The organism is Streptacidiphilus sp. MAP5-3 (assembly GCF_041262505.1).
Classification (GTDB): Bacteria; Actinomycetota; Actinomycetes; order Streptomycetales; family Streptomycetaceae; genus Streptacidiphilus.
Genome location: NZ_JBGCCL010000032.1, coordinates 1 through 56,553, shown reverse-complemented (window position 1 = coordinate 56,553; position 56,553 = coordinate 1). Strand labels below are relative to the sequence as shown.

The window sequence follows — 56,553 nt, the reverse complement described above, 5'->3', positions numbered from 1 at the left end:
GGGGACTTCCCAGCCTACCGGGGTGAAAATGCGATCTTGGAGACTCATCCAGCGCGACGCGCGTAGAACGCCGAATCGTGCGGAGGTTCACACAAAGCACGCGCCCACGCCGGGCTCTCCCGCGCCCACACTCACGCCCGCACTCACGCCCGCAGCGAACAGCGCGGCCCTCCTACCAAAATTGCCCGTATCAGAGGTTTCGCGCCGGTATCAGCGCGGTACCGAAACGACACGAAAATAGCGCGGAAAAATCCTGCCTCTTCGATTTCTGGGGTCATTGGGGGCAGAATGGCATCGCCGGTCGCGGCCAGCACCTGCGGTCGCACGGCAAAGCCCGAGAGGATTGGCTTCCATGGCTCAGCGCGTTGTGGTCACGCTCTCCGACGACCTCGACGGAGGGGTTGCCGAAGAAACGGTTCAGTTCGGACTCGACGGAAAGTCGTACGAGATCGACCTGTCCACCAAGAACGCGGAAAAACTCCGTTCCGCGCTTGCGCCCTATGTACAGGCAGGCCGGAAGCAAGGCCGCGCAACGGCGGCGAAGACCCCGCGGCGGACCGAGGTCGCCCCCGATCCGGCAACGGTCCGGGCCTGGGCACAGTCCCGCGGCATCGACCTGCCGGCCCGTGGTCGACTTCCCAAGCACGTCTACGAGGCGTTCGCGCAGGCGAGCTGAGAACTCGCCCGTCGAAACTTTCTGGACAATACGGACATACCGCCCCGCCGTGGTGATCACGGCCCGCGAGATGGGCTAATGTTCTTCTCAGCGGAACGCACCGCAGACAGCGGCCGAAAGGCCAGGTCGGCGGGGCGGCTCTCGCAGGTGTAGCTCAGTAGTAGAGCGTCCCTCTTCCAGAGGGAAGGCACAGTGTGCGATCCCTGTCACCTGCTCTCATCCGCTCGGCCTCATCAAAAGGGTGGCGAAAGCTCCCTCTGTGATGGGGTAGAGTGGAGGGCACGCCGAGGCCTACGGGTCTCGGAGTACTGCGGACGTGGCTCAGTTGGTAGAGCATCACCTTGCCAAGGTGAGGGTCGCGAGTTCGAATCTCGTCGTCCGCTCTCAATCTCATAACCTCATATCGTGCGGACGTGGCTCAGTTGGTAGAGCATCACCTTGCCAAGGTGAGGGTCGCGAGTTCGAATCTCGTCGTCCGCTCCAGCAAAGGGCGCCTCTTCGGAGGCGCCCTTTTTGCATGCCGTCCCGAAGCGCGTGGGCATGGGCACGGGAGCCGTCACCGGAGCGCACGCGGGCAGCCACCCGCGTGCGGATGGCTGCCCGCCGAGGACCATCCGCACGCCGGCGGAAGGATCAGCTCCAGGCCAGGCCGGTGATGCGCTCGTAGGCCTCGATGTAGCGGGCGCGGCTCTGCGCCACGACCTCCTCCGGCAGCACCGGCGGCGCCTCCTCCCCCTTGGGGTTCCAGCCCGAGGCGGGCGAGGAGAGCCAGTCGCGGATGAACTGCTTGTCGAAGGAGGGCTGCGCGCGGCCCGGCTCCCACTGGTCGGTCGGCCAGAAGCGCGAGGAGTCCGGCGTCAGCACCTCGTCGGCGAGGACCAGGCTCTCGCCGTCCTCGTCCAGGCCGAACTCGAACTTGGTGTCCGCCAGGATGATCCCGCGCTCGCGGGCGATGTCCCGGGCCCGGCTGTAGACCGCGACGGTGGTCTGCCGCAGCTGCGCCGCGACGTCCGCACCGACGCGACGGGCGACCTCCTCGTAGGGGACGTTCTCGTCGTGCTCGCCGACCTCGGCCTTGAGGGCCGGGGTGAAGATCGGCGCGGGCAGCTCGGAGCCGTCGACCAGGCCCTCGGGCAGGGTGATCCCGCACACCGTGCGGGACTCGTTGTACTCGACCAGGCCGGAGCCGGTCAGGTAGCCACGGGCGACGCACTCCACCGGCAGCATGTCCAGGCTGCGGCAGATCAGCGTCCGGCCCTCCCAGTCGGCGGGCGCGCCGGCCGGGACCTCGCTCGAGATCACGTGGTTGGGGACCAGGTCCTGGAGCCGCTCGAACCACCACAGCGAGAGCTGGGTCAGGATCCGTCCCTTGTCGGGAATCAGTGAGGGAAGCACCCAGTCGAAGGCGGACTGGCGGTCACTGGCGACCATCACCAGCTGTCCGGCCTCATCACGGTAGAGGTCACGGACCTTTCCCGTGTGGAGGTGGATCAAGCCGGGCACCTGCACCGGCTCGGGCTTCTCGACGAATCCGCTCAAGGTGGTCCCCTCGGGACTTCAAGACGTGGGTCTGTGGGTGGGTGGCCGGTCATGAGTCTTTCATGCAGGACTTTCACGCCGCGAAATCGGGTTCTCGCCACCGACCGCGCCCCGCTCGTTCAGCGGACCGTGCAGCGCGCCGTGCGGAGTTCGGCGCGGAGTTCGGTGCGCCGTGTTCAGTGCACCTTGCAGATACGATCCAGCAGGTTTGCGGTGGCCCGCTGAACGCGCTCGTCGGTGTGACCCGGACGGTCCAGCGCCGGTGACCAGGCGAACGTGCCGCTGGCGAAGACATGGGCGCCGCTCGCCGCCCGGTAGAGCGAGGTCTCCTGGTGGCGACCGACCCCTCGGACGTCCTTGTAGGGCGAGTGCGCCAGCAGCACCCGTTCCGTCGACTCGGGCAGCGGGACGCGCGGGAAGTACCGGTCGGACTCCCCGGCGACCAGCACCGGGATCTCCTCCCCGTCGCGCAGGCCGGTGCCCTCCCACACCCAGTGGTCGGTGTTGTGAACGACCATCGGGACCGGTTCGGGGACCCGGCCGGAGTACTGAATGCCCATCAACTGCTGCTCCGGCTCGCCGAGGTCACGCCAGAGCACGCTCGCCGGTGTCTCCGCCTGGCGCTTGCTGCAGGTCAGCAGCCGGTCCGGCTCACCCGCCGGGCCCTGGTGCAGTTGGACCTGCCAGTACATGGTGTTGGCGGAGAGGAAGACCAGCGAGGTGCCGCCGTCCCTGGCCCGCTCCACGGCACGCCGCATCGGCGCGGACCAGTACTCGTCGTGGCCGGGGAAGATCAGCCCCCGGTAGCGGGTCGGATCGACCCGTCCGGCGTGCAGGTCGGTCGCGTTGGCGTAGGCGAGGTCGTACCCGTAGCGCTCGGCCCAGCGGATGAAGTCGTAGGCGTGGCCGATGTGCAGCGGCAGCCCGGCACCGGCGTAGGGGCGGTCGAAGGAGACGGTGGTCGCCGCCGCCGGCTCACCGAGCAGCTCCCCCTTCTCGTTCCACGCGTGGTAGAGACTGGCTCCGGTCCGACCGTCCTCGGGGTAGAGGTTGTACGCCTGCCAGGTGACGTCGGGCAGGAGCAGCAGCAGGTCGGCGGCCCGCCCGGCGCGGACGGTGAACGGGATGTGGCTCCGGTGCCGGTGGTCGGCCGTGGTCAGCACCGCGACGTAGGCGCCCGGCGTCCAGTGCAGCGGGACTTGCAACCGCCAGGACATCCACCAGTGGTGGCAGGAGACCGTCCGCCCGGCCACCAGCGGGGCGGGCTGCACGAGTCCGGAGACGCGCGGGCTGGCCGCCATATGACGTGCTCCCGCTCCGCCGTAGTGGCCGATCCGGTAGACGTCGACGGTGAATTCCTGCGGCGGGTTGACGCTGACCCGCAGGTCGAGCGAGCCGCCGAGATCGGTCGCCCCCGCGGCGAAGCCCTTGATCTGCCCGCCGACGTCGTCCGAGGTGCGCGGTCTGCCGAGCGCGGGCTTGGGGTCGTAGTCGGGGGACCGCCGCGCAGCGGGCAGCAGCGCAGGATCCACGTACCAGGGGACCATCAGGCCGGTGTCGCCGAAGTACTGGTCCGCGCCGCGCAGCCACGGCAGCGGGCCCTGGCCGAACGGGTCGGTCACCCCGTGCGCGAGCGCGCCGGACTCCCAGCGGCGGGTCTGCTCTGCACCCACTGCCCCCGACCCCCTCCTGCGCCCTGCCGGCCCCGGCACCCACCGGACCGGCCTCGCCCACCGGACCTCGTGGTCCCGTCGGGCCCGCGCGACCGGACTTTGACGAACTGTTAGAGGAACTCCGTTACCGTGCGCTGCCGATGACTCACCGGCAGTACATCCATCCTAATCACAGGGACGACATCAGAGCAGGGTCGGTGCCGGGATTGACGCTGCGTCACCGCTGTCTGGTCACGGACCGTCACCACGAAGGGGCGGGGCGGCCGTTCATCGCAGTCTCGCCGGACGCGCCAGGGATATGCCCGCCCCCTCCAGCCAGACCCGCAGTGGCTCGTCGTCACCGTGCTCCACCGCGAGTGCGATCGGTGCGCCGAGGTCGGCGCAGCGACGGCCGTCGACCAGCAGCACTGGACCGTCCAGCCAGTCCATCCCGGGCTCCGCACGCCCCGCGTCCACGGCCGCCCGGCAGACCAGCGCGTGGAGGCCGTCGGAGACCGCGTCCCGACCGCTGCGCGAGACCGGCAGCCCGTTGCGCTGGGCCTCCAGCCGCGCCGCCAACTGCTCCCCCGTTCCGGCGCGCAGGGCGCGCAGGGCGGTCGCCAGCGCCCCCGCGGGCGAGGCTATCTCCGCCCCCAGCGCCGCCAGCAGCGACGCGGACTGGTTGCCCCACTGTCGCAGCACGACCTCGCGCGGGTAGTCCGCCCAGTCCAGCCGGGACTCGCCGCTGCCGGGCGCGGGCAAGGCGTTCGGCCCCACGTAGAAGAGACTCGCGGCCAGCAGCGAGGTGGCCTCGTCGATCCGGCCCGGCTCGTCCAGCAGGTCGCAGGCCGGGCGCTCCCCCAGACGGCTCTCGAAGCCCTCGGCCAGCCGGTCCCGACGGGACAGCTCGGTCAGGGCGGACACCACCCCCGCGTTGAGCCGCGTCGGGCACCGCCCGAGCCGCCACGCGGGCAGTGCGACCCGGGTCAACAGCCGGTCCCAGCCCGCGTAGGCGAGACCGACCTGCTCCTGGGCGGCGATGCGCATTCCGTAGTCGACCTGGCGGGCCTGCTCCGACGCCCACCCCGCGACGGCCCGCTCCATCTCCGCCGCGTGGACGCGCGAGCGCCGCAGCAGCGAGCGCGCGGGTATGGAGGCCCAGAAGCCGCCGCGGCCCTGGTGCGCGCCGAGCAGCGCGTCCAGCCCGTGGGTGAACCGGCGGGCGGCGGAGATCTCCGGATCGAGCGCGCAGGCCGTCCCGGCGACCACGGGCGCGAGCAGCGCCCGCAGCTCGGCCACCCGCATCCACCACAGGAACGGCGAGCCGACGACCAGCGTCGGCGGTGCCGGGCTGCGTCCGCCGGGGGCGGTCTCGTCCTCCAGCCAGCTGTCGCAGTCGGGTGTCAGCGCGATCGCCCCGGGCGCCGGCACCTCCATCCGCTCGGCCAGCTCGCGCACCATCCGGTGCAGCTCCGGAGCCTCCCGCTCGGTGAGCCGCACGGACGGGGTCCGGTGCGGCCGGGCCCGCCGCAGCGCGACGGCGAAGGCCGCGGCCCAGCCCAGCGTCAGCAGCGCCACCGCGACCACGACGTACCGCGCCGCGTCCCACGCGGCGGCGTCCGCGCTGCCGGGCGCGCCCAGATGACCCGTGAACCACCCCGCCACCAGCACGGCCGCAAGCGCGGCCGGCACTGCGGCGAGTGCGACCGCGAGCCCGCGCAACCGCAGGATCACGGCCGCCCGGGCGGTGGCCCCATTCGTGCTGACACCCATGGCTCGGTTCACCCCCTACCGCCTGCCGCCGACCGTCGGCTCCCGACGAGAGCCCACGGGAGTCGGCGAGCGTTCTGGCTTTCGCACGGCATACGCCCTTGTCCGATCCGACGCACGAGCCCGGCCCGGTGTTCCTGCCGCAGCCCGGAACCACTCGGATCAGTGATTCCCTGTGGACCGCAGCTTCCCCCCTGGCGCGATGGTGTACCCGCGCAGGCCCGGAGCGCGCAGTCGGGCTCACGCCGGTCCTGGGCACGATACGGCCGGGTGCGGCCGTACGTCAGGCGTATGCGCTTCCCATCACCCGAAGGAATGTTCGCGTGGGCTAATCGCCCCGCGCGAGGAGATTTTCTGCTTCGGTCGGAGGCATTGCCCCAAACAGGGAGCGAAGCCCTGCGGGCGGCGACCAGCGCTCCCGCAGGTTGTTGCACTGCCAAGGGGCGCGGGGAACTGCCTGCGGGAGCGAAAAGTGCTGCTACTCCCCCGCTGCGGCCTTGGCCGCGATGTCGGAGCGGTGGTGGCTGCCCTGGAGGGTGAGCTTCGCGACGGAGTCGTACGCGCGGGTGCGGGCCTCGGTCAGGTCCTTGCCCGTCGCGGTCACCGACAGGACGCGGCCCCCCGCGCTCAGCACCGTCTCGCCGTCCTCGGCCAGCCGCGTGCCCGCGTGCAGGACGTAGGCCGTGCCGTCCTCCGTCTCGGCCTCCGCGAGGCCGCCGATCGGGTCGCCGCTGCGCGGGGACGCCGGGTAGCCCTCCGAGGCGACCACGACCGTCACCGCTGCGCCGTCACGCCAGCGCAGCTCGGGGAAGTCGGCCAGGTGGCCCGTCGCCGCCGCGTACAGCAGCCCGCAGAGAGGAGTCTTCAGCCGCGCCAGCACGACCTGCGTCTCCGGGTCGCCGAAGCGCGCGTTGAACTCGATCACCCGCACGCCGCGCGACGTGATCGCCAGGCCGGCGTAGAGCAGACCGGAGAAGGGGGTGCCCCGGCGGCGCAGCTCGTCGACGGTGGGCTGGAGGACGGTCTCCTGGACCTCCTCGACCAGCTTCGGGTCGGCCCACGGCAGCGGCGAGTACGCGCCCATCCCGCCGGTGTTGGGGCCCGCGTCGCCGTCGCCCACGCGCTTGAAGTCCTGGGCCGGCTGGAGCGGGACGACGGTGGTGCCGTCGGTGACGGCGAAGAGGGAGACCTCGGGGCCGTCGAGGAACTCCTCGATGACCACGCGCTCGCAGTGGGCCGCGTGGTCCGTGGCGACCTGGAGGTCGTCCGTCACCACGACGCCCTTGCCGGCGGCCAGGCCGTCGTCCTTGACCACGTAGGGCGCGCCGAAGGCGTCCAGGGCCTCGGCGACCTCCTCGGCGGTGGTGCAGACGTAGGAGCGCGCGGTGGGAACGTTGGCCGCGGCCATGACGTCCTTGGCGAACGCCTTGCTCCCCTCCAGCTGCGCGGCCTCGGCACCGGGGCCGAAGACGGGGATGCCACGCTCGCGGACGGCGTCGGCGACGCCCGCGACCAGCGGGGCCTCCGGGCCGACGATGACGAACTCGGCGCCGAGTTCGACGGCGAGGTCGGCGACCGCCCGGCCGTCCAGCTGGTCCACGGCGTGGACCTGGGCGACCTGGGCGATACCGGCGTTGCCGGGCGCGCAGTGCAGAGAGGTGACTTCGGGATCAAGCGAGAGCGCGCGGCACAGGGCGTGTTCGCGGGCGCCGCCGCCGATGACAAGGACCTTCACACCCCCAGAGCCTAGTGCCTACCAGGAGGGCCGGGTTCCGGCCGGGTCCTGGCGGGGTCCCGGGCACGCCGCCCGCGTCGCACATCTCCGCTTCATCACGACTGAAGAGACAATTCGCAACAATCCGGCAGCCAGTCAGATCGGTGCCATCGAAACACCCACTCGTAGGGGTGAGATATGGACCAGCCGCAGAGAGCCGAATCCCTGCGCCCACCTTGCGAAACCTGCACGATTTCGCACAACAATCCGACCCGAACCGCCACCAAGCTCAGCCATTTGGCGGTAAGAAGTAGCTCTTGGAAGCCGAGCAGGCCGAAGGACAGGGAGTTCCACGGTGAGCCAGCCGGAGATGCAGCCCGAGGAGTCCTCCTGGGGCAAGGAGGCCGGGGCTGAGGACACGTCAGCCACGGCGGCTCCAGCCGTGCCCGCGCCGCGCTCGGCAGGTGGTGGACGTGACCTGAGCGTGCGCCAGTTCCCCCTGGGCGACTGGGGCGAGCCCGCGGAGCGCCTGGAGGAGCTCTACCGCTGGTCGGAGGAGCGCGCCGTCGAGGCGATCGACTGGTACCACCGCGACCGCCGCTGGAAGCGCGGCGGCGCCCGGCTGCTGCGCGGGCTGGCGGCGTTGCTCGCCGTGGGCGGCGCGGTCCTGCCGATGGTCGCCCTGACAGGCGTCTGGAGGGCGGGTCAGGACTGGGGCTACGTGCTGCTCCTGCTCGCGGGGTGCAGCCTGCTCGCGGACCGCGTCTTCGGCCTGACCAGCGGCTGGATGCGGGACGTCAGCACCGCGCACGCACTGCAGCGGCGACTCGAGGCGTTCCAGTTCGACTGGGCCTCGGAGTGCGTCCGCGAGGTGCTCGGCCCGACCGAGGGCACCGCGAGCGAGGCCGCGGAGCGCTGTCTCGGCGTGCTGCGCCGGTTCTGTGAGGACGTCTCGGACATGGTCCGCAGCGAGACCTCGGAGTGGATGCTGGAGTTCCGCGCCTCCATGACGCAGCTGCCGACGCAGTCGGCGGGCAGCTGGGGCGGCCGGGTCGAGGGCGCGAACGCGCAGGTCCGCGTCCTCCCCACGATGGGCACCCGCCCCACGATGCCCCGGCAGCGCCCCCCGGAGTCCCCGCTCCGTTAGCGATCCGTCAGGCGAAGACGATCATCGAGCCCTGGGCCAGAGCACGGGTCGCCGCGGCGTGGAGGCCGGTCCAGGCGTGCCGTTCGCGGGAGTAGGGGCCGTCCTGCCCCGGAGGGGGAAACGCGGGGCCTTCGAGCGTCGTCGGCGCGACCGGGCGGACCGGGACCGGCGGGAGCGCGGGGTCGATGCCGATGTGCGGGGCCACCGCCTCCAGCTCCTTGAGGAGCCGCTGCACCGAACCCAGCGGGCCGCCGGTGGCGAGGAGCGCGTCGTCGACGACGGGGAGGTCGAAGTCCAGCGGGACGTACGCCCCGGCGTGGTCGAAGTGCCAGACCAGGTGACTCTGCTCGGCCGTCGACTCGAACATCTCCAGCAGTTGCTCGTAGTCGCCGCCCAGCTCGTCCACCGGCGTGACGTCGAGGCCGGTCAGCTGGAGCAGGTACGCGCGGCGGAGGAAGTGCAGCGAGTCGTAGTCGAACGCCGCGACCGGCTCCACGTCGCCGCTCAGGCCCGGCATGTACTGGAAGACCGGCACCTGCGGCAGCCCTGCGGCCGTCAGGGACCCGTTGTAGATCTCCAGGTCCTCAGCGAACGGGTTGTCAGGGCTGAGCACCAGCAGGTCGACCAACGGGACGAGCCAGACGTCACAGGCCAACACGCTCTCCTGACGGTCTCGACGGGGTTCTCGGGCAACGATCACAGACTGCCGATCGCGGCGACGATCCGGGGCTGTCCACCCTACTGCGTCGCCTGCGGTCACGGACCCGGTTCGCGGACGGGCGCACGCGGCCCCGGGACATGCGGCAGCGGCTCCCCGCAGAGCATGGACATCTGCCGCAGGGACTCCTCGTTGTAGTCGACCAGCATCAGGTGGACACCGGCGATGTCGTGGGCCTCGATCCGCTCGACCAGCTCCAGATGCCGGGACCAGCAGAACCCGGCAAGGTCCTCGCGGCCCCGCAGAAACGCGGAGGCGAAGATCCAGTACTGGACCCGCAGTTGGTCCAGGTAGTCGCTGATCCGCCGGTTCCCGGCGAACCTGCCGAGCTCGCCCCAGAAGCGGCGGTCGCAGCCGACCAGGACGTCAAGCTGTCCGGCGCGGGCCGCCTGGACCGCCGCGTCCGCGCGACGGCGCAGGGACGGGACGGCCGCGCCGTCGAGAAAGGCCATGCGCGGGCGGACCCTGCGGAAGATGCCGTCGATCACCAGCGACCTGGCCTCGACGATGTCGATGAAGTCGTCCCAGGTGTAGCGCGGCACGGCGAAGCCGCGGCCCTGCTCGACCACCAGCAGGCCCTGGGCCGCCAGGTCGACCAGGGCCTCACGGACCGGAGTGGCGGAGACGCCGTAGAGCTCGGCGATCTCCTTGACGGTGAAGTGGCGGCCTGCGGCGAGGCGACCGGCCATCAGCTCCTCACGGAGCGCTCCGGCGACCTGCTCGCGGAGCGAGCTGCGCTGGACCACGGCCGGAAACGCGCGCTCGGGGGCTCTGCCACTCGGCATGACCGTTCCCTCCGCTTTCTTCCCGACTGATCCACTTACTCACTTCTGCCTGGCTTACCCCTTGTTGTCCGCATACCGCCGGTCCAGGCCCCCCAATGGTAAGGCCCCGCATCCCCCGTTCGGAGGGGTTGCGGGGCCAATGTGGTTCAGGCCGAGTCACGACCTGGTTAAGTTGTCTGACCAACAAACCTGCAGGTCAGGGCATGTACACGCTCAGACCGTGTGCGCGTCGGTCAGCGTCAGCACCTCGTCGAGGATCGCGAGGCCTTCCTTGGCCTCGGCCTCGCTGACGTTGCAGGGCGGCACGACGTGGAAGCGGTTCATGTTGGTGAACGGCCAGAGTCCGCGCTTCTTGCACTCCGCCGCCAGCTCCGCCATCGGCGCGTTGGCGGCGCCCGCCGCGTTGTAGGGGGTGATGGGCTCGCGGGTCTCGCGGTTCTTCACCAGCTCGACCGCCCAGAAGACACCCAGGCCGCGGACCTCGCCCACGGACGGGTGGCGCTCGGCGATGGCCCGGAGCTCCGGGCCGATCACGGTCTCGCCGATGCGCTTGGCGTTCTCGACGATGCCCTCCTCGGCCATGGCGTTGATCGTCGCCACGGCGGAGGCGCAGGCCAGCGGGTGGCCGGAGTACGTCAGACCGCCCGGGAAGGGGCGCGTCGCGAAGGTCTGGGCGATCTCGCCGCTGATCGCGACACCGCCCAGCGGGACGTAGCCGGAGTTGACGCCCTTGGCGAAGGTCAGCAGGTCCGGGGTGACGCCCCAGTGGTCCGCGGCGAACCACTCGCCGGTGCGGCCGAAGCCGGCCATGACCTCGTCCAGGATGAAGACGATCCCGTAGCGGTCGCAGATCTCGCGGACGCCCGCGAGGTAGCCCGCCGGCGGGACCAGGATGCCTGCGGTGCCGACGACGGTCTCCAGGATGATCGCGGCGACGGTCTGCGGGCCCTCGAACGCGACGACCTGCTCCAGGTGCGCCAGCGCGCGCTCGCACTCCTGCGCCTCGTTCTCGGCGTGGAAGTTGGAGCGGTACGGGTACGGGCCCCAGAAGTGCACGACACCGGAGACGCCGGTCTCGTTCTGCCAGCGGCGCGGGTCACCGGTCAGCGTGATCGCATTGGCCGTGCCGCCGTGGTACGAGCGGTAGGTGGAGAGCACCTTCTGGCGGCCGGTGTGCAGGCGCGCCATGCGGATGGCGTTCTCGACGGCCTCGGCGCCGCCGTTGGTGAAGAAGATCTTGTCGAGGTCACCGGGGGTGCGCTCGGCGATCAGCCGGGCGGCCTCGGAGCGGGCCTCGATGGCGAAGGCCGGCGCGAAGGTGCAGAGCTTGGCCGCCTGCTCCTGGATCGCGGCGACGACCTTCGGGTGCTGGTGACCGATGTTGGTGTTGACCAGCTGGGAGGAGAAGTCGAGGTAGCGCCTGCCCTCGTAGTCCCAGAAGTACGAGCCCTCGGCCCCGGCCACGGCGAGGGGGTCGATCACGGACTGCGCGGACCACGAGTGGAAGACGTGGGCACGGTCGGCAGCCTTGACCGCCTGGCCGAGCGCCGGGTCTGCGTCAACAGAGGGGCCTGGGGAGATCGTCATGCCCACCAGCGTATTTTTCGCCTGACCGCCCCCGGTACAGACATCCTGTCTGACGATCCGGGGGCAGGGCGACAGGCTGTCAGCCGATCCTCCAAGCGACCAGGGCTTATGCGGGCTCGGCAGGCGTCACTTCGGCAGGCATCGCATAGAGCAGGAACGGGGTCTTCTCGCCGTGCCGGTCGTAGACGGAGCGGGCGCGGTAGTTGTCGTCGGCCGTGTTCCACCGGATCTGGTACCAGCCGCGTTCCCGGGCGATCCGGCGCAGCTCGGCGAGGAGGGCGTCGACCGCACCGCTGCCGCGCCGGGCCGGGTCCACGAAGAGGTCGTGGAGGAAGCCTCGGGTGCCGCGCAGCGGGGAGTGGTCCGGGGCGAAGTGCGCCAGGCCGATCGCGGTTCCGTCAGCGTCACGCGCGAGCAGGCACTCGACGGGGTGGTTTGCGTCGTGGATCCAGGCCCAGGACTCGGCGAGCCGCTCCTCGGTCAGTTCGACGTGGTAGAACGTGGCATAGCCGATGAAGAGCTCGCGCCAGCGCGGGTAGTCCTCGGCGGTGGGGGCGGAGATGGTGATGTCAGCCATGGTGATGAGATTCAGCCCTTTGCGAGTCGTTCGGTGAGCTGCTTCTTCGCGGCCGGCCACTCGTCGATGTGCATGCCGAAGTAGGCGCTGTCGCGCCAGGTCCCGTCGGAGCGTTGCACCTGGCGTCGGAGCACTCCCTCCCGCTGTGCGCCGAGGCGGGCGATGGCGTCCTGGGAGCGTTCGTTGCGGATGTCTGTCTTCCACTGGATCCGGCCGTAGCCGAGGTCCTCGAAGGCGTGGGTGAGCAGGAGCAGCTTGGCCTCGGTGTTGGTGGCGGTGCGCCAGTGCGAGCGGGCGTACCAGGTCCAGCCGATCTCCAGGCGTTCGTGCTGCTCCTGGATGTCGAGATAGGTGGTCCAGCCGACGGGCTGACCAGTCGTCAGATCGACGACGGCGAAGGCGAGGCAGCGGTCCGGGCCGTTCAGCAGCGCCTCGATGCATCCGGCCAGCTCCTCGGCGCTGCGCGGGGCCGCCCGGAGCCACTGGAAGACCTCCTCCACGCACAGCCTCAGGGACTCCCAGAGGGCGGGGGCGTGGTCGACGGTGAGCGGCTCCAGCCGGATGTGCCGGCCGGTCAGCACGACGGAAAGGGGCGTCTTCGCGGTCATGGTCGAAACATAACTCCACTTTGAACTAGATGCAATCAATATCTGCACTAGTACAAATCGCCAAGAGAGGAGCGCGAAAGGCCCCCGCCGGAGGGGCAGGGGCCGAGTCGCAGACTGCTGCGCTGCTACAGCAGCGAGTGCACCTGGATGGTCTCGGTGCGGCCGGGGCCGATGCCGATGGCGGAGATGCGGCAGCGGGAGAGCTCCTCCAGCGCCTTGACGTAGTCCTGGGCGTTCTTCGGCAGGTCGTCGAAGGTCTTCGCCTTGGTGATGTCCTCGGACCAGCCCGGCAGCATCTCGTAGACCGGCTTCGCGTGGTGGAAGTCGGTCTGCGAGTAGGGCACCTCGTCGACGCGCACGCCGTCGATCTCGTACGCGACGCAGACCGGGATCTGCTCCCAGCCGGTCAGCACGTCGAGCTTGGTGAGGAAGATGTCGGTCAGACCGTTGATCCGGGTCGCGTAGCGGGCGATCGGCGCGTCGAACCAGCCGCAGCGGCGGTCACGGCCGGTGGTCACGCCACGCTCGCCGCCGATCCGGCGCAGCGCCTCGCCGTCCTCGTCGAAGAGCTCGGTCGGGAACGGGCCGGAGCCGACGCGGGTGGTGTAGGCCTTGAGGATGCCGATCACGCGGTCGATCTTGGTCGGACCGATGCCGGTGCCGGTGCAGGCGCCGCCCGAGGTCGGGTTGGACGAGGTGACGAACGGGTACGTCCCGTGGTCCACGTCGAGCAGCGTGCCCTGGCCGCCCTCCATAAGGACGACCTTGCCGTCCTCCAGCGCTTGGTTGAGCAGCAGCGCGGTGTCGGCGACGAACGGGCGGAGCTTGTCCGCGTAGCCGAGGTACTCCTCGACGACCAGCTCGGCCGGCATGGCCCGGCGGTTGTAGAGCTTGACCAGGATCTGGTTCTTGTCGCTGAGGGCCGCCTCGACCTTCTGTCGCAGGATGCTCTCGTCGAAGAGGTCCTGCACCCGGATGCCGATGCGGTTGATCTTGTCGGCGTAGGAGGGTCCGATGCCGCGCCCGGTGGTGCCGATCTTCCGCTTGCCCAGGAACCGCTCGGAGACCTTGTCCATGGTCCGGTGGTACGGGGTGATCAGGTGGGCGTTGCCGGAGATCACCAGCTTCGAGGTGTCCACACCACGGTCCTGCAGGCCCGCCAGCTCGGAGAGGAGCACGGCCGGGTCGATGACGACGCCGTTGCCGATGACCGGGACGCAGTTCGGGCTGAGAATGCCGGACGGGAGCAGATGCAGTGCGTACTTCTGATCGCCTACGACCACCGTGTGACCGGCGTTGTTGCCGCCCTGATAGCGGACCACGTAGTCGACAGAGCCGCCGAGAAGGTCAGTTGCCTTCCCCTTGCCCTCGTCTCCCCACTGAGCGCCGACCAGCACGAGTGCGGGCACAGGCGTACACCCCTTTCGGGCGGGGCACAACACACGGCGGAAGGTCGCCGCACTGGCCCCGGATAGACCAAGCCCCTGGCGCAAAAGCGCAAGGGGCTCTTACACCGAGAGATTACCCGAGGAAGGACCGCGGTGTCGGCTGAGCGTTCGGTGGGTGAGCCCGTGCTGGTCCTGGTCTCACCGGCGGCGCTGTCGCACGACGGCGAGTCGGTGCGGGTCGCCAGGGATGTGCTGGGCGCCGCGCTGCCGATGAAGGCGGTGGTGCCGCAGAGCCTGCTCGATCTTGAGCGTGCGCTGGCCAGACGTGGTCGGCGGCGACCGGTGGTGATCGGCGACGACCGGTACCTCCAGCAGGTCGTCCAACTCCTCCACCAGCAGGCGACGCTGGACGCGGCCCCGGTCGGGCTGATCCCGGTGGGTCGGGGCCACCGGATCGAGGTGGCCCGCGCGCTGGGCGCGGCGACACATCCGGTGCGGGCCGCGCGGGCCGTGGTGAGCGGTGCGGACCGGCCGCTCGATCTGCTGGTCGACGACCACGGCGGCGTGGTGCTGGACGCGGTACGGATCCCGGCAGCCTGTTCGCCCAGGGCGAACACAGTGGCGTCCGCCTGGTGGACAACTGTCGGCCGGAGGGTGGTCCGGGCCCTGGCGCCGCCCTCCGCGCGGGTGCCGGCCCAGCCGCCGCTGCGCGTCGAGGCCGACGGCAGGCTGCTGGCGGACCCGGCCCACCCGATGCGCGGGCTCGCGCTGCGCAGCAGTGAGGGCAGCGCGGAGGTGCGGATCAGCGCCCGGAACGGTCGCAGCGCGATACCCCTCACCGTCCAGGCCCGACAGGTGACGGTGGCCGGTGGCGCGGGCGGCCTCTTCACCTACGAGGCCGACCATGCGCTGAGCCCGCCGGTCCACGAGCGCACCTGGACGGTCGAGCCGTCCGCCTGGACACTGCGCGTCCCGGTCTGACGCACCGGTCTTGATGCGTCGGGCCGACGGGCAGCGCGCGACGGACCGGGCCGGACTGGCCGACGCACCCGGACGGGCCGACAGGCCGGGCCCGGTGGACGCGCCCGGTAGACCGTGCCCGATAGACCGTGCGCGATGCATGATCTTGATGCGTCCGGGGGGCTTGGGGCCGAAGGCGGAGTGGCAGACTGACTGCCATGACCATTCACGAGAACCTGCTCGGCGGACCGGAGCCGACCCTCCTGCCCGAGGACGAGCAGCCCTACAAGCAGATGGCCGAAGAGTCCGCCTCGCCCGCGCAGATCGCGGCGGCGTTCCCCACCTTCTCCCTGGCCTGGGCGCAGTTGGCGGACGAGTCTTTCGCGGCCGGCCGAGTGGTCGAGTCCTACGCCTACGCCCGCACCGGCTACCACCGCGGCCTCGACTCGCTGCGCCGGGCCGGCTGGAAGGGCCACGGGCCGGTCCCGTGGGAGCACCGCGGCAACCGCGGCTTCCTGCGCTGCCTGGCCGCCCTGGCCCGCGCCGCCGACTCCATCGGCGAGACCGACGAGGCGGCCCGCTGCTGGAAGTTCCTCCAGGACAGCAGCGCCGAGGCGTACACCGAGCTCAAGCAGTAGCGGCGGTAGCCGGTCCCCGATAGGACAGAGACCGCACGAAGGCCCCGGAACCTGATGGTTCCGGGGCCTTCGGCGCAATACGCGCAATACGCGCGAAGCTCCTGAAACGAGCGAATCAAGCCTTACTTGAGCTTGTTGCCCGCCGAGCGGAGCTGGTTGGCGGCCTCGACGACGCGGGCGGCCATGCCCGCCTCGGCGAGCTTGCCCCAGGTGCGCGGGTCGTAGGCGGACTTCTTGCCGACCTCGCCGTCGACCTTCAGCACACCGTCGTAGTTCCGGAACATGTGGTCCACGACCGGGCGCGTGAAGGCGTACTGGGTGTCCGTGTCCAGGTTCATCTTGACGACGCCGTTCTCCAGCGCGGTCTCGATCTCCTCGGCGGAGGAGCCGGAGCCGCCGTGGAAGACGAAGTCGAACGGGTCGGTCTTGCCGTACTGCTTGCCGATCGCGTCCTGCAGCTCGCGCAGCAACTCCGGCTTCAGGACGACGTTGCCCGGCTTGTAGACGCCGTGGACGTTGCCGAAGGAGGCGGCCAGCAGGTAGCGGCCCTTCTCGCCCAGGCCCAGGGCCTCGGCGGTGCGCACCGCGTCGTTGACCGTCGTGTAGAGGGAGTCGTTGATCTCGTGGGAGACGCCGTCCTCCTCGCCACCGGTCGGGGTGATCTCGACCTCAAGGATGATCTTGGCGGCGCGGGCCTGGGCCAGCAGCTCCTCGGCGATGGCCAGGTTGTCGTTGAGGGTCTCGGCGGAGCCGTCCCACATGTGCGACTGGAACAGCGGGTTCTCGCCGCGGGCCACGCGCTCGGCGGAGACCGCCAGCAACGGGCGGACGTAGCCGTCCAGCTTGTCCTTGGGGCAGTGGTCGGTGTGCAGCGCGACGGTGACGTCGTACTTCTTGGCGATGATGTGCGCGTACTCGGCCAGGGCGACCGCACCGGTCACCATGTCCTTGTTGTACTGGCCGCCCAGGAACTCCGCCCCACCGGTGGAGATCTGGATGATGCCGTCGCTCTCGGCCTCGGCGAAGCCACGCAGGGCCGCGTTCAGGGTCTGCGAGGAGGTGACGTTGATCGCCGGGTAGGCGAACTTGCCTGCCTTGGCCCGGTCCAGCATCTCGTTGTAGACCTCGGGCGTTGCGATAGGCATTCGGATCCGCTCCTGTCGGTGGGCGTCTACGCGGGGGAAGGGCGCACGCCGGACGTCGTCGACCGGGCACCGGCGCCATTCTCGCACCCCGGCGCAAGGGGTTCATCCTGCCGGAGGGCAGGTCACGGGGTGAGCTGGGTCCTTGTGGCAGCAGGGGAGCACAGCGTACGGACACCCGTGCCCGATACTCTGCGCGGGTGACCCAGAATCTCGCGCTCAACCTGCTCGACGCCAAGGCGCTCATCGGCCAGGTCGGCACGGTGGGACTGCTCGCGATCATCTTCGCCGAGACGGGCCTGCTCATCGGCTTCTTCCTGCCCGGCGACTCGCTGCTGATCCTGGCGGGCGTGGCCGCGTCGGGAGCGGGCAAGGCGCTGCTCGGCACGCAGATGTCCGTCGGGACGCTGCTGATCGCCGCACCGTTGTGTGCGATCGCCGGTGCGCAGCTCGGCCACCTGCTCGGCGCGAAGCTCGGCACCCGGATGTTCGACCGGCCGAACTCACGGCTCTTCAAGCGCTCGCACGTGGACAAGGCCGAGGAGTACTTCAACCGCTTCGGCCCCGCCAAGGCGGTGGTGATGGCCCGCTTCATCCCGGTGGTGCGGACGTTCCTCAACCCGGTCGCCGGAACGCTGGAGATGCCCGCGCGGACGTTCTTCGTCTGGAACGCGCTCGGCGCCGTCGTGTGGACCGAGGTCATGCTGCTGATCGGCTACAAGTTCGGCGACTCGATGGCGCCGGTCATAGACAAGTACCTGGTTCCGGCGGTCCTGCTCATCGTGCTGCTCTCGCTGACGCCGATCCTGATCGAGGTGCTGAAGGGCCGTCGCGGGGGCGGCGGTGCGGCAGCAGGCGGCACTGCGGCGTCCGCGTCCGCGTCCGGTGAGGGCGCGGAGTCGGGGCGGGCCCCGGTCACGGCGGGGACGGGAAGCGGGACCGGCACCGGCACCGGAGGACGTCACCGCAAGCGGTGACGTCCCCTTCGTCGGAGTCTCGGCGCCTCAGAGGCCCAGGTCGGCGAGTTGGTAGGCGGCCAGGTAGGGCAGGCCGGCCTCGGCGATGGTCGGGGCGGCACCGCGCTCGACGATCACGGCGACGGCCACGACCTCGCCGCCCGCCTCGCGGACGGCCTCGACGGCGGTCAGCGGCGAGCCGCCGGTGGTGGAGGTGTCCTCGACGACCAGGACCCGGCGGCCCTTGACCTCGGTGCCCTCGATCCGGCGCTGCATGCCGTGCGCCTTCTGCGCCTTGCGGACCACGAAGGCGTCCAGGCGCTCACCGCGCGCGGCGGAGGCGTGCAGCATCGAGGTGGCGACCGGGTCGGCGCCGAGCGTGAGCCCGCCGACCGCGTCGAAGTCGAGGTCCTTGGTCAGGTCCAGCATGACCTGGCCCACGAGCGGTGCGGCGGTGCCGTCCAGCGTGATGCGGCGAAGGTCGATGTAGTAGTCGGACTCCAGCCCGGAGGACAGGGTCACCTTGCCGTGGACAACGGCCTTGTTCTTGATCTCTTCGAGAAGCGCGTCACGCGAGGTACTCATGAGACTTCAGCTTAGGCCCTGTCTGAGCCCGGTCCGGCGAAGGAGTGCCGCTCAGCCGCGCTGCCAGCTCCAGGTGGTGGTCACTTCGAGCGGCTCGATCGGGGTGACCAGGTGCGGCGCGGTGTTGAGGCCGTTCGGCGGGCCGGACTGCGGTTCGACGCAGACGGCGTCGTCCTGCTGGTCGAAGACGACCAGCCAGGTGCAGTCGCTGGTGACCGTCAGCGTCAGCTCGTCGGCCCAGCGCAGCGTGGCGAGGACGCCGTCCGGCAGGGCGAAGCAGTCGTCCCACGGGCCCGGGAGCGGGTCGATCCGCCGCCCGGTCGGGAGGTGGTCGGAGCCGCGCTCCTCCTGCCAGGCCGGGGTGAAGTCGAGGACGGCGGTCGGTCCGTCCGCCCGCAGCTGCTTGCGGAACCAGGGGTGCCACCCGGCCTGCGCCGGGAACGAGTCCTGCAGCGCCTCGACGGCGAGAGTGATGCGCAGCTGCTCCGGGGTCAGCTCGAACAGCTGGGTGACCCGGCCCGGGTAGGGCCAGGGGTCGGTGAGGTCACAGACGAAGGCCGCCGTCACGGTGCCCTCCGGGACCTCCCTGCCGGAGAACTCCGTGCCGTCCGCACCGGTGACGACGGGCGCGGCGGCGCGCCAGGCGCGGCGGACCACCGTGCCGTGGGCGGCGTGCGGAGGCAGGTCGAGCGGAAGCTGGTGACGGATCGGGCCGTTGTTGAAGCGTCCCCGGTCCACCCGGCCCGCCCACGGGGCCATCGGGAACGAACCGTGGCCGAAGACGTCCCGCACGTCCCCCTCCGCTGCCGCGCGTGCTGCCGATTCCGGTGCGGTGCGGAGCAGTTCGACGTCGCCGAGCCGCAGGCTGCCCACCCGGCAGCCGTCGCCGGGCAGCACGGTCACGGCGACGTCGCCCGCGGCGAGCAGGACGGGGGCGGGGTGGTGCACGGGTGGTTCCCTTCGGATCGGTGCGGTGAGCGGTCGCCGTCGAAGCGGTGAGCGGTCGCCGTGGGAGAGTGGGCGGTCGCCGTGGGAGAGTGGGCGGTCGCCGTGGAGAGTGGGCGGTCGCCGTCGAAGGTGAGCGGTCGCCGTCGAAGCGGCAGTCGGTCAGCGCGAGTGGCGGCGGAGGGCGCGGACCAGGATGACCGCGCCGCCGAGCAGGGCGACGCCGCCGACCAACCACGTTGCGCGCGGGCGCTCCAGCTCGGCGACCGGGGGCTCGCCCATCCGCCGCTCGGTCGTGCCCCAGCGCGCCGACGCGCGGGAGCGGGCGCTGCGGGGCGGCAGGACCGGGGCGTACCGACCGCGCGGCGGCGCGTGGTCGACCTCCTCGGCGGAGCGGCCGACCATGCTGCGCCGCGCCGACTCGACCGTGGCGGGCTCGCCGAGTTCACCGAGATCGCTCAGATCGCTGAGGTCCCCGAGCTCGCTCAGGTCGTTCAACTCGCCGAAGCCCTGGACCAGGAAGAGCTCGGCGTCGTCGTCGAAACCTTCCTCCAGCGGGTCGGACGCTTCTGCAGCGCCGGCTTCGTCCAACTCGTCGGCCTCCACCGCCAAGTCCTCCATCTGCTCCGCACGGGTGGCCAGCTCCGCGCAGAATCGGTCCAGCAGACGGCGACCCGCCGTCGCCAACGCCGAGGACGAGAACTCCTCGATCCGGCCCTTGCCCTGAAGCATCGTCAGGAAGGCCGCCCGGGTCGTGGCCGCGTCCTCCGCCACCGGCTCCAGCCGAACCCGGACCGTACCGGTGATGCTGCCGCTGCCGACCGACTGCTCGCCGTCGACCTCGAAGCCGAGACTGCCGTCGGCGTCGCCCTCGTCGGCGTCGTCGAGACGTCGCAGTCGGGCGCGGTACGTGATGGAGGAGCCGCCGACGCGCAGCTTGAGCCGTCCCGCCAGCAACGGCGTCCCCGACGCACGCGCCGCGTCGGACCCGTCGCCCTGGGCGGGCACCTCGGGCACGGCCGTGTCGGTGGCGGTCTGGTCCGGGGTGAATCCCGGCAGACAGACCGCGAGCAGCTCGGGTCGGTCCAGGGACCGCTGGAGGGTCCGCGGCGACAGTGGTACCAGAACCTCATGCTCCATGCCTGGTGAGCCTACCCACCCGTCGCGCCGGAAGCGCCGGTTCAGCGCGGATCGAGCAGCGTGGTGACCCGGTCGGCGTGCCCGCGCGGCTCGGTGAGGAGGTGGAGGGCGGGCAGTCCCAGCGGTCCCGGCAGTCCGTGGGACGGCCCGTTCGGCAGGGTGAGGGTCTGTCCGCCCTGCGCCGGGGCGGCCGAGGCGAGGACGAAACTCCAGGTGGGCGTGGTGACCGGACCGCAGCCGCCACGGCCGTCGGCGTCGTAGGCGAGGACGGAGAGGCCGACCGAGCGGATGGTGTCGGTCACCGACCAGAGACGGCTGCCCGCGTGCACCACCAGCCGTCCGCCGGGGGCCAGCATCCGGCGGACCAGGCCGTAGAACTCACTGGTGTAGAGCTTGTCGGCGTCGTCGAGCCGGGGGCCGGGCAGGTCGGCGACGATCACGTCGTAGGGGTGTTCCTGGAGCGGCGCGGTGCGCAGCCAGCCGAAGGCGTCCGCGGTGACGGTGTCCAAGCGGGGGTCGTCCAGGACGTGGCGGTTGAGGGCGGAGAGCACCGGATCGGTCCGGGCCAGCTGGAGCAGGTCGGGGTCCTGCTCGACCAGGGTCACCTTGCGGACGCCGGGGGTGTCGAGCACCTGACGGGCCGCCAGGCCGTCACCGCCGCCGAGGACGAGCACCCGGGCGTGCGGGCCGACCAGCGCGGGGCCGATCAGCGCCGCATGGTAGGCGGCCTGATCCCGGCCGCAGACGGCGAGCCGGGAGTCGAGGTAGACGCGGACGGAGGTCAGTGCGGCAGCGTCCACCAGCTGTCCCGGACCGATGTGCGCCCCGTCGAGTACGACGCCCGGCTGTCGGGCCGCCGCACCGCCGGACGCGGCCGGTCCGACCGGCCCGCCCGCTGGCCCCAGCCCCCCGGTGACCACGATCTGCTGGTAACGGCTCTGCTCGCTGACCCGTACCGGGCCGCCGTAGAGCCGCCGTTGGGCCGCCCGCTCGAAGGCGCTGCTGCCCGCCCACGCCAGCAGCAGGATCACGACCACCGCGCCGCTGAGCAGCCAGAGCAGCAGCCGGGCCCGGGGCGCGGGCTCCTTGCGGAAGATGCAGAGCGCGATCAGGCCGCCCGCAGCGGTGTTGACCACCCCGGTCACCAGTGCGCCGGTGAGCTGGCCGAGGGTCGGCAGCAACAGAAAGGGGAAGGCCAACCCGCCGATCAGCGCGCCCACGTAGTCGGCCGCGAACAGGTCGGCGACGGCCCGCCCGGCCTCCTGGCGCCGGACCCGCTGAATCAGCGTCATCAGCAGTGGGATCTCCGCGCCGATCAGCAGCCCGATCAGCGAGGCGACCGCGACCAACGCGACCTGGTAGTGGCCGAACCAGACGAAGCAGCCGTAGAGCGCCAGCACCGACAGACCGCCGATCAGCGCCAACGCGCTCTCGACCATGGCGAACGCGGACGCCGGGCGCCGGGTGAATCGCTTCGCCAGCAGTGACCCGGCGCCCATCGCGCAGACCATCACCGAGAGCACGACGGACGCCTGGGTGACGGAGTCGCCCAACAGGTAGCTGCCGAGGGCGACCAGGTCCAGCTCGTAGACCAACCCGCATGCGGCGCAGACGAAAGCTGCGAGCAGCACCAGCAGCCGGGTGGCGCGGGGAGAAGGGTTGATCACGCAGAAACGCTAGGCGACGAGGGCGGACAACCTCGTCGCCCACGGGAGTGGCGGCGCATCGTGTCGCCTTGACATGTCGCACGCCCGTTCGTGCAACTTGCCCGCCCTGGCGCGGCCTTCGAGCAGGCCGCCAGCACTTCCGTCCACTTCCTACAGCCGTATTTGATGGATTGTCAGCCGAATGCGCGCAATGTTGACCGCGTACACACCAATTGACCCTCCTGCGGATATGCATGCCAGGTGCGCCACAGGATGCCGCTCTCGTCACCGCCGGCCAGCAATGCGGTGAACGCATTCGGATCACCGGGGAACACCCCGGCAAGGCCGTGCGGATGGTTCTCCACCAGGGCGAGCAACTCCTGTGCCCGGCCCGCGAACTCGTGTGAGGAGAGGGTTTCGACCCGGGCCGCGAATTCGTACTCCCAGCCCCGGACCCGCTCGGCCACCCGGGCGGGCAGCGGGGTGCGACGGCCCGGCATACAGGCCACCGTCTCCACGCACTCCTCCTCTCCCGCACCCAGGATGACCTGGTGCGATGCGCCGAGCAGGCGGAGTTGGATGCTGTTCGGGCCGAGGTCCAGGTCCAGTACGGCAAGTGCCGGAAGCAGGCTGCTGCCCAGGCACCAGGCCAGGTCACCAGCACGGGTGTCGGTGTAGTGGGTGTGGAGGGTGGTGAGCATTCTCGGCTCCGCGTACTCGGGTCCTTCGATGACGCCGGGACAACCCTTACGGTCTGTGGGAACGATGCTGCCGCGACGGAGGGACATTCGGGGGACTCAGGAAGCAGGGAAGCACGAATACTCCGTGTCCGTAGGGGATTTACCCATTTTCGCCGCGCCCCCATCACCGCGCCGTAGATTCTCACCGATGACCGGTCCGCGCCCGTGACGTGCCACGATCCGAGGAGGAGTTCCGGACATGTGCGTGCCGCTCATTCCCACGGCATATACATCCATATCTACGCCTGCCGTCTTCACCCTTCCGTGTGCCACCCGAACGGGGCGCTCCGCCGTCATTAGCCCGCTCGGCATTCACCCGTTCGCATGAGTGCTGCGCATCGCCTGCGCCCGCCGCGTCGCAGCCGGCATCGCGGTCGGCGTCGCGGAGGCGGTCAACTTCGGGCCCGTCGCAGCGGTCGGTGCGCGCCGCGCAGCGGCAGCGCGACCGGTCCGGGGCCCTTGACGTTGCGCATGACCGGCGCGGTCTCCACCTGACGGACCGCCGGCAACGCGGCGATCCGGGTGGTCAGGTAGGTGTAGAAGCCCTGCACGTCCGAAGTCAGCACCACCGCGTGCAGGTTGGTCGGCCCGGTGGTCGCGCAGGCGTAGGCGACCTCGGGGTGCTCAGCCAACGCGGCACCGGTGGCGTCCAGTTCGGCGGGGGCGACAGAGAGCCAGAGCAGCGTGGCGTTGCGGATACCGAAGATCCGCCAGTCCATGTCGAGGTCGAAGTAGAGCACGTCGGCCGCCTCCAGCTCCGCCATCCGACGGCGCACCGTGCTCGCCGACCAGCCTGTGGCGGCGGCGAGTTCGGTCAGTCCGGCCCGGCCGTCCACGGCCAGGACCTCGAAGAGCCGCCGGTCGGCGTCGTCGACGCCCACCGAGCCGGGACCGACCGCGAGGCCGACTGCCGGGTCGGCAGCGGCACCGACCGCCGGGCCTCCCGCCGGGCCGACGGGCGACGGCAAGCCGCCCGGACGCAGCGTCGCGACCTGCTCCGGACTGAGCGCACCGGACTTGAGCGCGATGCTGTGCGCGCCGCCGAAGTACGTGTGCATCACGCAGTGCGCGCTCACCCCGACCACGCTCGGCGTGCGGGGCAGCCGTTGCAGCAGCAGGCTGTCCTGTTGTGCGTCCGGATGGGCCCGCGTGGTGCAGTTGATCTCCGCACCGCCCGAACCGAGGCTGACCCACGTGGTGTCCTCCCGCCTGGCCAGCGCGTCCGCCACGGCGGGCGCCGCGCCCGGGATGCACTGCACCCGCACGTGCCAGCGGACCTCGCCGAGCGCGGTGGCCTCGCTCAGGCCGAGCACGCGGACGCTGCCCCGGTCGCGCAGGCGCGCGTAGCGGCGGGCGACGGTCTGGTCCGAGACGCCGAGCACTTCGGCGATCCGGCTGAACGGGGCACGGGCGTCGAGCTGCAGCGCCTGGGCCAGCTGCCGGTCCAGCCTGTCGTAGCCGTCCTCGGCCGCTCGGGCGGCAGCGCGTGCAGTGATGTCGGTTTCCATGCCACCAGCCTACGGCGGTGTCGGAATCTGCCAGTAAAGCCGAATCGACGTGGAGGACGGGCAGCAGGACGCCGACACTGGAACAGGCGACACCGCCCGATCCCATCCTTTCGTCCGTCCTGGAGCCCTCCATGCGTAAGTGGATACCCCTGGCTGCCGTCTGCCTCGGCGCGTTCATGCTGCTGGTCGACGTCAGCATCGTGAACGTCGCCCTGCCGAAGATGGCGGCCGACCTGAACTCCTCGTTCACCTCGCTGCAGTGGGTCGTCGACATCTACGCGCTGACGCTGGCCGCGCTGCTGATGGCGCTCGGCTCGCTCGGCGACCGCCTCGGCCACCGCCGCCTCTACCTCACCGGCCTGGTCGTCTTCGCCGCCGCCTCGCTCGCCTGCGGGCTGGCCCCCAACGCGGCCATGCTGATCACCGCGCGTGCGGTGCAGGGCATCGGCGGCGCGGCCATGATGACCTCGACCACGGCGCTGCTCGCCTCCGCCTATCAGGGCCGGGACCGCGGCACCGCGTTCGGCGTCTGGGGCGCGGTCAACGGCGCGGCTGCGGCCGTCGGTCCGGTCCTGGGCGGGCTGCTGACCGACCAGTTCGGCTGGCGGGCGATCTTCTTCGTCAACGTCCCGGTCGCCGTCGTGGCCGTCGCGATGACCGTCGGCTTCCTCAAGGGCGGAACCGGCGCGTCCCGCGGCCGGGTGGACGTGGCCGGGGCCGCGAGCTTCACCCTCTTCGCGGCGGCGCTGACCTACGGCCTGATCGAGAGCGGTGACAAGGGCTGGGGCAGCTTCACCGCGCTCGGCTCGATCGGCGTCGGCGTGCTCGCGCTGATCGCGTTCGCCGTGATCCAGCTGCGCGGAGCGAACCCGCTGCTCGACCTGTCGCTGCTGCGCAACCGCACCTTCCTCGGCCTGATGCTCGCCGGGCTGCTGCTCACGGCCGCCGCGTTCGCCGAACTGACCTACACCTCCCTCTGGTTGCAGGAGGCGCTGGGGCTGAGCCCGCTCTCGGCGGGTCTGGCGGTGTCGCCCATGGCGCTGTCCGCCTTCGTGGTCGCCCTGGTCAGCGGCAAGGCGCTTCACAAGGTCACCCCGCAACTGCCCATCGGCGTCGGCCTGCTGCTGATCGGCGGCGGAACGATGATGCTGGCCGCGGTCACCGCGTCCTCCGGTTGGACCGCGCTGCTTCCCGGGCTGCTGGTCACGGGTGTCGGCGTCGGCCTCTCCACGCCGATGTTGATGTCGACGGCCCTGGCCGCCGTCCCGCCCGCCCGCGCGGGCATGGCCAGCGGCGCGCTCAGCACGGCCCGGCAGCTGGGCTACGCGCTCGGCATCGCCGTGCTGGGCACGATCTTCCAGCGCCACTTCCACGGGACGTCGCTGCGTGCGTCGTTCGCCTCCGGCCTGGACCTGGTCTACCTCACCGCGGGCGCGACCGGCCTGGTCGCCGGCGTCCTGGTCCTCGCCCTGGTCCGCCGCCACGCCGCTCCCGGTGCAGGCCACCCGGCCAGCCCGGTCGCGTCGTCCGACGCCGACGTCCCCGGCGCCCCCGGCGCACGTACGCAGGACCTGGTCCGGGACTGACGGACCGACAGATCACCTGTACTGCAGGCGGAGGGCCCGGTCGGAAGCGGCCGGGCCCAGCCATGTCCGGACGCTCAGGCGCGCAGGCGCTGCAGGCGGCTGACGGCATCCTCCAGGACGGCGTCCTGCTTGCAGAAGGTGAAGCGGACCTGGCTGCGGCCCGCCTCCTTGTCGTCGTAGAAGACCGAGTTGGGGATCGCGACGACGCCGCAACGCTCCGGCAGGGCGCGGCAGAAGGCGTAGGCGTCCTTCTCGGCGAACGGGGCGATGTCGGTGGTGATGAAGTACGTGCCCTGCGGCTCGTAGACCTCGAACCCGGCCGCGCGCAGGCCCGCGTCCAGCAGGTCGCGCTTGCGCTCGAGGTCGGCGCGGAAGCCGTCGAAGTACGCGTCGGGCAGGCGCAGCGCCTCGGCGACTGCGTACTGGAACGGGCCTGCGGAGACGTAGGTCAGATACTGCTTGGCTGTGCGCACCGCCGCGACCAACTCCGGTGTGGCGGTGACCCAGCCGACCTTCCAGCCGGTGAAGGAGAAGGTCTTCCCGGCCGAGGAGATGGAGACCGTGCGCTCGCGCATGCCCGGCAGGGCGGCGATCGGCCGGTGGACGGCCGCGCCGAAGACGAGGTGCTCGTAGACCTCGTCGGTGACCACCAGCAGGTCGTGCTCGACGGCGAGCGCCGCGATCGCGGACAGCTCCTCCGGGGCGAGCACGGTGCCGGTCGGGTTGTGCGGGGTGTTGAGCAGCAGCAGGTGGGTGCGCGGGGTGATCAGGGCGCGCAGCTCGTCCAGGTCCGGGCGGAAATCGGGCGCGCGCAGGGTGAGCGGGACCCGCGTCGCACCGGCCATGGCGATGCAGGCGGCGTAGGAGTCGTAGAACGGTTCAAAGGCGATGACCTCGTCGCCCGGCTCCAGCAGGGCCAGCAGCGAGGCCGCGATCGCCTCCGTGGCACCGGCGGTGACCAGGACCTCCGTGTCCGGGTCGTAGCCGAGACCGTAGAACCGCTGCTGGTGCTCGGCGATCGCCTGCCGCAGCTCGGGGACGCCGGGCCCGGGCGGGTACTGGTTGCCCCGGCCCTCCCGCAGCGCCCGGACCGCCGCCTCGCGGACCTCCTCCGGACCGTCGGTGTCCGGGAAGCCCTGCCCGAGGTTGATCGAGCCGGTCGCGGTGGCCAGCGCCGACATCTCGGCGAAGATCGTCGTCCCCATGCCCGCCAGACGGCGGTTCAACAGCGGCCTGTTGCTCATGAGCGCAGCATAGGGCCTGCCCGGGCCCTCGGCGGAAGGTCCGAGTCGGAGTCGGTCCGACGGCCGAGGTCGTGGCGGACATCGACGCGTAGCGTCCGAAGCAACGGAACTACGGGGCTACGGAGCTACGGGGCTACAGGGCTGCGGGCCTACGACGAAGGAGCGCGGAGATGCTGGCGAGCGTGGTGCGGGAGTACGGCGGACCGGAGCAGCTGCGGCTGGAGGACGTGCCGGATCCCGTCCCGGGGCCGGGCGAGCTGCTGGTGCGGGTCGAGGCGGCCGGGGTGCAGTTCGTGGAGACGCAGGTGCGGGCGGGCCGGATGGCCGGGACGCCGCTCGCGCCGCCCTCGCTGCCGTGGGTACCGGGAAGCGAGGTCGCGGGCACCGTGGTGGCCACCGGCGAGGGCGTCGATCCGTCCCTGGTCGGCGCGCGGGTCACCGGACGGACCGGGCAGGGCGGCGGCTACGCCGAGTCGGCGCTGCTGCGCGAGCACGACGCGCATCCGATCCCGGAACGGCTGGGCGCGGCCGAAGCCGTCTCCCTGCTCGGCACCGGGCGGACCGCGGTCGGCCTGACCGAACTGGCCGCGGTCGGCCCGGACGACGTGGTGCTGGTGGAGTCGGCCGCGAGCGCCGTCGGCACGCTGCTGGTGCAGCTGGCCCGGCAGGCCGGCGTCCGCCGGGTGGTCGGACTGGCCCGGGGCGAGCGGAAGTTGGCGCTGGCCAAGGAGTTCGGCGCGGACACCGTCCTGGACTACGCTGAGCCCGGCTGGTCGGCGGCGCTCAGCGACGCCGGGGTCAGCGTGGTCTTCGACGGCGTCGGGGGCACGATCGGCCGGGAGGCGTTCGAACTGCTGCGGCCCGGTGGCCGGTTCATCGCGTTCGGGTTCAGCAGCGGTGCGGGGACGACGATCGCGCCCGGCGAGGCCGAGCAGAGCGGCGTCACCACCCTCGACTACTTCGGGCCGCCGACGGGTGCACGCAGCCCTGAGGTCCAGCACCGCCAGACCCGCGACCTGCTCACCGCCGTGGCGGCGGGACGCGTCCGGCCGCTGGTCGGTCAGACCTTCCCGCTGCGGGACGCGGCGGCCGCCCACGCGGCGATCGAACGCCGGGAGACCGTGGGCAAGACCGTGCTGCTGCCCTGAACGGAACGGCGACGGCCGGTGGGTTCAACGCACCGGCCGTCGCCGTGAATCACTGCTCAACTGTCAGCCTGTCAGCTGGTCAGCTCGCGGTCGTCGTGACCTGACCGGCCGAGCTGCCCGCCAGCCAGTCGCTCCAGCTGAGGTTGAACGCCGCGTAGCCGTTGTCACCGGCCGCCTTGCCGCGCGGGGAGCCGGAGATGGTGACCGGGTCGCCCACCTCGACGTAGTTGTAGTACCACTCCGCGTCGCTCAGCGACAGGTGGACGCAGCCGTGCGAGCCGTAGCTGTGGCCCGGGTACGGGTCGCCCGTGGAGTAGTGGACGTAGGTGCCGGAGAACGTCAGGTGGACGTCCCAGGGCAGCGTCAGGTCGTAGTAGTTCGGGTTGCTCTTGTCGCAGGTGATGCCGACGCTGCAGGAGGTCATCCGGACCTCGGGCTGCTTGTCGATCACGGCCATGGTGCCGTCCCAGGACGGGAAGTCCGGGCTGCCCGCGTCGATCGGCATGGTCTTGACCAGCTGGCCGTTGCGGTAGACCTTCATCGAGTGGCCGGGGACGCTGACCTGCGTCTCGGTGTCCGCCCCGATGGTGAAGCTGTGGTGGTAGTTGTGGGTGCCCCAACGACCGTTGCCGTCACCGACGTTGTCGAGGTCGGCGTTGATCGAGACGTGGGTGCCCGACGGCCAGTAGCTCTGCGGCCGGAAGTCCACGCGGGTGTCGCTGTACCAGTGCCAGGCGCCGACGATCGGCGTCGACGAGGTCACCTTCAGCGCCTGCTCGACGGCCTTGCGGGCGGAGCTGGCGACCGGGTTGGAGAAGACCACGGATATGGGCATCGCCACGCCGACCTGGGCCCCGTCGACCGGGGATATGGAGTCCAGCTCGAGCGGCGGCCCGGCCGGGTGCGTCGGCGACGGGCTGGTAGTCGGCTTGGCCGGCTTGCTCGCACTCGCACTCGCGCCGGCCACCGGCGAGGTTGACGTCCCCTTGGACGCCGCAGCGGAGGCGTTGCCCCCGCAGCCACTCGCTCCGGCCAGCACGGCGCCGGCCAACAGCGCCATACCAATGGTGTTCTTGATCCGCCCCACGCGTCCCACGCCACCTGCTCCGCTCACGCCACATCGTCACCGGACGTCCCGACACGTCCTCAGACTTCGAACCCTACGCAAGCGGTTGCAGGCAGCATGTAAAGCAAAGGTCAAGATTAGGACTCGGTGCTGTTTCCATCGTTGTCGCCGGGCTTCTCGCCATCGGCGGCACCGTCCCCGTCGACCTCCTTGACCAGGCCGAGGCGCTCGCTGATCCACTGGTTGAAGGTGACCGAGGCCTGGACCCAGTTGACGACCATGGCCGCGAAGTAGTTGATGTTCACGCCCATGCCGACGATCATCTGCGCCTCGCCGACCACGCGGAGCACACCGTCGTCCTGGGTGGCCGTGTAGACCTTGGGCCACAGCGTCTCGCGGTTCCACTCGTCCAGCGCCTCGAGCAGCTCCGGCTTGGCGCCGAGGTCGTGGGCGTGGTTGTAGAAGGCGCGGACCGCGAAGAGCTCCTTCTGCTCGCCGCGGAACATGAAGTAGACCTGGAACTCCTCCCAGGGCGCGACGACGTCGCCCTCGGCGTCCACACCGTGCTTGAGCTCCATCTGGTCCAGCAGCTGCTTGACCAGTTCGGCGTCCGGAATGACGACCGGCGGCGGCCCCTGCTGCGGCTGGGGCTGCGGGTTCGGCCCGCCGAAGTTGGGAATGGCGGACGGGTCGATGCTCACGAGAGAGGTTCCCTTCGGGTTACGGCTTGCCGGTCTTCATCCTGCCTCACCCGGGGGTGCAGCGCCCAGTGTCGTCGCCCCCTCGGAAGGGGGTCTTACCGTGCCGCGCATTGCCACAGCACAAGAGTGCTCCACCGCTGCTTCCAGGTGCTCCACACAGGGCGAGGGCCCGCACACGGGACGTGTGCGGACCCTGGCTCGGTTACCGGTCGGACGGTCCGACGGTCAGGCCTCCTTGCGGGCGACCGTCAGCTCGTCCGCGCCCTCGTCGGCGTCGACCAGGACGGTGTCGCCGTCCCGGACGTCGCCCGCGAGGATCGCGCGGGCCAGCTTGTCGCCGATCGCCGACTGGACCAGGCGGCGCAGCGGGCGGGCGCCGTACGCCGGGTCGTAGCCGGTGATCGCCAGCCAGTCGCGGGCCGCGGCGGAGACGTCCAGCGTGAGCCGGCGCTCCTCCAGACGACGGCTGAGCGCCTGGACCTGAAGGTCGACGATCCGAGTCAACTCCTCGGCCCCGAGCGGGTCGAAGACCACGATGTCGTCGAGCCGGTTGAGGAACTCCGGCTTGAACGCGGTCCGCACCGTCTCCAGCACCCGGTCCTTCTTGACCGCGTCGTCCAGGGACGGGTCGACCAGGTACTGCGAGCCGAGGTTGGAGGTCAGGATCAGGATGGTGTTGCGGAAGTCCACCGTCCGCCCCTGACCGTCCGTCAGACGGCCGTCGTCCAGCACCTGGAGGAGGATGTCGAAGATCTCGGGGTGGGCCTTCTCCACCTCGTCCAGCAGCACCACCGCGTACGGACGGCGGCGGACCGCCTCGGTGAGCTGGCCGCCCTCCTCGTAGCCGACGTAGCCGGGAGGGGCGCCGACCAGCCGGGCGACGCTGTGCTTCTCGCTGTACTCGCTCATGTCGATGCGGACCATGGCCCGCTCGTCGTCGAAGAGGAAGTCGGCGAGCGCCTTGGCCAGTTCGGTCTTGCCGACGCCGGTCGGGCCGAGGAAGAGGAACGAGCCGGTCGGCCGGTCCGGGTCGGCGACGCCGGAGCGGGAGCGCCGGACCGCGTCGGAGACGGCCCGGACGGCGGCGGACTGACCGACCAGGCGGCGGCCGAGCTCCTCCTCCATCCGCAGCAGCTTCGTCGTCTCGCCCTCCAGCAGCCGTCCGGCCGGAATGCCCGTCCAGGACGCCACGACGTCGGCGACGTCGTCCTGGCCGACCTCCTCCTTGACCATGGACGAGGTGGTGGACTCGGTGCGCGCCGCGTCCTGCGCCTCGGCCAGCTCCTGCTCGGCTGCGGGGATGTCCGCGTACATCAGCCGGGAGGCGGTCGTGAAGTCGCCGTCGCGCTGGGCGCGTTCTGCCTGGCCGCGCAGGCCGTCGAGGCGCTCCTTCAGCTCGCCGACCTTGTTGAGGCTGCCCTTCTCCTGTTGCCAGCGGGCGGTCAGCGCGCCCAACTGCTCCTGCTTGTCCGCGAGATCACGGCGCAGTCGCTCCAACCGCGCGACGGAGGCGGCGTCGGACTCCTTGGAGAGCGCCATCTCCTCCATCCGCAACCGGTCGACGGCGCGCTGGAGTTCGTCGATCTCGACCGGGGACGAGTCGATCTCCATCCGCAGCCGGGACGCGGCCTCGTCGACGAGGTCGATGGCCTTGTCCGGCAGGAACCGGGAGGTGATGTAGCGGTTGGACAGCGACGCGGCGGCGACCAGGGCCGCGTCCGCGATCTGCACCTTGTGGTGCGCCTCGTAACGTCCCTTGAGCCCGCGGAGGATCGCGATGGTGTCCTCCACGCTCGGCTCGCCGACCAGCACCTGCTGGAACCGGCGCTCCAGCGCGGCGTCCTTCTCGATCCGCTCGCGGTACTCGTCCAGCGTGGTCGCGCCGACCATGCGCAGCTCGCCGCGGGCCAGCATCGGCTTGAGCATGTTGCCCGCGTCCATCGCGGAGTCGCCGCCCGCACCCGCGCCGACGAGCGTGTGCAGCTCGTCGATGAAGGTGATGACCTGGCCCTCGCTGGCCTTGATGTCGCTCAGGACGGCCTTGAGTCGCTCCTCGAACTCACCGCGGTACTTGGCACCGGCCACCATCGCGCCCAGGTCGAGCGCGACCAGGCGCTTGCCGCGCAGCGACTCGGGCACGTCGCCCGCGACGATGCGCTGGGCCAGCCCCTCGACGACGGCGGTCTTGCCGACGCCGGGCTCGCCGATCAGCACCGGGTTGTTCTTGGTCCGGCGGGACAGCACCTGGACCACGCGGCGGATCTCCTGGTCCCGGCCGATGACCGGGTCCAGCTTGCCGTCGCGGGCGGCCTGGGTGAGGTCGGTGCCGTACTTCTCCAGTGCCTTGTAGCTGCCCTCCGGGTCCGCGGAGGTGACCCTGGCGCTGCCGCGGACCTCCTTGAACGCGTCCAGCAGCGCCTTGGCGGTGGCGCCCTCGGCCTTGAGCGCGTCGGCGGCCGGGCCGCCCTCGGCGGCGAGGCCGACCATCAGGTGCTCGGTCGAGACGTACTGGTCGTCCAGCTCGGCGGCGCGGGCCGCGGCCTCGTTGAGCACCGCGACCGTCGGCCGACCGAGCTGCGGCGCGGCGACCGTCGACCCCTGGGCGCTGGGCAGCGCCTGCACGAGCCGCTCCGTCGCGGCGCGCAGCCGCACCGGGTCGGCCCCGACGGCCTCCAGCAGCGGGCGGGCGATCCCCTCGGGCTGCTCCAGCAGGGCCAGCAGGACGTGGACGGGCATCACGTCCGGGTTGCCCGCGCCCGACGCCTGCCGGATCGCCGCGGAGAGTGCCTCCTGGGCCTTGGTGGTGAGCTTGCTGGCGTCCACGTGTGTTCGGTCCTCCTCCGACCCGCGCCGATGTCTGCCGTATCCAGCATGACATAAGTTGAGTCTATTCCACTCAAGGTTATGGAAGGCAGTGCTGTCAGCCGAGGCCAGGGGTGTGAACCCCGCCCCTCAGTGGTGCTCTTCGGCGTCCAGGTGCTCGACGCAGACGGCGATGCTGAGCAGCAGCGGGACGTCCTCGCCGTCGGCGACGTCGATCGCGTAGTGGTCGCGGACGCTGAACCAGCTCTTGCTGACGACCGCGACCCGGCGGCCGTCCTGCTCCAGACGGAACTCGTGGTCGGTGAAGTTGCCGACGATCTCGATCTCGCCGCCGCCGACCGAGCCGTCCAGCTCGGCGAGGTACTTGTCGTGGAAGACGGTGAGCAGCTTCTTCTTCACCGTGGCGAGCTTTCCGCCGTGGTGCTGCTCGACGACCATCGCGTCGCGGACCGAGAGCATCTTCTTCTTGATCACGGCCACCACCTCGCCCGTGTGATGGTCCTTCAGCTCGAAGGTCTCGCGGACGCGGAGCGCCTTGCCGTCGACGAGGTAGGCCTTCTCGCCGTGCTCGGTGGTGATCCAGTGGTCGTCGCCGAAGCCGAAGATCCGCTCGCGCATCAGGAACTTCATGGTGCGTTTCCCCTCACTGGTCCTCAGATCGGCGTCCCGGTCGGAGTTCCGACCGGCGTCCGTGCCGACCGGACGTCAGCGCCCATGCTTCCATCCGTCCGCAAACGACGCGCCCAGCGTGAATCTGCGATCGCTATTCGCAGTAATAGACTGCACTGCGTCAGTGTGTTCAGTGCGTTCAGTGCGTTCGCATGGAGCCCTGGTGGCGTGGAGGAGGACAACCCGATGTCAGACAAGCCCGCACACCCCGCACGCCCTGCCGTCTGGCAACGCCCCGAACGCGGCGCCCGCGGCCCCGCGCCCGAGCGCAGCCGTCCCCAGATCACCGCCGCGGCCGTGGAGTTGGCCGACGCCGAGGGCCTCGCCGCCGTCTCGATGCGGGCCATCGCCCACCTCCTGGGCACCGGCCCGGCGTCGCTCTACCGCTACGTCGCGAGCCGCGACGACCTGCTCGACCTGATGGCCGACACGGTGGCTGGCGAGATCGACCTCTCCGCAGCGCCCACCGGCGACTGGATCGACGACCTCAGCGGACTCGCCGTCCAGTCCAAGGCCGTCTACCTGCGGCACCCCTGGATGCTCGACCTGGCCGCCCAGCGGGGCCAGGTCCTCGGCCCGCGCGCGATCGACTACCTGGACCACGCGCTGGCCGTGCTGGCCCCCGCCCCCGGCGACGGCCGCGCCAAGCTGGAAGCGATCGGCCTGGTCGGCGGCCTCGCCTCGCTCTTCGCCCGCCAGGAGCTCCTCGCCGCCTCCCCGGGCTCCGGCGCGGCCCCCGCACCGTCGGCGCAGGGCGCCTACCTGGCCTCCGTCGCAGCGGAGGGCCGCCACCCGCACCTGCTCGCCGTCCTGACGGCGGCCGGTCCGCCCCCGGTCGACAGCCCGGCCGAGCGCGACGCGCTCTTCCGCAAGATGCTGCGACGGGTGCTGCCGGGCCTGCTCAGCTGACCGGGCCCGTGCTCCGCGGCCGTCGGCATTCCGGGGTCGGTCGCGTTCCGGGGCCGGTCAGCCGGAGATCCGGCCGACCTGCTGCTTGATCAGCGCCTCCGCCGCCGCCTTGTCCGGCGTGGCAGGCGCGAAGGTGATGACGTAGACGAGCGTGCGGCCGACCCGGGCGGCCTCCTTGACCCACGCGTTGCCCTGGGAGTCCAGCGTCGGGTTGGACATGCCCATCCCGTTCACGGCGGGGTCCTGATAGCTGACCCCTGACGACGCTTCCTCCTTCCAGCTGCTGCTCAGCCCCAGGTACATGCTCTGAGCGCCGCTGTCCGTACTGAAGTCGACGAGCCAGACCTCGGCCTGGGAGCCGTCCGCGGTGAACCAACCGTGCCGGGCCGCGCCGGTGAAGCCACGGCGCTGCACGATCGGGGTCTCCTGCGCCTGGGCACTCGCCAGGTAGAAGCTGCCGATGAAGTCGCTCAGGCCGAACGCGCCGGTCTTGTTCTGGGTCCAGGGCCGGGCTCCGGAGGGGTAGGGGACCATGTCGCCCAGCAACGCCCGCGCGTCCGCAGTTCCCGCGGCCGAGCTGCCGCTCGAGGTGCCGGTCGCGTTCGCGCCCGGGGTAGACGTCGCCGCGGACGTTCCAGGTCCTCCGGACCCTCCAGACCCTCCGGACCCAAAGCTGATCACGGAGCACCCCGTCAACGAGCCCGCCAGGGCGAGCCCGGCAACGGCACGGAGAAGACGGCTGCAGTTCATGAGGCCCCCACGGACGAAGTCGGTCGATCAGCTCGATCAGGGGGTCACCATGGCCGACCGCGCGCGCCTGACCTCGGCATCCCCGTCCTTCACAACCTTTCGCAACGGAACCGAGAGCAGGCGGCGACAGTTCCGACACCTGCCCTCACCTGCCACGTCGCCCAACCCACCGTCCGGGGGTACGTTCAACCCCAACCCGGCTCGGAGCCGGAGCGGAAAGGACGGACCGCCCCATGCGCAGCCTCGACCTGCACCCCATCTTCCGCAACAACCGCGACATCGAACTGACTCTCCGTCAGTTTCTCTTCACCGCCGCGCAGTCCGGCGACCCCGTCGCCGAGATCATCCCGGGCAAAGGCTCCGGGCAACTCAAACGCCGCGTCCTGGCCTTCCTCGACCAGAAGCACATCCGCAAGCTCTACACCCGCCACGAGCCCGACCCGAAGAACCCGGGACGGATCCTCGTCCACTTCCGGGAGTGAGCGGTTGTTAGAGGCCGCCGCCGGCCGCACCAATCGAGGCCACCGCGCCCACCCGCATCCCGAAGGCCGTCGAAAAGCCCGTCCGACGCCGAAGCCATTCGACCAACCCACATGCGCCCGCCATCGCCTCATCAGACAGCAGGCCGACGCCTCGGCCGACTCCCCACGGGCACGACCGTCCGCAGCTGCCCGAACGCTCGCGCGAGAGTAGAACGCAAGATCCGCAAGCACGCACCGCATTTTGGGACTGGGGCCTCCAAGCTGAGGCTCGCCGACTTCCCCTGTTGCGTTTACTTCGTTTGTTGCGAATAATTCAGTTGGGCGACTGGAGGGAGTGCGAACCTGATGGCTACCACAGCACAGAGCCGGAAGCTGGAACCCGGTGTCATCAACACGCAGGACGCCGAGCGCGCGCTGCGCCGGGTCAACGAGTACCTCGCCTGCACCGAAGGCAGCGACGACGACATCCGAGTGCATCTTGAGGTCGGCGCACAGGACGAAGCCCTGGTGCTGCCGCGACCAGTCGCCGAGATGTTCGCCGCAATGCTGGCGGCGCTGGCGAGCGGCAAGGGCGTTCAGGTCCTGCCCGTGGACGCCGAGCTCACCACTCAGCGGGCTGCAGAGATGCTCAACGTCTCCCGGCCGTACCTCATCGGACTCCTGGAGGACGGCCAGATCCCCTACCGCCGGGTCGGACGACACCGCCGCATCCGTTTCGAGGACCTCATGAGCTACAAGCGCGTGGACGACCAACGCCGTCACGACGCAGCGAACGCCCTGGCCCAGCTCGGCCAGGAGCTGGGGCTGGACTGAGACCATGGCGTTCGTCGTTGTCTACGACTCGTGCGTGCTGTACCCAAACGTAGTACGTGACCTGCTGATTCGAGTGGCGCAAGCCGGGATGGTCCAAGCCAAGTGGACCGACTTGATCCTGGATGAGATGAGCCGGGCTCTTCACTTGCAGAGAGGAACCGCTCCCGACAGATTGGAGCGCCTTCGCCGTCTCATGAGCAACTCCATCCGTGACGTCCGAGTCATCGGATACGAACCGCTGGTGACAGCAGTCAAGTTGCCCGATCCCGACGATCGACACGTGCTCGCCGCAGCGATCAAGGCCAAGGCTCAAGTGATCCGTCACGAACAACGTGAAGGACTTCCCCGCGGGTGCCCTCGCCGAGTGGGACGTCGAGGTGCGGACGGCAGACTCATTCATCCTCGATCTGCTCGGCCTTGACGACCGGGTCGTCTACTCGTGCGTCAGCCAGATCGCGGAGTCCCGACGCAACCCTCCGGAAACCGTGGACGATGTGCTCGGCCACATGGAACGCTCCGGCCTTCGCTCCTCCGTTGCCGCACTGCGCTCCGGCCCCGGATCGGTCGCCCAGATGACCGACGAGACCGACAACTGACAGCCGGGGCCAGTTGCCCGGAATGCGTCCACAGCCCGATGCGGTTGGATGCAGGTATGGCATCACGTGCACGCGTTCGCGCCCCCGAGCTGGTCGGCAAGGGCGGCTGGCTCAACACCGGTGGGGAGGAGCTGTCGCTCCTCGACCTGCGAGGGAAGATCGTCGTACTCGACTTCTGGACCTTCTGCTGTATCAACTGCCTCCACGTCCTCGACGAGCTGCGGGAGTTGGAGGAGGCGCACCGGGACACCCTCGTCATCGTCGGGGTGCACTCGCCGAAGTTCGTGCACGAGGCCGAGCATCAGGCCGTCGTCGACGCCGTGGCGCGGTACGAGGTGGAGCACCCCGTGCTGGACGATCCCGAGCTGGCGACGTGGAAGCAGTACGCCGTGCGGGCGTGGCCGACGCTGGTGGTGATCGATCCCGAGGGGTACGTCGTCGCGCAGCACGCCGGGGAGGGGCACGCGCACGCCATCGGCGCGCTGGTCGCAGAGCTGGAGGCGGAGCACGAGGCGAAGGGGACGCTGCGGCGCGGGGACGGGCCGTACGTCGCGCCGGAGCCGGTGGCCGGGGCGTTGAAGTTCCCCGGGAAGGCCGTGCGGCTGCCCGGGGGCGGGTTCCTGGTGGCGGACTCCGGGCACCACTCGCTGGTCGAGTTCGCCGAGGACGGGGAGACCGTCGTCCGGCGGATCGGCAGCGGGGAGCGCGGCTTCACCGACGGGAAGGCGGAGGACGCGCGGTTCAGCGAGCCGCAGGGGCTCGCACTCGTCGAGGGCGCGGGCGCGGGCCGGCCCTATGACGTCGTGGTCGCGGACACCGTCAACCACGCGCTGCGCGGCGTGAACCTGGCGACCGGCGAGGTCAGCACGCTGGCCGGGACCGGGCGGCAGTGGTGGCAGAACTCCGCGACCAGCGGTCCCGCGCGCGAGGTGGATCTCTCCTCGCCGTGGGACGTCGCGTGGTTCGACGGCCGGGTGTGGATCGCGATGGCGGGCACGCACCAGCTGTGGAGCTACGACCCCGACACCGACACGGTCCAGGTCGAAGCCGGGACGACCAACGAGGGGCTGGTCGACGGCCCCGCCGCCGAGGCGTGGTTCGCGCAACCGTCCGGGCTGGCCGTGGCGGCGGACGGGCGCCGGCTCTGGGTCGCGGACTCGGAGACCTCCGCCGTGCGCTGGGTCGACGCGGGGACGCACGAGGTGCACACCGCCGTCGGCACCGGCCTGTTCGACTTCGGGCACCGGGACGGGGCCGCCGACCAGGCGCTGCTGCAGCACCCGCTCGGGGTGACCGTGCTGCCCGACGGCTCAGTCGCCGTCGCCGACACCTACAACCACGCGCTGCGCCGCTTCGACCCCCAGACAGGCCAGGTCAGCACGCTCGCGACCGACCTGCGGGAGCCGTCCGGCGCAACGGTCGCCGCGGACGGCGACCGGGCGGCTGAGATCGTGGTGATCGAGTCGGCCCGGCACCGGCTGACCCGGCTGCGGCTGCCCGAGGAGGCCGTGCGGGTCGAGGCCGCCGCGCACCGGACCCAGCGCCCGGCCACGGAGGTCGCGCCCGGCACACTCACGCTGGACGTCGTCTTCACGCCACCGACCGGCCAGAAACTGGACGAGACCTACGGCCCGGCCACCCGACTGCTCGTCAGTTCCACTCCCCCGGAGCTGATCAGCGCCGGTGCGGGCGCGGACACCGGGCTGCGCCGCGAGCTGACGCTCGACCCGGAGGTCACCGAGGGCGTGCTGCACGTCTCGGCGATGGCGGCGTCGTGCGACGCGGACCCGGCGATCGAGTTCCCGACCTGCCACGTGCACCAGCAGGACTGGGGCGTGCCGGTCAGGGTCACCGGAGCCGGGACGGCGCGCCTGGCGCTGGTGCTCGCCGGGATGGACGAGGACGAGTAGGACCAGACCCACACGCGAAGGGGCCGGGCAGTTGCCCGGCCCCTCACGCTCAGGACGGGCTCAGCTCTCCAGGAACGCCTGGAGCGCCGCCGCCAGCAGGTACGGGTCGTCCGCGCCGCAGAGCTCGCGGGCCGAGTGCATGGACAGCGCCGCGATGCCGCAGTCCACGGTCGAGATGCCCAGCCGCGCCGCCGTGATCGGGCCGATGGTGGTGCCGCACGCCACCGAGTTGTTGGAGACGAAGGTCTGCCACGGAACGCCCGCCTTCTCGCACGCGGCGGCGAACACCTGGCGGCCGATGGCGTTGGTGGCGTAGCGGTTGTTGACGTTCACCTTGAGGATCGGGCCCTTGTTGGGCATCGGGTGGTGGCCCGGCTCGTGGCGCTCGCTGTAGTTGGGGTGGACGGCGTGGCCCATGTCCGAGGAGAGGCAGACGGTCCCGGCCAGTGCTCGGGCGCGGTCCTCCACGGTGCCGCCACGGGAGAACACGATCCGCTCCAGCACGGTGCCCAGCAGCGGGCCCTGCGCGCCGGTGTCGGACTCGCTGCCGGTCTCCTCGTGGTCGAACGCGGCCAGCACCGGGATGTGGGTCAGCCCCTTGTCATCTCCCGAAACGGCCGCGGCCAGCGCGGCGGTACCGGCGTGGACGGAGAGCAGGTTGTCCAGCCGCGGTGCGGCCAGCAGCTCGCGGTCGCGGCCCAGGTAGGAGGGCGGCTGCACGTCGTGGACCATCAGGTCCCAGCCGACCACGTCGTCCGCCGCGACCTCGGCCGCCGCCGCGACGTAGCGGATCAGCGAGCCCTCGTCGACCTCGCCGAGGCCCCAGATCGGGGTGAGGTGCCGCTGCCGGTCCAGCGTCATCGAGTCGTTGACGCTGCGGTCGAGGTGGATCGCGAGCTGCGGGACGCGCAGCAGCGGCTCGTCGAGCTGGACCAGGACGACGCTGCCGTCGCGCAGCGCGAGGCGGCCGGAGAGGCCGAGGTCGCGGTCGAGCCAGGTGTTGAGCGGAACGCCGCCGTAGATCTCGACGGCGACCTGACGCCAGCCGTGGACGCCGGTGTCCGGGATCGGCTTGACGCGGAGGTTGGGCGAGTCGGTGTGCGCGCCGACGATCCGGAACGGGGTGTCCGGGGTCGCACCCTCCGGGACGTACCAGGCGACCAGCGCGCCGCCGCGGATCAGGTACCGGCCGCCGGACGCGTCGTCCCAGGCTGCGGACTCGTCGACCTGCCGGAACCCGGCCTTCTCCAACCGGGTCGCCGCGCTCGCCACCGCGTGGAAAGGGGAGGGACTGGACTGCAGGTAGGCGATGAGGTCGTCGGTGTGGCCTCGGTCGAAGCCATGGGCACCGACTGCTGCGGCGGGGGTCAAAGCTGCTCCAGAAGTGCTGGGTGCTGAGGGTTGGCGCGCTCGGGGTACGAGCAGGGCGGCGGCTCGTGGGGAGCCACCGGGCGACGTGACACGGTTTTCAGTCTCGACCTTTCGGTCTGTGGTCGAGCATAGGCCGGGAACGGGAAAGGCCCGGACCCCAAGGGTCCGGGCCTGCTCCGTGCTCGTTCCCGGCCTGTTCCGGCCGACCGCGAGGACGGTCGCGGTCAGCCGGTGATCAGCCGACGATCATTCGGTGATCAGTCGGCGAACGACCAGAGATCAACCGGCGATCAGAACGCCTCCTCCGGGAGGTCCATGATCGCGTTGTCGATGCCCTCGGCGATCTGCCGCTGGGTGTGGACGCCCGGCAGGACGTTGCGGGTGAAGAAGCGCGCAGCGGCGATCTTGCCCTGGTAGAACGGCACGTCCTTCTCGGAGGCGCCCGCCGCCAGCTTGGCCTGGGCCACCGAGGCCTGGCGCATGAGCAGCCAGCCGACGACCACGTCGCCGGAGGCGAGCAGCAGGCGGGAGGTGTTCTGGCCGACCTTGTACATGTTGCGGGTGTCCTGCTCGACCGAGCCGAGCTGGGCCAGCATGGTGCCGACGATGGCCTCCAGGTCGCCCGCCGCGGCGGCCAGCAGGTCCCGCTCGGCGGCCAGCTCCTCGCCGCCGATGCCGCCCGCGATCGACTTGACGATCTGCTCGGACAGCGCGGTCAGCGCCTGGCCCTGGTCCTTGACGATCTTCCGGAAGAAGAAGTCCTGGCCCTGGATGGCGGTGGTGCCCTCGTAGAGGGTGTCGATCTTGGCGTCCCGGATGTACTGCTCGATCGGGTACTCCTGCAGGTAGCCGGAGCCGCCGAAGGTCTGCAGCGACTGGGCCAGCTGCTCGTAGGACCGCTCCGAGCCGTAGCCCTTGACGATCGGCAGCAGCAGGTCGTTCAGGCGCTCGGCGGCGGAGGCGTCCTCGCCGCGGGCCTTGAGCAGCTGCACCTCGTCCTGGACCGACGCGGTGTAGAGGACCAGCGCGCGCATGCCCTCGGCGTAGGCCTTCTGGGTCAGCAGCGAGCGGCGCACGTCCGGGTGGTGCGTGATGGTGACGCGCGGCGCGGCCTTGTCCAGGAACTCGGCCAGGTCCGGGCCCTGCACGCGCTCCTTGGCGTACTCCAGCGCGTTCAGGTAGCCGGTGGAGAGGGTGGCGATGGCCTTGGTGCCGACCATCATCCGGGCGAACTCGATGATGCGGAACATCTGGCGGATGCCGTCGTGCCTGTCGCCCAGCAGCCAGCCCTTGGCCGGGTGCTTGGCGCCGAAGGTCATCTCGCAGGTGTTGGAAGCCTTCAGGCCCATCTTGTGCTCGACGTTGGTGGCGTAGGCGCCGTTGCGCTCACCCAGCTCGCCGGTCTCCCAGTCGAAGTCGTACTTCGGCACGATGAAGAGCGAGAGGCCCTTGGTGCCGGGGCCCGCGCCCTCGGGGCGGGCCAGCACCAGGTGGATGATGTTCTCGGACATGTCGTGCTCGCCCGAGGTGATGAAGCGCTTCACGCCCTCGATGTGCCAGCTGCCGTCGGCCTGCTGGACGGCCTTGGTGCGGCCGGCGCCGACGTCGGAGCCCGCGTCGGGCTCGGTCAGCACCATGGTGGCGCCCCAGCCCTTGTCGGCCATGAGCTTGGCGACCTTGTGCTGCTCCTCGGTGCCCTCCTCGAAGACGACGCCGGCGAACGCCGGGCCGGAGGAGTACATCCAGATGGCCGGGTTGGCGCCCAGCACCATCTCGGCGTAGGACCAGATCAGGGAGTTCGGGGTGGGCGTGCCGCCGATGGCCTCCGGGATGCCCAGACGCCACCACTCGGCGTCCATGTACGCCTGGTAGCTCTTCTTGAAGGTCTCGGGTATCGGCGCGGTGTTGGTCTCCGGGTCGAAGACCGGCGGGTTGCGGTCCGCGTCCGTGAAGGAGGCGGCCAGCTCGTTCTCGGCGAGACGGGAGATCTCGGCCAGGATCGACTTCGCCGTGTCGACATCCATGTCGGCGAACGGCCCGGTGCCGTAGACCTCGTCACGACCGAGCACCTCGAAGAGGTTGAACTCCAGGTCGCGGAGATTGGACTTGTAGTGACCCATAGTCGTGAACCCTCATACTCGATCGACGCGATCCACCGGGGAGATCCTGCAGGATCCAAGGGGGATCCGGCATCCACCAGCGCGATCTACCGACTACCAGCAAGTAGCCTCCATGATGCTACCCAAGGGTAACTTAGATCAACCCCCTTGAGCGGATCCGGAGCCGATCTCGGGCCGATATCGGGCGGGATCTGCGTCACACCCGGCGCCGAAGTCTCGCTAGCCTGGACCCGTGTACGGCTACGAGCAACCCCAGCAGGCGCCGAACCCCGGCTATCAGCAGCCCTACCCGGAGCCCACGCCGCCCTCGCTGGCGGATGCGATCCGGATGTTCACCGCGGGCGGGATGTCGGTCGAGGACTTCCAGTCGATCTTCATCACCTCCAAGGTCTACTGCCCGCGCGGCGAACGGCCCGGCTTCCTGGCCCTGCACAACACCCCGCAGCCGGTGATCCCGATGTTCAGCTCCCTCAAGGAGCTGCGGCGCTACGCCGGCAAGGACTCCAAGTACTTCACCGTGACCGGCGCGGAGGTCCTCGACCTGCTGCCGACGGGCTACGGCTTCGCGATGGACATGGAGGGGGAGCACCGGATGGTCTTCGATGCCAAGGCCGTCGAGCAGATGGTCGACTTCACCATGCGGCGGATGTACGGCTGAGGGCAGACCATCGACTGGGGCAGTAGGCCTCAGGACAACTGAACACCGGGGCGGGAATTAGTTGACGCTTCAACTTGCTTAGAGGTTCAACGTTCAACTACCTTGGACGTGTCGAGAGGCAAGAACGAGGAGGCTGCCATGCCCGCAGTGACCGTTGAGAACCCGTTGGTCCTGCCACGGGTGGGGACGCCGGACCCGGCGACGACGAACGCCCGCCCGGTCCTGACCGTGGTGACCGCACCGGAAGGCTTCGAGGGCGAGGGCTTCCCGGTCCGGCGCGCCTTCGCGAAGATCAACACCAAGTACCTGGACCCGTTCATCATGATGGACCAGATGGGCGAGGTGGAGTACGGCGCCGGCGAGCCGAAAGGCACCCCCTGGCACCCGCACCGCGGCTTCGAGACCGTCACCTACATGATCGACGGCGAGTTCGTGCACCAGGACTCCACCGGTGGTGGCGGCTACCTGAGCGGCGGCGACACCCAGTGGATGACGGCCGGCTCCGGCATCCTCCACATCGAGACCCCGCCCGAGTCGCTGGTGGCCAGCGGCGGCCTGTTCCACGGCCTCCAGCTGTGGGTGAACCTGCCCGCCTCGGACAAGATGATCACGCCGAAGTACCAGGACATCCACGGCGGCGAGGTCAAGCTGCTGACCACGCCCGACGGCGGCGCGATCCTGCGGCTGATCGCCGGCCAGCTGGACGGCCACGAGGGGCCGGGCTCGACCTTCACCCCGATCACCATGATCCACGCCACCATCAGCCCGGGCGCGCGGATCACCCTGCCGTGGCGGCAGGACTTCAACGCGCTGGCCTACGTACTCAACGGCGAGGGCACGGTCGGCGAGGAGAACCGTCCGATCCACATGGGTCAGGCGACCGTCTTCGGGGAGGGCGACGGCATCGCCATCCAGGCCTCGGCGATGCAGGAGTCCCGCTCGCCCAACATGGACGTCGTCATCCTCGGCGGCCAGCCGATCAAGGAGCCGGTGGCGCACTACGGGCCGTTCGTGATGAACAGTCACCAGGAGCTGCAGCAGGCGATCGAGGACTTCAACTCCGGCCGCTTCGGCGTCATCCCGCCGTCGCACGCGTAAGCGCGCGTAAGCGCGCGGGAGACCGATGAGCCCCGTCCACCGCATCGGTGGACGGGGCTCGGTCGTCTCTGTCAGACCCATGCACTACCGTTCACACCATTCACATTTCCTGCACATGGCAGGGCGACTGCAGCGCCGCGCCTGCGTACAGGGGGTTAGTCAGGCGTGCCCAGAAACACGCCTTTCTCTGGGGGTAGTTCTCTACATGAAGCTCCGCACCACCGTGGCCACCGCCGTGGCCACCGCCGTGGCCGCTGCCGCCGCCGTCCTCGCCCTCGGCACGGCTCCCGCCAACGCGGCCACCACCGCGCCGGCCACCCAGGCGAACACCGCGCTGAGCATCAGCGCGAGCACCACCCACGCGAGCTACAACCAGTGGGTCGAGGTCAACGCCCACCTGGGCCGCACCGCCAGCAACCGCACGGTCGAGATCGACCTGGGCGGCTCGGTCCTCAAGAAGGGCACGGTCGACCGCAACGGCAACCTGTCCGCCTGGGCCAAGCTCGCCCACGACGCCACCTTCACCGCGAAGTTCGCGGGCGACGCGCGCGACACCGCCGTCAGCCGCAGCGTGTTCGTCCAGGACGCGGCCCAGGTCTCCAGCCGGATGGTCCAGGGCGCCTACACCTCCGGCGGTTACACGTACTACCACCACACGCAGAACCCGACCATCGCCGCCGAGGTCTCGCCGAACAAGACCGGCGAGTGGGTGGAGATGCACATCCAGGTGTGGACGGGCAGCTCGTGGCAGAACGTGTCGCTCCGGACGGTCTGGTTCAAGCTGGTGTCGCCCAGCGCCGTCGCGGTCTACCTGACGGGCGTTCCGGCCAACACCACGCTCCGCGAGGCGATCACCTTCGCCGGCGACTCGACCAACTCCGCCTCCAACTGGACCTGGCAGTACGCCAAGGTCGTCAACTGAGTCACCAGGGCGACAGCCCTCAGCGCAGCCGCGCGTAGAGGACCGTGGCGTCGTCACGGCCCTTGCTGCGCGGCCAGCGGGCACACGTCGGATCCTGGCCCTCGGCCTCACGGACCCGGCGTACCACCTCGGCCGCGCCGCGTTGGTCCATCAGGCGCATCGCGTCGGGCCAGCCGCCGAGGTCGAAGCGGTCGACGAACCGGGCCGCCCCGTCGGTGAGCGCCGCGAACGCGCGGAGCTCGGCGAGCGGGGCGGAACCCGTCTCCGCGTGTTCGGCCGCACGCGGCAACGCCGCCGCGACCCACGGGCCGTGGCCCGTGTTGCGTGCGGCGCGCACCGCCAGCGCATAGCGCATGTGCAGGGAGGCGCGCTCCGGGCTGCCGTGGGTGGCCGCATGGACCTGACGCCGCAACGGCTCTCCGGCCGGGAACGGCTGGTTGTCGCCGATGACCGCGAAGCTGCCGTTCCGGTCCAGCACCAGCTGCGAGTCCCCGAGCACGAGGTACTGCAGCGCCGGCCCGTGCCCACGGGCCGCAACCACCATCGCGGCAGGGGTGTTGGGATGCGACAGGTCACACCGCGCGCCGTGCAGGGAGGCCGTCTCTGCGATGGCGTCGCTCAGACACTGCGCCATCGTCCGGTCCGGCCGGTCGACGAGCCGGGCCAGCAGGTGGACGCCGAGCCGGCGCACGTACCAGGCCGTGCCGTGCTCGCAGCCGTTCTCCATCGCCACAGGTGCGCTGCAACCGTCGAGCAGCACGAAGGCGTCGCCTGACGACGCGACAAAATCCTCGGTGGGTCGATCTCCTCGCTGCGGTTCCCCCGCTATCTCCACACGCATGCCTGCCAGTGTGCGGCGCGCCGCGCGAGGTTGGCAGGACTTTGCCGGACGATCACTCTCATTCCGGCCGGTTCGCACTCCTGTCCCGATAGGCCTCGAACTCCCCTACCGTCTCCGCCGCCAGCACCGCGTGGCCGATGGCCCGGGCAACCGCGTCCGCGCCCGCCGCGAAGAGCTCGTTGAGCGCGGCCGCCTCCGTGTGCACGGCGAAGGCGGGATCCCCCTCAGGCACCGGCAGCGGACGCGCACCGGAGGCCAGGGCGAAGACCGTGTCCCCGTCGGAGAGCAGGTGCACCGGCCGCAGGGCGCGGGCCAGGCCGTCGTGCCCGGTGCCCGCGAGTTTGGCGGCCTGCGCCTTGGTGAGGGTGACGTCGGTGGCGACGACGGCGAGGGTGGTGTTGAGCGGACGGGCGTCCGGCCCATGGGTGGGCTTCGCCCGTAGGGCCGGGAACTCGCCGGGCTCGCCGAAGCGGGCCGCGTAGAGCTCGCCTGTCGACGGCTCCACCGGCGAGCCGACGGCGTTCACCGCGACCAGCGCCGCCACCGTGGCTCCGGAGGGCAGTCGCACCGACGCCGACCCGATCCCGCCCTTGAGCCCACCGGCGACGGCTCCCGTCCCCGCGCCGACATTGCCCTGCGCAACCGGCCCGTCGTGGCAGGCGGCAGCCGCCTCCCGGCCCAACGCGGCGTCCGGGCGGGCCTTCCAGTCGCCACCGCGCCCGAGGTCGAAGAGTGCGGCAGCCGGCACCACCGGCACGACCTGCGACGCCTCCGGCCCGACCCGGAATCCGCGCCCCTGCTCCTCCAGCCACGCGACCACCCCGCCCGCCGCGTCCAGCCCGAACGCGGAGCCGCCGGTCAACGTGACCGCGTCGACGCGCTGGACGAGATTGCGCGGATCCAGCGCGTCGGTCTCCCGCGTCCCGGGCCCACCGCCGCGCACGTCCACCCCCGCGACAGCGCCACCCTCCGGCGCGAGCACGACGGTGACGCCGGTCAGCCACCCGTCACCGACGCGCTGCGCGTGCCCGACCCGGAAACCGGGGACGTCGGTGAGGGTGTTGCTCAAGGGAGGGGCGGGAGCATCATCTGTCACTCCGTCAGTCTTGCATTCCAGCCTGCCGCGGAAGGCGCAACGCTTAAGGTCAGGGCCATGGAGCTGACGCAGATACGCCTGCTGGTCACCGACTTCCCCGCCGTCTACCGGTTCTACCGGGACGTCATCGGGCTCACGCCGCAGTTCGACAACGAGAACGGTCCCTACGCCAAGCTCAGCCCCGCACGCGGCGCAGCCGCGATCGCCCTGCAGGCCGGGGACCAGATCGCGGCGCTGCTCCCGGACGTCGCGCAGGGCACCGCCACGGACGTGCGTACGCTGATCGCGCTGCGGGTCGACGATCTCGACCGGGTCGTGGCCGGGATCCGGGAGCGCGGCGGCACGGTCGAAGCCGGCCCCGCCCCGATGGGCGACCGGCTGAACGTCGCCTACGTCCGGGACCCGGAGGGCAACGTCGTCGAGCTGCAGGAGTGGCTCGCGCCGCGCTGAGCGCGGGCCTGAGTACGATGAAAACCATGGTCCCCAGAGCAGTCGACGCGGCAGTCGACGCCGCGCCTCCGGCTGACGCCACAGCCCCAGCCGCCGCACCGCCTGCCGCCACCGCGTTGGACGCCGCCGAGGCCGAGCGGGTCGCCGCGACGCTGCAGGCGTTGGCCACGCCGTCCCGGCTGCTGATCCTCTCCCGGCTGCGGCAGGGGCCCCGCACGCCGAAGGAACTGGCCGCCGACATCGGCATGGAGCAGTCGTCCTGCTCCCACCAGCTACGGCTGTTGCGCAACCTCGGGCTGGTGGCCAGGGCCCGGCAGGGCCGCTCCGTGGAGTACGCGCTCTACGACGAGCACGTCTCCGCCCTGCTGGACCAGGCCGTCTACCACGTCGCGCACCTGCGGGTCACTTCCGCAGGTTCCGAGGACTGACCGGCGGCAACCCGCGTCGGACCGCACCCGGCGCGCGGCGCATCGGCCGCATCGCCGCCCGGGACGAGTCCAGCTGCCATGGCACGCTGATCACCATCACGCCCGGCATGAACAGCAGCCGGCTCTTGAGCCAGAGCGCCGACTGGTTGTGCAGCGGCTGCTCCCACCAGTGCCCGACCACGTACTCCGGGATGAAGACGGCGACCGCGTCCCTGGGCGCGGACTGCCGCAGCGCGCGGACGTAGCCGATGACCGGCCGGGTGATCTCCCGGAACGGCGAGTCCAGCACCTTCAGCGGGATGTCGAGGTTGTACTCCTCCCACTCCCGCTCCAGCTCGACCGCCTCGTCCCGGTCGACGGAGACCGTGACCGCCTCCAGCGTGTCCGGGCGCAGCGCCTGAGCGTAGCCGAGGGCGCGGAGGGTGGCCTTGTGCAGCTTGGAGATCAGGACGACGCCGTGCACCTTGGCCGGACGGGTCCGCTCCTCGTCCGGCTCGGTCACCTCCAGCTCCTCGGCGACGGCGTCGTAGTGGCGGCGGATGGCCTTCATGTTGGCGAAGAGGAAGATCGCCGCGACCACGGCCAGCCACGCGCCCTGGGTGAACTTGGTGATCAGCACGATCACCAGCACGAGCCCGGTGACCACCGCGCCGAAGGCGTTGATCACGCGCGAACGCCTGGCCGCCGCCTTGGCGCCGGACTCGGCGGCGGGGTCGCGCAGCAACTCGTTCCAGTGCCGGACCATGCCGATCTGGGAGAGCGTGAAGGAGGTGAAGACGCCGAGGATGTAGAGGTGGATCAGGTTGGTGACGTTGGCCTTGAACGCCACCAGCAGCGCGACGTTGACCAGGGCCAGCGCCAGAATGCCGTTGGAGAAGGCGAGCCGGTCGCCCCGGGTGTGGAACTGCCGTGGCACGTAACGGTGCTGGGCCAGGATCGAGGCGAGCAGCGGGAAGCCGTTGAAGGCGGTGTTCGCCGCCAGGACCAGGACCAGCGCGGTGACCGCCTGGATGTAGTAGAAGAGCAGGCTGTGCTCACCGCCGAAGATCGCCGCCGCGAGCTGCGCGATGACGGTCTCCTGCGGCGCGCTGCTGCAGTTGGGGAAGCCGACGAGCTGACAGCCGTTGTTGGTGAGGTGGATCTTCGACGTCATCGCCAGGATGGTGATGCCGGAGAACATGACCACGGCGGTGGTGCCCATGGCCACCATGGTCTGGGCGGCGTTCTTGCTCTTGGGCTTCCGGAACGCGGGCACGCCGTTGGAGATCGCCTCGACACCCGTCAACGCGGTACAGCCGGAGGCGAAGGCGCGCAGCGCGAGCATCACCAGGGCGAAGCCGGCCAGCGTGTTCTGGTGGCCCTCGGGCGTGATCGGGTACTTGGCACTCTCCGCCACCGGGCTGTGGCCGAGCGCGATCTTGATAAAGCCGGTGACCACCATCAGCACGATGCCCGCGATGAAGAGGTAGGTCGGCGCGGCGAACGCGTTCCCGGACTCACGCACCCCGCGCAGGTTGACCGCGGCCAGCAGTGCGACGAAGAGGACCGCCATCAGGACGCGGTATCCGGCGAGGCCGTTGAACGCCGAGATGATGTTGTCCACGCCGGACGCGACGGAGACGGCGACGGTCATCACGTAGTCGACGAGCAGTGAGGCCGCGACGACGAGGCCGGCGTTGGGGCCGAGGTTGGTGGAGACGACCTCGTAGGACCCGCCGCCGCTGGGGTAGGCGTAGACGACCTGACGGTACGACATCACCACGACGGCCATCAGCACGACGACGGCGAGGCCGATCCAGGGCGTGAGGTAGAGGAAGGCGGTCCCGCCGACGGTGAGCACCAGCAGGATCTCCTGCGTGGCATAGGCCACGGAGGAGAGCGGGTCGGAGGCGAAGATGGGAAGCGCGAGGCGCTTCGGAAGGAGCGTCTCACCGAGCTCTTCGCTGCGCATGGCTCGGCCGATGACCAAGCGCTTCATCATCTGAGGGATGTTCACCACAGATCGAGACTAGGTTAAAACGGATATTTCTATTGATCTCGCCGCGCGGACGGCCCAGGTGCGGCGAGGCGACCACGCAGCATCCAGGGGCGCAGGGCTCTGACAGCGCAGCCGTATGGAGCGCGTATGGACCACGTCAAAGCGCGTTACGAGCGCATCAGGATGGCGCGGGCTCCGTCCCGTACGCGGTCAGCATGGGGACGCATTCAGACGACCCGCACCGCCCCCCGGGAGGGGAAATGTCGGCACCCGCAGCCACCGACGAGTCCGCGTCACATCCGATACCGGAGGCGGACGACGTCGCCTCCGAGGAGAGCGAGAAGCACCGGCTCTCGGCCATGGGCGGCCTCGCCGCCCTCTCGCTCGACGCGATGGCGTCCGTCGCGTACGGGCCGGAGGCCATCGTGCTGGTGCTGGCGACGGCCGGTGCGCACGGGCTCGGGTACACGCTTCCCGTCACGCTCGCGATCGCCGCGCTGCTGGCGTTCCTGACGTTCTCCTACCGGCAGGTCATCGCCGCGTTCCCGGACGGCGGTGGTGCCTACGCCGTGGCCAAGGCGCACCTCGGGCGGCGGACCGCGCTGATCGCCGCGGCGTCGCTGGTCATCGACTACGTGCTGAACGTGGCCGTCTCGGTGACCGCCGGCGTCGCCGCGCTGACGTCCGCGTTCCCCTGGCTCTACGGGGAGCGGGTGTGGATCTGCCTCGCCGTGCTGGTGCTGGTGACCGGGGTCAACCTGCGGGGGATCGCCGAGTCGGCGCGCGCGTTCATGATCCCGACCGTCGTCTTCATCGCGTCCATCCTCGGCGTGGTCGTCGTCGGTCTGCTGCGCAGCCACCCCGTGGCGCTGCTGGCCACCGGGCACGCGTCCGACGTGGCGTCGAACGCGAGCTCGGTCGGGGTGCTGCTCCTGCTCAAGGCGTTCGCGTCCGGCTGTTCCGCGCTGACCGGCGTGGAGGCGATCGCCAACGCCGTGCCGTCGTTCCGGACGCCGCGCGTCAAGCGGGCCCAGCACACCGAGATCGCGCTGGGCGCGCTGCTCGGGATCATGCTGATCGGGCTGGCGGTGCTGATCGGCCGGTTCCACCTGCAGCCGGTCGAGGGCGTGACCGTGCTGGCGCAGCTGACCGACGCGTCGTTCGGGCACGGGTTCTTCTTCTACCTGGTCCAGTTCGCCACCATGGTGCTGCTGGCGCTGGCCGCCAACACCTCCTTCGGCGGGCTGCCGGTGCTGTTGCGGCTGCTGGCCAGGGACCACCATCTGCCGCACGTCTTCGCGCTCCGCGCCGACCACCAGGTGTACCGGCACGGCGTGCTCGCGCTGGCGGGCGCGTCCGCGGTGCTGCTGGTCGCGTCGGGCGGGGACGTCGACAGCCTGGTGCCGCTCTTCGCCATCGGCGTCTTCGTCGGCTTCACCATCTGCCAGGTGGGCATGGTGCGGCACTGGTGGCTGGTGCGCTGCCCGGGGTGGAAGGGCAAGGCGCTGATCAACGGGTTCGGCGCGGTGCTGACGGCCTGCGCGACCGTGGTCGAGACGCTGACCAAGTTCACCGAGGGCGCCTGGGTCGTCGTGGTGCTGCTGCCCGCCCTGGTGCTGCTCTTCGGCGCGGTGCGGCGCGGCTACCGGAACATCGGCGACAAGCTGGAGCTGGGCGTTGTCCCGGCCGCGCCGGAGGCCCGGCACTCGCTGGTCGTGGTGCCCGTCGGCACGATGTCGCGGCTGACCCGGGAGGCGCTGTCGGCGGCGATCTCGCTCGGCGACGAGGTGGTCGCGGTGACCGTCGTCCCCGCCGAGTCCGACGCGGAGGAGCGGGCCGCGGCCGAGAACCTGCGCCGCGACTGGGAGTTGTGGCAGCCGGGCGTGCCGCTGGTCGAGATCCCCGCCGCACGGCGCGAGCTGGCCCGGCCGCTGGTCGGCTACCTGCGCACGCTGCGCGCCGAACACGCCTACGACCGCGTCACCGTGCTGGTCCCCGAGGTCGAGCCGGAGCACTGGTGGACCTGGCCGCTGCACAACCAGCGCGGGGCGCTGATCTCCCGCGCCGTGCGCCGCCGCACGGACGCGACCGTCTGCCGACTGCGTCTGCGGCTCAGTGAGCCCACCCGCTGAGGCAGCCGGTAAGGGGGCGTCAATACGGGCGGTCCCGGCGTATGGAGGCAGTCAGGGCCGCCCGGTCCATGCGCCGAACGGGTGTGCAATCGAGAGGCAGTCAGCGGACTTCCCTCGAAGACACTCGAAGAAGGCAGTGCAGGGCCATGGACACGGTGGACGAGCGGCGCGACGACCAGGGCGGCGGACGCGTCGTCGTCGGCGTCAGCGGGACGATCAGCAGCCTCGAAGCGCTGCGGGTCGGCGCCGCGGAGGCGCACCGGACCGGGCGGAGCCTGGTCACGGTGCTGGCCTGGACGCCGCCGGGCGGCGAGATCGGCTACCGACGCGCTCCCGTACCGGAGTTGCTGAAGGCCTGGGAGCAGGCCGCCGTGGACCGGCTGGAGGGCAGCTTCGACGACGCCTTCGGCGGGCTCGCGGCCATGCCGCAGCTGACCGGCGGACTGACCCGGCTGGTGGTGCGCGGTGAGCCCGGCCACGCCCTGGTGCAGTTGGCCGACCGGCCCGACGACCTGCTGGTGCTGGGCGCGGGCGAGCGCGGCTGGCCCGCACGGTGGCTGCACGGCGCGGTCTCCCGCTTCTGCGTCAAGCGGGCCGGGTGCCGGGTGCTGGCCGTGCCGCCGCCCGCGCTGCTCACCGCGCTGCCCGCCCGGCAGCGGCATCAGGTGGCGACAAGAACGCGTATGGATGCGGCCCCGATGCGTATGGAAGACGTCAAGATTGACCGGCACGACCGGCCGGCCCGGTTCTGATGAGCGGGTGTTCCAGGACTCCCCGCCCGACCTTTCGGCCGCCGCTGCGGCGCCGCTGCCGACATCGCTGCTCTTCGTCCTCGCCTTCGGCATCGCGGCCGTGGCGGCGCTGTTCGCGGGGGCGGTGACCTCACCGCGGCATGCGGTGGTGGGGCTGGTCATGGTCGGGCTGGCGTGCGCGGTGGTGACCCGGCGCGGCAGCGGGCTGCGGGCCGCGCTGGTGGTGGTCCCCGTCTTCTGGCTCTTCTACGACGGGTTCGTGGAGCACCGCGACGGAACGCTGGGCTGGGCGGGCTGGACGGACGCCTGGCGGCTGGCCGCGCTGGTCGCGATGGCTGCTCTGCCCGCGCTGGTCCGCGCGGCGGTGGGGCTGTGGACGGCGCGGTCCCGGTTCCGGCGGGCCTCGCTGGAATCGTTCGAGCCGGAGATGCCGAGCCGACGCCACCCCTCCGCCTGGAACTGACCGGACTCGACCGGACATAACCGGACTGGCTGACACACCAGGGAAACTCCGCGTCCCGGAAATTCCTTTGTCAGGGCGTCGGCCAAGGTATGTGATGGTCCGCCATGAGTGGATTCGCAGATCCGTCCTTCTTCGGTGACCACTACGCCCACGAGTACGACGCACGACACCCCCTCGACCCCACCCCCGCCGTCGACTTCCTCGCCGACCTCGTCCCGCCCGGCTCCCGCGTCCTGGAACTGGCCATCGGCACCGGCCGCGTGGCAATCCCGCTGGCCGCACGCGGCTTGGCGGTGGAGGGCGTCGAGGGCTCCGCCGCGATGGTGGAACACCTGCACGCCAAGCCGGGCGGCGCCGCGATTCCGGCCGCCGTCGGCGACATGGCCGACGCCGCCGACGCGGTGAAAGGCCCGTTCCCGCTCGCCCACCTCGTCTACAACACCCTGTTCAACCTGCCCACCCAGGAACGGCAGCTCGACTGCTTCCGCGATGTCGCCCAACTCCTGGAGCCCGGCGGCCTGTTCGTCATCGAGTGCTACGTGCAGGACGTCAGCGAGTTCGACCGCGGCCAGCGCACCCAGACGCGGGCGATCAGCGAGGACTCGGTCTTCCTCGACGTCCAGCTGCACGACCCGGTCGAGCAGGCCGTCACCTACCAGCGGATCACCATCGACGCCGACGGCCGCACCACGCTCCGTCCGCTGCGCATGCGCTACTGCTGGCCGAGCGAGCTGGACCTGATGGCCCGCCTCGCCGGGCTGCGGCTGCGCGAGCGCCACGAGACGTGGCAGCGCACGCCGCTCACCGCCGCCAGCCGCAACCACGTCTCCGTCTACGAGAAGCCGCAGGCCTCGGCCTGAGCTCACGGCTCGAAGCGGTAGCCCATCCCCGGTTCGGTGAGCAGGTGCCGGGGGTGGGCCGGGTCCGGCTCCAACTTGCGGCGCAGGCCCGCGAAGTAGACGCGCAGGTAGTTGGTCTTGTCGTCCCGTCCCGGCCCCCAGACGCGCTGGAGGATGGTGCGGCCGGTGACCAGCCGTCCCGGGTTCTGGACCAGGACGGAGAGGATCCGCCACTCGGTCGGCGTCAGCCGGACCGGCGTGCCGTCGCCGCTCGCCGGGCGGACCACGCAGCTGTTCAGGTCGATCAGGTAGTCGCCCAGCCGGACCGGCGCGGTGACCAGGTCCTCGCTGGTCGGGCGGCGCAGCGCGGCACGCAGCCGGGCGAGCAGCTCGTTCATGGCGAAGGGCTTGGTGACGTAGTCGTCCGCGCCCGCGTCCAGCGCGCTGACCTTCTCGGCGGAGTCCGCGCGGCCGGACAGCACGATCACCGGGACCGCGCTCCAGGCGCGCAGCGCGTGGATGACCTGGATGCCGTCGATCTCCGGCAGGCCGAGGTCGAGGATGATCGCGTCCGGCGGGTTGCGGGTCGCCTCCGTCAGCGCGCGGCGGCCGTCGGTCGCGGTGGCGACCGTGTAGCGGCGGGCCTGGAGGTTGATCTGCAGGGCCTTCAGCATCTGTGGCTCGTCGTCGACGACGAGGACTCGGGTCATGCCGACAGTTCCCCCTCTGCGTCGTAGTGCGGTTCGGATTCCAGCTCAGGGTGGAGCTCAAGGTCGTCATGCTCGTGCTCGGCGGTGTCCGCCGGGACGGAGAGGACCATGGTCAGGCCGCCTCCGGGGGTGTCCTCGGGGGTCAGCGTGCCGCCCATGGCCTCGGTCAGGCCGCGGGCCAGCGCCAGGCCGAGGCCCACGCCGGTCTCGTTGTCGTTGTCGCCGAGGCGCTGGAACGGCTGGAAGATCCGGTCCCGGTCCTCCTCGGGCAGGCCGACGCCGCGGTCGACGACGCGCAGTTCGACCCGCTCGCCCAGGGTGCTGGCGCTGAGCAGCACCGGCTTGCCGTCGGCGTGCCGCAGGGCGTTGGCGACCAGGTTGGCCACCACGCGTTCCAGCAGCGGGCCGTCGACGACGACGGCCGGGGTCTCGGTCAGGCCCTGGGTGTCGACCTCGACGTCGGTCATGGAGGTGAGCGAGTCCAGCGCCAGCGACACCACGTCCTCCAGCGGCGTCGGGTGCAGCTGGAGCGAGAGCGCGCCGGCCTGGAGGCGGCTCATGTCGAGCAGGTTCTCCACCAGTCGGGTCAGCTTCTCCAGCGAGATCTCGGCGGTGGCCAGCAGCTCCTGCTGGTCCTCGGGCGTGAACTCGACGTCGTCGCTGCGCAGCGAGGAGACCGACGCGAGCGCGACGGCCAGCGGTGTGCGCAGGTCGTGGCTGACGGCGGCGAGCAGCGCGGTGCGGAGCCGGTCGGCGGCCTTGACGGGCTCGACCTCGGCCGCAGCCTCCGCCAGCCGGGTCCGTTCGAGGGCGACGGCGACGTGCGCGGCGAAGGCCGCGAGGACGCGGCGGTCGGAGGCGGGCAGCGGACGGCCGCGCAGCACCAGCGAGGCGCCGACGCCGACCGGGACCGCCTCCGCGCCCGGCATGGCGGCCAACTCGTCCGGCTCGACGACGCGTTCGACCAGCTCGACGCTGTCCATGGCGAAGGTCTCGCGCAGCCGGTCGAGCAGTGCGGGCACCGCCTGGTCGCCGCGCAGCACGCTTCCGGCCAGGCCGGAGAGCGTCTCGGCCTCGGCCGTGGCACGGGCGGCGCGGCCGGAGAGTTTGGTCGCGGTGTCGACGATCCCGGCGACCACCAGGCCGACCAGCGCGAAGACGAAGAGGGCCAGCACGTTGTTGGGCTCGGCGATGGTGAACGTGTGGATCGGCGGGATGAAGTAGTAGTTGAGCAGCAGTGACGCCGTCAGCGACGCGACCAGGGCGGAGACCAGACCGCCGAGGCAGGAGATGCCCACCACCACTGCCAGGAAGAGCAGGGTGTCGCTGGTCAGGTTGATGGCGTGGCGGGTGTGGCAGAGGATCAGGGTCAGCAGCGGAGGCAGCACCAGCCCGCAGGCGATCCCCGCCCAGCGGCGGGCAGTCGAGCGTCCGCCGCGTCGTCCCGGGGCGGTCGGCATGTGGCGTCCGCGCCCGGCCTCCTCGTGGGTGACCATGTGGACGTCGATGTCGCCGGAGAGTTCGACGGTGGTCTCGCCGATGCCGCGTCCGGCGGTGAGTGCGCGGCGGAGCGGGCC

General features: G+C 70.9%; 52 protein-coding genes and 3 tRNA genes. 25 read left to right on the top strand and 30 right to left on the bottom strand.

Annotation, left to right across the window (positions count from 1 at the left end):
- Positions 1 to 352: 352 nt before the first annotated feature.
- The 4 genes from ABH928_RS31405 to ABH928_RS31390 all read left to right on the top strand — a co-directional run bounded on the left by ABH928_RS31405 (position 353) and on the right by ABH928_RS31390 (position 1,159).
- On the top strand, positions 353 to 676 hold the full coding sequence (locus tag ABH928_RS31405) for an Lsr2 family protein (protein ID WP_370072051.1): 324 nt from the start codon (positions 353 to 355) through the stop codon (positions 674 to 676).
- A gap of 143 nt (positions 677 to 819) precedes the next feature.
- A tRNA-Gly gene (locus tag ABH928_RS31400) sits at positions 820 to 891 on the top strand.
- 95 nt (positions 892 to 986) lie between these two features.
- Positions 987 to 1,059: transfer RNA gene (locus ABH928_RS31395), tRNA-Gly, on the top strand.
- A gap of 24 nt (positions 1,060 to 1,083) precedes the next feature.
- Positions 1,084 to 1,159, top strand: a tRNA-Gly gene (locus tag ABH928_RS31390).
- Positions 1,160 to 1,309: 150 nt separating this feature from the next.
- Here the strand turns inward: ABH928_RS31390 and ABH928_RS31385 are convergent.
- The 4 genes from ABH928_RS31385 to purD form a co-directional block, all read right to left on the bottom strand.
- On the bottom strand, positions 1,310 to 2,215 hold the full coding sequence (locus tag ABH928_RS31385; RefSeq protein ID WP_370072050.1) for a phosphoribosylaminoimidazolesuccinocarboxamide synthase: 906 nt from the start codon (positions 2,213 to 2,215) through the stop codon (positions 1,310 to 1,312).
- Between the two features lie 176 nt (positions 2,216 to 2,391).
- Positions 2,392 to 3,888 (bottom strand): N,N-dimethylformamidase beta subunit family domain-containing protein, encoded by a 1,497-nt coding sequence (locus ABH928_RS31380; protein ID WP_370072049.1) that lies wholly within the window; start codon positions 3,886 to 3,888, stop codon positions 2,392 to 2,394.
- 267 nt (positions 3,889 to 4,155) lie between these two features.
- Positions 4,156 to 5,640, bottom strand: coding sequence for a hypothetical protein (locus ABH928_RS31375; RefSeq protein WP_370072048.1), 1,485 nt, complete (start codon positions 5,638 to 5,640; stop codon positions 4,156 to 4,158).
- 475 nt (positions 5,641 to 6,115) lie between these two features.
- Positions 6,116 to 7,372, bottom strand: coding sequence for a phosphoribosylamine--glycine ligase (gene purD / locus ABH928_RS31370; RefSeq protein WP_370072047.1), 1,257 nt, complete (start codon positions 7,370 to 7,372; stop codon positions 6,116 to 6,118).
- A gap of 334 nt (positions 7,373 to 7,706) precedes the next feature.
- Here purD and ABH928_RS31365 point away from each other — a divergent pair, with 334 nt between their 5' ends.
- Positions 7,707 to 8,498, top strand: a complete 792-nt coding sequence (locus ABH928_RS31365) for an SLATT domain-containing protein (RefSeq protein WP_370072046.1) — start codon at positions 7,707 to 7,709, stop codon at positions 8,496 to 8,498.
- Positions 8,499 to 8,505: 7 nt separating this feature from the next.
- Here the strand turns inward: ABH928_RS31365 and ABH928_RS31360 are convergent, their stop codons facing one another.
- The 6 genes from ABH928_RS31360 to ABH928_RS31335 all read right to left on the bottom strand — a co-directional run bounded on the left by ABH928_RS31360 (position 8,506) and on the right by ABH928_RS31335 (position 14,182).
- Positions 8,506 to 9,153: a hypothetical protein gene (locus tag ABH928_RS31360; RefSeq protein WP_196193503.1), complete on the bottom strand. Its 648-nt coding sequence runs from the start codon at positions 9,151 to 9,153 to the stop codon at positions 8,506 to 8,508.
- A gap of 101 nt (positions 9,154 to 9,254) precedes the next feature.
- Positions 9,255 to 10,001, bottom strand: a complete 747-nt coding sequence (locus ABH928_RS31355; protein WP_370072045.1) for a GntR family transcriptional regulator — start codon at positions 9,999 to 10,001, stop codon at positions 9,255 to 9,257.
- A 213-nt stretch (positions 10,002 to 10,214) separates the two neighbouring features.
- Positions 10,215 to 11,588: an aspartate aminotransferase family protein gene (locus ABH928_RS31350; RefSeq protein WP_370072044.1), complete on the bottom strand. Its 1,374-nt coding sequence runs from the start codon at positions 11,586 to 11,588 to the stop codon at positions 10,215 to 10,217.
- A gap of 106 nt (positions 11,589 to 11,694) precedes the next feature.
- Positions 11,695 to 12,165 (bottom strand): N-acetyltransferase family protein, encoded by a 471-nt coding sequence (locus ABH928_RS31345; protein WP_370072043.1) that lies wholly within the window; start codon positions 12,163 to 12,165, stop codon positions 11,695 to 11,697.
- Positions 12,166 to 12,176: 11 nt separating this feature from the next.
- Positions 12,177 to 12,773 (bottom strand): GNAT family N-acetyltransferase, encoded by a 597-nt coding sequence (locus tag ABH928_RS31340; RefSeq protein WP_370072042.1) that lies wholly within the window; start codon positions 12,771 to 12,773, stop codon positions 12,177 to 12,179.
- A gap of 125 nt (positions 12,774 to 12,898) precedes the next feature.
- Entirely contained in the window at positions 12,899 to 14,182 is a 1,284-nt protein-coding gene (locus ABH928_RS31335; RefSeq protein WP_370072041.1) for an adenylosuccinate synthase, read from the bottom strand.
- 132 nt (positions 14,183 to 14,314) lie between these two features.
- Between ABH928_RS31335 and ABH928_RS31330 the strand changes: the two genes are divergently transcribed.
- Positions 14,315 to 15,142, top strand: a complete 828-nt coding sequence (locus ABH928_RS31330) for a diacylglycerol kinase (protein ID WP_370072040.1) — start codon at positions 14,315 to 14,317, stop codon at positions 15,140 to 15,142.
- A gap of 197 nt (positions 15,143 to 15,339) precedes the next feature.
- Entirely contained in the window at positions 15,340 to 15,759 is a 420-nt protein-coding gene (locus ABH928_RS31325) for a DUF3151 domain-containing protein (RefSeq protein ID WP_370072039.1), read from the top strand.
- 122 nt (positions 15,760 to 15,881) lie between these two features.
- On the opposite strand, the gene fbaA is transcribed toward ABH928_RS31325, so the two are convergent.
- Complete coding sequence (gene fbaA / locus ABH928_RS31320) at positions 15,882 to 16,910, bottom strand: class II fructose-bisphosphate aldolase (protein ID WP_370072074.1); 1,029 nt, start codon at positions 16,908 to 16,910, stop codon at positions 15,882 to 15,884.
- 191 nt (positions 16,911 to 17,101) lie between these two features.
- Between fbaA and ABH928_RS31315 the strand changes: the two genes are divergently transcribed.
- On the top strand, positions 17,102 to 17,878 hold the full coding sequence (locus tag ABH928_RS31315; protein WP_370072038.1) for a DedA family protein: 777 nt from the start codon (positions 17,102 to 17,104) through the stop codon (positions 17,876 to 17,878).
- Positions 17,879 to 17,905: 27 nt separating this feature from the next.
- On the opposite strand, the gene pyrE is transcribed toward ABH928_RS31315, so the two are convergent.
- The 6 genes from pyrE to ABH928_RS31285 all read right to left on the bottom strand — a co-directional run bounded on the left by pyrE (position 17,906) and on the right by ABH928_RS31285 (position 24,421).
- A complete protein-coding gene (gene pyrE / locus ABH928_RS31310) occupies positions 17,906 to 18,442 on the bottom strand; it encodes an orotate phosphoribosyltransferase (RefSeq protein ID WP_370072037.1) in 537 nt (178 codons plus the stop codon).
- Between the two features lie 51 nt (positions 18,443 to 18,493).
- Positions 18,494 to 19,390, bottom strand: a complete 897-nt coding sequence (locus ABH928_RS31305; protein ID WP_370072036.1) for an aldose 1-epimerase — start codon at positions 19,388 to 19,390, stop codon at positions 18,494 to 18,496.
- Positions 19,391 to 19,549: 159 nt separating this feature from the next.
- The gene (locus tag ABH928_RS31300; RefSeq protein WP_370072035.1) at positions 19,550 to 20,527 is read right to left on the bottom strand and encodes a hypothetical protein; all 978 of its coding nucleotides are present in this window, start codon (positions 20,525 to 20,527) and stop codon (positions 19,550 to 19,552) included.
- A gap of 41 nt (positions 20,528 to 20,568) precedes the next feature.
- A complete protein-coding gene (locus ABH928_RS31295; protein ID WP_370072034.1) occupies positions 20,569 to 22,194 on the bottom strand; it encodes a spermidine synthase in 1,626 nt (541 codons plus the stop codon).
- Between the two features lie 173 nt (positions 22,195 to 22,367).
- Positions 22,368 to 22,874: a DUF2617 family protein gene (locus tag ABH928_RS31290; protein WP_370072033.1), complete on the bottom strand. Its 507-nt coding sequence runs from the start codon at positions 22,872 to 22,874 to the stop codon at positions 22,368 to 22,370.
- A 431-nt stretch (positions 22,875 to 23,305) separates the two neighbouring features.
- Complete coding sequence (locus ABH928_RS31285) at positions 23,306 to 24,421, bottom strand: Lrp/AsnC family transcriptional regulator (RefSeq protein WP_370072032.1); 1,116 nt, start codon at positions 24,419 to 24,421, stop codon at positions 23,306 to 23,308.
- A gap of 131 nt (positions 24,422 to 24,552) precedes the next feature.
- Here ABH928_RS31285 and ABH928_RS31280 point away from each other — a divergent pair, with 131 nt between their 5' ends.
- Positions 24,553 to 26,007: an MFS transporter gene (locus ABH928_RS31280; protein ID WP_370072031.1), complete on the top strand. Its 1,455-nt coding sequence runs from the start codon at positions 24,553 to 24,555 to the stop codon at positions 26,005 to 26,007.
- A 74-nt stretch (positions 26,008 to 26,081) separates the two neighbouring features.
- Here ABH928_RS31280 and ABH928_RS31275 read toward each other — a convergent pair whose 3' ends face one another.
- Positions 26,082 to 27,251 carry a pyridoxal phosphate-dependent aminotransferase gene (locus tag ABH928_RS31275; RefSeq protein ID WP_370072030.1) on the bottom strand — a complete coding sequence of 390 codons (1,170 nt, stop codon included), beginning with the start codon at positions 27,249 to 27,251 and terminating at the stop codon, positions 26,082 to 26,084.
- A 170-nt stretch (positions 27,252 to 27,421) separates the two neighbouring features.
- Here ABH928_RS31275 and ABH928_RS31270 point away from each other — a divergent pair, with 170 nt between their 5' ends.
- Complete coding sequence (locus ABH928_RS31270; RefSeq protein ID WP_370072029.1) at positions 27,422 to 28,399, top strand: zinc-binding dehydrogenase; 978 nt, start codon at positions 27,422 to 27,424, stop codon at positions 28,397 to 28,399.
- A 79-nt stretch (positions 28,400 to 28,478) separates the two neighbouring features.
- Here the strand turns inward: ABH928_RS31270 and ABH928_RS31265 are convergent, their stop codons facing one another.
- The 4 genes from ABH928_RS31265 to ABH928_RS31250 form a co-directional block, all read right to left on the bottom strand.
- On the bottom strand, positions 28,479 to 29,486 hold the full coding sequence (locus ABH928_RS31265; RefSeq protein WP_370072072.1) for an Ig-like domain-containing protein: 1,008 nt from the start codon (positions 29,484 to 29,486) through the stop codon (positions 28,479 to 28,481).
- A 116-nt stretch (positions 29,487 to 29,602) separates the two neighbouring features.
- Positions 29,603 to 30,166, bottom strand: coding sequence for a YbjN domain-containing protein (locus tag ABH928_RS31260; protein WP_370072028.1), 564 nt, complete (start codon positions 30,164 to 30,166; stop codon positions 29,603 to 29,605).
- Positions 30,167 to 30,391: 225 nt separating this feature from the next.
- A complete protein-coding gene (gene clpB, locus ABH928_RS31255; RefSeq protein WP_370072027.1) occupies positions 30,392 to 32,989 on the bottom strand; it encodes an ATP-dependent chaperone ClpB in 2,598 nt (865 codons plus the stop codon).
- 129 nt (positions 32,990 to 33,118) lie between these two features.
- A complete protein-coding gene (locus ABH928_RS31250) occupies positions 33,119 to 33,619 on the bottom strand; it encodes an LURP-one-related/scramblase family protein (protein WP_370072026.1) in 501 nt (166 codons plus the stop codon).
- Positions 33,620 to 33,844: 225 nt separating this feature from the next.
- On the opposite strand from ABH928_RS31250, the gene ABH928_RS31245 reads away from it, so the two are divergent.
- On the top strand, positions 33,845 to 34,567 hold the full coding sequence (locus ABH928_RS31245) for a TetR/AcrR family transcriptional regulator (protein ID WP_370072025.1): 723 nt from the start codon (positions 33,845 to 33,847) through the stop codon (positions 34,565 to 34,567).
- A gap of 57 nt (positions 34,568 to 34,624) precedes the next feature.
- On the opposite strand, the gene ABH928_RS31240 is transcribed toward ABH928_RS31245, so the two are convergent.
- Positions 34,625 to 35,101, bottom strand: a complete 477-nt coding sequence (locus tag ABH928_RS31240; RefSeq protein WP_370072024.1) for a hypothetical protein — start codon at positions 35,099 to 35,101, stop codon at positions 34,625 to 34,627.
- A 449-nt stretch (positions 35,102 to 35,550) separates the two neighbouring features.
- On the opposite strand from ABH928_RS31240, the gene ABH928_RS31235 reads away from it, so the two are divergent.
- From ABH928_RS31235 to ABH928_RS31215, 5 genes are all read left to right on the top strand, one after another.
- Positions 35,551 to 35,799: a Smr/MutS family protein gene (locus tag ABH928_RS31235; protein WP_370072023.1), complete on the top strand. Its 249-nt coding sequence runs from the start codon at positions 35,551 to 35,553 to the stop codon at positions 35,797 to 35,799.
- 345 nt (positions 35,800 to 36,144) lie between these two features.
- Positions 36,145 to 36,612, top strand: a complete 468-nt coding sequence (locus ABH928_RS31230) for an excisionase family DNA-binding protein (protein ID WP_370072022.1) — start codon at positions 36,145 to 36,147, stop codon at positions 36,610 to 36,612.
- Positions 36,613 to 36,616: 4 nt separating this feature from the next.
- Positions 36,617 to 37,033 carry a PIN domain-containing protein gene (locus tag ABH928_RS31225; protein WP_370072020.1) on the top strand — a complete coding sequence of 139 codons (417 nt, stop codon included), beginning with the start codon at positions 36,617 to 36,619 and terminating at the stop codon, positions 37,031 to 37,033.
- Positions 36,945 to 37,208 carry a hypothetical protein gene (locus ABH928_RS31220; RefSeq protein WP_370072078.1) on the top strand — a complete coding sequence of 88 codons (264 nt, stop codon included), beginning with the start codon at positions 36,945 to 36,947 and terminating at the stop codon, positions 37,206 to 37,208. The genes ABH928_RS31225 and ABH928_RS31220 overlap by 89 nt, the downstream gene beginning before the upstream one ends.
- 56 nt (positions 37,209 to 37,264) lie before the next feature.
- Entirely contained in the window at positions 37,265 to 39,118 is a 1,854-nt protein-coding gene (locus tag ABH928_RS31215; protein ID WP_370072018.1) for an NHL domain-containing thioredoxin family protein, read from the top strand.
- Between the two features lie 60 nt (positions 39,119 to 39,178).
- On the opposite strand, the gene ABH928_RS31210 is transcribed toward ABH928_RS31215, so the two are convergent.
- Both ABH928_RS31210 and ABH928_RS31205 read right to left on the bottom strand, forming a co-directional pair.
- Entirely contained in the window at positions 39,179 to 40,489 is a 1,311-nt protein-coding gene (locus ABH928_RS31210) for a M18 family aminopeptidase (RefSeq protein WP_370072017.1), read from the bottom strand.
- Between the two features lie 290 nt (positions 40,490 to 40,779).
- Positions 40,780 to 42,609 carry an acyl-CoA dehydrogenase gene (locus ABH928_RS31205; protein ID WP_370072016.1) on the bottom strand — a complete coding sequence of 610 codons (1,830 nt, stop codon included), beginning with the start codon at positions 42,607 to 42,609 and terminating at the stop codon, positions 40,780 to 40,782.
- Between the two features lie 232 nt (positions 42,610 to 42,841).
- Here ABH928_RS31205 and ABH928_RS31200 point away from each other — a divergent pair, with 232 nt between their 5' ends.
- The 3 genes from ABH928_RS31200 to ABH928_RS31190 all read left to right on the top strand — a co-directional run bounded on the left by ABH928_RS31200 (position 42,842) and on the right by ABH928_RS31190 (position 45,287).
- On the top strand, positions 42,842 to 43,267 hold the full coding sequence (locus ABH928_RS31200) for an SseB family protein (RefSeq protein WP_370072015.1): 426 nt from the start codon (positions 42,842 to 42,844) through the stop codon (positions 43,265 to 43,267).
- 138 nt (positions 43,268 to 43,405) lie between these two features.
- The gene (locus ABH928_RS31195) at positions 43,406 to 44,365 is read left to right on the top strand and encodes a pirin family protein (RefSeq protein ID WP_370072014.1); all 960 of its coding nucleotides are present in this window, start codon (positions 43,406 to 43,408) and stop codon (positions 44,363 to 44,365) included.
- Between the two features lie 205 nt (positions 44,366 to 44,570).
- Positions 44,571 to 45,287, top strand: a complete 717-nt coding sequence (locus ABH928_RS31190) for a hypothetical protein (RefSeq protein ID WP_370072013.1) — start codon at positions 44,571 to 44,573, stop codon at positions 45,285 to 45,287.
- Positions 45,288 to 45,306: 19 nt separating this feature from the next.
- On the opposite strand, the gene ABH928_RS31185 is transcribed toward ABH928_RS31190, so the two are convergent.
- Positions 45,307 to 46,128 carry an integrase gene (locus tag ABH928_RS31185; protein ID WP_370072011.1) on the bottom strand — a complete coding sequence of 274 codons (822 nt, stop codon included), beginning with the start codon at positions 46,126 to 46,128 and terminating at the stop codon, positions 45,307 to 45,309.
- Positions 46,129 to 46,186: 58 nt separating this feature from the next.
- Complete coding sequence (locus tag ABH928_RS31180) at positions 46,187 to 47,197, bottom strand: P1 family peptidase (protein WP_370072010.1); 1,011 nt, start codon at positions 47,195 to 47,197, stop codon at positions 46,187 to 46,189.
- A gap of 84 nt (positions 47,198 to 47,281) precedes the next feature.
- Here ABH928_RS31180 and ABH928_RS31175 point away from each other — a divergent pair, with 84 nt between their 5' ends.
- Together ABH928_RS31175 and ABH928_RS31170 are read left to right on the top strand one after the other, a co-directional pair.
- Positions 47,282 to 47,674: a VOC family protein gene (locus tag ABH928_RS31175; RefSeq protein ID WP_370072009.1), complete on the top strand. Its 393-nt coding sequence runs from the start codon at positions 47,282 to 47,284 to the stop codon at positions 47,672 to 47,674.
- Between the two features lie 26 nt (positions 47,675 to 47,700).
- Positions 47,701 to 48,102 (top strand): ArsR/SmtB family transcription factor, encoded by a 402-nt coding sequence (locus ABH928_RS31170; protein ID WP_370072008.1) that lies wholly within the window; start codon positions 47,701 to 47,703, stop codon positions 48,100 to 48,102.
- On the opposite strand, the gene ABH928_RS31165 is transcribed toward ABH928_RS31170, so the two are convergent.
- Positions 48,077 to 50,083: an APC family permease gene (locus tag ABH928_RS31165; RefSeq protein ID WP_370072007.1), complete on the bottom strand. Its 2,007-nt coding sequence runs from the start codon at positions 50,081 to 50,083 to the stop codon at positions 48,077 to 48,079. The two genes, ABH928_RS31170 and ABH928_RS31165, sit on opposite strands and share 26 nt — an antisense overlap.
- A gap of 257 nt (positions 50,084 to 50,340) precedes the next feature.
- Here ABH928_RS31165 and ABH928_RS31160 point away from each other — a divergent pair, with 257 nt between their 5' ends.
- The 4 genes from ABH928_RS31160 to ABH928_RS31145 all read left to right on the top strand — a co-directional run bounded on the left by ABH928_RS31160 (position 50,341) and on the right by ABH928_RS31145 (position 54,287).
- Positions 50,341 to 52,212, top strand: coding sequence for an APC family permease (locus ABH928_RS31160; RefSeq protein WP_370072006.1), 1,872 nt, complete (start codon positions 50,341 to 50,343; stop codon positions 52,210 to 52,212).
- Positions 52,213 to 52,358: 146 nt separating this feature from the next.
- Entirely contained in the window at positions 52,359 to 52,964 is a 606-nt protein-coding gene (locus ABH928_RS31155; RefSeq protein ID WP_370072005.1) for a universal stress protein, read from the top strand.
- Between the two features lie 7 nt (positions 52,965 to 52,971).
- Positions 52,972 to 53,427, top strand: a complete 456-nt coding sequence (locus ABH928_RS31150) for a hypothetical protein (RefSeq protein ID WP_370072004.1) — start codon at positions 52,972 to 52,974, stop codon at positions 53,425 to 53,427.
- Positions 53,428 to 53,531: 104 nt separating this feature from the next.
- Positions 53,532 to 54,287 (top strand): class I SAM-dependent methyltransferase, encoded by a 756-nt coding sequence (locus ABH928_RS31145; RefSeq protein ID WP_370072003.1) that lies wholly within the window; start codon positions 53,532 to 53,534, stop codon positions 54,285 to 54,287.
- A gap of 2 nt (positions 54,288 to 54,289) precedes the next feature.
- Here ABH928_RS31145 and ABH928_RS31140 read toward each other — a convergent pair whose 3' ends face one another.
- On the bottom strand, positions 54,290 to 54,976 hold the full coding sequence (locus ABH928_RS31140; RefSeq protein ID WP_370072002.1) for a response regulator: 687 nt from the start codon (positions 54,974 to 54,976) through the stop codon (positions 54,290 to 54,292).
- Positions 54,973 to 56,553: ATP-binding protein (locus tag ABH928_RS31135; protein WP_370072001.1), on the bottom strand; the 1,581-nt coding region annotated here is incomplete at its 5' end. The genes ABH928_RS31140 and ABH928_RS31135, both read right to left, overlap by 4 nt.

Coding starts and splice junctions, on each gene's coding strand:
- ABH928_RS31405 (WP_370072051.1), top strand. CDS start 353: ATGGCTCAGCGCGTTGTGGTCACGCTCTCCGACGACCTCGACGGAGGG.
- ABH928_RS31375 (WP_370072048.1), bottom strand. CDS start 5,640: ATGGGTGTCAGCACGAATGGGGCCACCGCCCGGGCGGCCGTGATCCTG.
- ABH928_RS31355 (WP_370072045.1), bottom strand. CDS start 10,001: ATGCCGAGTGGCAGAGCCCCCGAGCGCGCGTTTCCGGCCGTGGTCCAG.
- ABH928_RS31350 (WP_370072044.1), bottom strand. CDS start 11,588: ATGACGATCTCCCCAGGCCCCTCTGTTGACGCAGACCCGGCGCTCGGC.
- ABH928_RS31345 (WP_370072043.1), bottom strand. CDS start 12,165: ATGGCTGACATCACCATCTCCGCCCCCACCGCCGAGGACTACCCGCGC.
- ABH928_RS31340 (WP_370072042.1), bottom strand. CDS start 12,773: ATGACCGCGAAGACGCCCCTTTCCGTCGTGCTGACCGGCCGGCACATC.
- ABH928_RS31325 (WP_370072039.1), top strand. CDS start 15,340: ATGACCATTCACGAGAACCTGCTCGGCGGACCGGAGCCGACCCTCCTG.
- pyrE (WP_370072037.1), bottom strand. CDS start 18,442: ATGAGTACCTCGCGTGACGCGCTTCTCGAAGAGATCAAGAACAAGGCC.
- ABH928_RS31300 (WP_370072035.1), bottom strand. CDS start 20,527: ATGGAGCATGAGGTTCTGGTACCACTGTCGCCGCGGACCCTCCAGCGG.
- ABH928_RS31290 (WP_370072033.1), bottom strand. CDS start 22,874: ATGCTCACCACCCTCCACACCCACTACACCGACACCCGTGCTGGTGAC.
- ABH928_RS31285 (WP_370072032.1), bottom strand. CDS start 24,421: ATGGAAACCGACATCACTGCACGCGCTGCCGCCCGAGCGGCCGAGGAC.
- ABH928_RS31280 (WP_370072031.1), top strand. CDS start 24,553: ATGCGTAAGTGGATACCCCTGGCTGCCGTCTGCCTCGGCGCGTTCATG.
- ABH928_RS31275 (WP_370072030.1), bottom strand. CDS start 27,251: ATGAGCAACAGGCCGCTGTTGAACCGCCGTCTGGCGGGCATGGGGACG.
- ABH928_RS31270 (WP_370072029.1), top strand. CDS start 27,422: ATGCTGGCGAGCGTGGTGCGGGAGTACGGCGGACCGGAGCAGCTGCGG.
- ABH928_RS31250 (WP_370072026.1), bottom strand. CDS start 33,619: ATGAAGTTCCTGATGCGCGAGCGGATCTTCGGCTTCGGCGACGACCAC.
- ABH928_RS31245 (WP_370072025.1), top strand. CDS start 33,845: ATGTCAGACAAGCCCGCACACCCCGCACGCCCTGCCGTCTGGCAACGC.
- ABH928_RS31240 (WP_370072024.1), bottom strand. CDS start 35,101: ATGGTCCCCTACCCCTCCGGAGCCCGGCCCTGGACCCAGAACAAGACC.
- ABH928_RS31235 (WP_370072023.1), top strand. CDS start 35,551: ATGCGCAGCCTCGACCTGCACCCCATCTTCCGCAACAACCGCGACATC.
- ABH928_RS31230 (WP_370072022.1), top strand. CDS start 36,145: ATGGCTACCACAGCACAGAGCCGGAAGCTGGAACCCGGTGTCATCAAC.
- ABH928_RS31225 (WP_370072020.1), top strand. CDS start 36,617: ATGGCGTTCGTCGTTGTCTACGACTCGTGCGTGCTGTACCCAAACGTA.
- ABH928_RS31215 (WP_370072018.1), top strand. CDS start 37,265: ATGGCATCACGTGCACGCGTTCGCGCCCCCGAGCTGGTCGGCAAGGGC.
- ABH928_RS31205 (WP_370072016.1), bottom strand. CDS start 42,609: ATGGGTCACTACAAGTCCAATCTCCGCGACCTGGAGTTCAACCTCTTC.
- ABH928_RS31195 (WP_370072014.1), top strand. CDS start 43,406: ATGCCCGCAGTGACCGTTGAGAACCCGTTGGTCCTGCCACGGGTGGGG.
- ABH928_RS31190 (WP_370072013.1), top strand. CDS start 44,571: ATGAAGCTCCGCACCACCGTGGCCACCGCCGTGGCCACCGCCGTGGCC.
- ABH928_RS31185 (WP_370072011.1), bottom strand. CDS start 46,128: ATGCGTGTGGAGATAGCGGGGGAACCGCAGCGAGGAGATCGACCCACC.
- ABH928_RS31175 (WP_370072009.1), top strand. CDS start 47,282: ATGGAGCTGACGCAGATACGCCTGCTGGTCACCGACTTCCCCGCCGTC.
- ABH928_RS31170 (WP_370072008.1), top strand. CDS start 47,701: ATGGTCCCCAGAGCAGTCGACGCGGCAGTCGACGCCGCGCCTCCGGCT.
- ABH928_RS31165 (WP_370072007.1), bottom strand. CDS start 50,083: ATGATGAAGCGCTTGGTCATCGGCCGAGCCATGCGCAGCGAAGAGCTC.
- ABH928_RS31160 (WP_370072006.1), top strand. CDS start 50,341: ATGTCGGCACCCGCAGCCACCGACGAGTCCGCGTCACATCCGATACCG.
- ABH928_RS31155 (WP_370072005.1), top strand. CDS start 52,359: ATGGACACGGTGGACGAGCGGCGCGACGACCAGGGCGGCGGACGCGTC.
- ABH928_RS31145 (WP_370072003.1), top strand. CDS start 53,532: ATGAGTGGATTCGCAGATCCGTCCTTCTTCGGTGACCACTACGCCCAC.
- ABH928_RS31140 (WP_370072002.1), bottom strand. CDS start 54,976: ATGACCCGAGTCCTCGTCGTCGACGACGAGCCACAGATGCTGAAGGCC.